Origin of the sequence: Microcoleus sp. FACHB-68 (genome assembly GCF_014695715.1) — a bacterium.
GTDB lineage: Bacteria > Cyanobacteriota > Cyanobacteriia > Cyanobacteriales > Oscillatoriaceae > FACHB-68.
The window spans coordinates 403,700-461,370 of record NZ_JACJOT010000018.1 but is presented as its reverse complement, the minus strand read 5'-3'; the positions used below and the strand labels follow the sequence as shown (position 1 = coordinate 461,370).

Below are 57,671 nucleotides of genomic sequence, written 5' to 3'. Positions count from 1 at the left end.
CTATCAGCAACAGCACCATTGCTAACAACTGGGCATTGACTCAGGGCGGGGGTTTGTGGACGGGTGAAGCATCACCAGGACAAATCATTAACACCACCTTTTCTGGTAATAAAGCCGAGGAACTTGATGGCAGTAGCGGCTTGGGCGGTGCCCTAATGATCAATAACTCCAGTGGCACCACCAATATTATCAACAGCACAGTTGCTAATAATCATGCCGGCTTTATGGGTGGGGCATTTTGGGGGAAAAATCTAACCACAACCGTCAAAAATTCAATTTTTGATAAAAACACTGCGGGCAATCCTTGGGGTGTCAAACAACACGTTGGTGAGCCATTAGTTGATGCCGGCGGGAATATTCAATTTCCCCCAAAAAATCCTAATGATGCTAGTGATATCAATGTCACGGCCAGCATTACAATTGCTGACCCGTTACTTGGTCCTCTGCAAGATAATGGCGGCGGCATTTTAACCCATGCTTTGCTAGCTGGAAGTCCAGCCATTGATGCCGGCACCGGCACAGGCGCACCGGCAACCGACGGGCGAGGCCAAATGCGCCCTCAAGACGGGGATAACAACGGCACCGCAGTTGCTGATGTTGGGGCTTTTGAATTTTCCGTGAATGTCCCAGAAATTGCGGTTCTAGAGGCGACAACCAACATTGTTGATGGCACCACAACAGCCCTTGACTTTGGCACCACAACCGTTGGGACTACGATCAGCAAAACCTTCACCATTAACAACACCGGCACCTCTGATCTGATCCTCAGCAACCTGCTATTGCCTACCGGCTTTACCGTTGTAGGAGCTCTTCCTGCAACCGTCGCAGCCGCAGGACAAGCAACTTTCTCGGTTCAACTCGATGCCAGTGTGGCCGGCACTTCTGCCGGTGAAATTTCCTTTACCACCAACGACAGCGACGAAAACCCCTTTAATTTCGCAATTGCCGGCACTGCTACTGCCCTAACCCCAAATACCCCAGAAATTGCGGTTCTAGAGGCGACAAGCAACATTGTTGATGGCACCACAACAACCCTCGACTTTGGCACGACAACCGTTGGGACTGCCATCACCAAAACCTTCACCATTAACAACCTCGGCACCTCTGATCTAATCCTCAGCAACCTGCTATTGCCTACCGGCTTTACCGTTGTAGGAGCTCTTCCCGCAACCGTCGCAGCCGCAGGACAAGCAACTTTCTCGGTTCAACTCGATGCCAGTGTGGCCGGCACTTCTGCCGGTGAAATCTCCTTTACCACCAACGACAGCGACGAAAACCTCTTTAATTTCGCAATTGCCGGCACTGCTACTGACCTAACACCAACTCCAACACCAACCCCTGAAGACGCAAGTTGTCTTTGCGATCAATTTCCCACTCCCAACCTCGACGTTAGCCCCAACGTCCCAGCTAGTACACTTTCAGGCGACGAGGGCAACGATACCTTAATCGCGAGCACCGCTAATGAAGCCCTTCTAGGCATGGGTGGTAGTGATCTTTTAGTTGGCTACATCGGCAACGACATCCTGCTGGGTGCGGATGGCAACGACTTGATGTACGGAAATCAAGGCGATGACTACCTTGATGGCGGCTTAGGTGCTGATACCCTCTACGGCGGCAAAGAAAATGACTCGCTGGTGGGCAATCTTGGTCAAGATATCCTAATTGGAGATATCGGTAACGACATCTTGCTAGGCGGTGACGACAACGATCTGATATTTGGTAACACCGGCGATGACTTGCTAGATGGCGGCATTGGCAACGATACCCTCCACGGCGGCAAAGAAAACGACATCGTCAAAGGGGCAGCCGGCGATGATGTTCTCCTAGGCGAGATTGGGGATGACACCCTGTGTGGCGGAGAAGGTAACGATTTATTAAATGGCAACGTCGGTGCTGACCTCATGGATGGTTGCGAGGGTGATGATAGCGTCTACGGTGGCCAAGAAAATGACACCTTGATTGGCAACACCGGCAACGACTGGCTGAGTGGCGACTTCGGCGATGACTCGATGTATGGCAACATCGGCGCGGATACCCTCAATGGTGGAGATGGCAATGACAGCCTCAATGGTGGCAAAGACAATGACATCCTCACCGGCGGCATCGGCAATGACATCCTCACCGGAGATTTTGGCAGCGACATCCTCACGGGGGGTGTTGGCAGTGATCAATTTATCTTGCGTGCCGGTTTTGGCGCTGACACCATTACCGACTTTGAAGATGGTCAAGATATTTTCCTGCTAGGCGGTGGGTTAACATTCGACCAACTCACCATTGCCGCCGGCAGCAATGCCACGTTAATCAAAATCGCCAGCACGGATGAACTTTTAGCCTCCCTTAATGGCATCTCATCCACCCTGTTCAGCGCAGCAGATTTTGCCGTAATCTAAATTTCTTGCAGGGTGCATCTACTCCAACCTGACTCCACTAAACCTTCCTCAGACTGTTTAGAAGAGTAGTATCGAGAAAGGGTAAAATGCTTCTGAGCCAGCACCCCTCAACCTCAATCATGAGGGAGAGTGCCCTAATCTTGAGGAGGATGGAACCCTGACCACTCGCGTTATATTACTTCGTCACGGCCAAAGCAGCTTTAACAAAGAGCGCCGAATTCAAGGCCGGCTTGATAAATCGATTTTGACAGAACAAGGCCGTGCTACAGCCCGTCAAGTGGGTGAAGCCCTGAGTGGCCTTACTTTTGACGCTATCTACTCCAGTCCCTTGCAACGGGCGAAAGAAACCGCCACCGTCCTGCTTTCTGTTTTGGAAACCGAGGCCAACCATCCCTCCTTACAGGTATCGCAGAACCTGATGGAAATCGATCTGCCGGCGTGGGAAGGGATGCTGCGCCAAGAGGCGATTGAAAAATTCCCCCAAGACTACGACTGCTGGCAAACTCGCCCCGACACGCTGCGAATGGTCGTTTCAGATGCAGCCGGCGAACGAGAGCATTTTCCCGTATTGGCGATTTATGAACAAGCGCGGCAGTTTTGGCAGGAACTCCTCTCAAATCATGCCAATGGCACCGTTCTCGTCGTGGGGCACAATGGCATCAACCGCGCCTTAATCAGCACCGCACTAGGCATTCCCCCCTCTTCTTACCATTCCGTCCAGCAGTCGAATTGTGGCATTAGCGTCCTCAATTTCGGCACCATTGTCGGGCCGGCCACTGAGCTACAATCGGTGCAGATGGAATCGATGAATCTCACCTCTCATGTGGGAGAAATTTTTCCCAAACCCAGAGAGGGCCATCAGGGATGCCGGCTGTTATTGGTGCGCCACGGAGAAACCGAGTGGAACCGCCAAAGCCGGTTTCAAGGGCAAATTGATGTACCACTCAACGATAACGGCAGAGTGCAAGCCCAAAAAGCCAGCGAGTTTCTGAAAGACGTTCCCATCGATTTTGCCGTTACCAGCCCCATGCTGCGCCCCAAGGAAACCGCTGAAATTATTCTCAAAGCTCACCCAGATGTGAAACTGCAACTTCACGATGGGATGAAAGAAATCAGTCACGGACTTTGGGAAGGGAAATTTGAATCAGAAATCGAGGGAGAATTCCCCGGTTTGTTGCAACAGTGGAAGGACACCCCAGAAATTGTGCAAATGCCAGAAGGGGAAAACTTGCAGCAGGTGTGGGATCGCGCAATTGACGCTTGGGATTCTATCGTCAAATCCGCCCCTGCCGGCACCACAGGTCTGGTTGTGGGCCACGATGCCATCAATAAAGCCATCCTCTGCCACCTGTTTAATTTAGGCCCAGAACACTTCTGGAACTTCAAACAAGGCAACGGGGCGGTTACCGTTATCGATTATCCCAAAGGCGCAGACGGCCCGCCGGTGCTGCAAGCCATGAATATTACCACTCACCTGTCGGGTGGAGTGCTTGACAAAACAGCAGCAGGAGCGTTGTAGTGGTCATCGGTCATCGGTCATTGATCAGTTGTCATTTGCCAAGGACAAAAGACAAAGGGCAATGAATAGCGAATTACTGCAACAAGTCCGGGTGCTCGATCCACTTACCAATACCGATCAGATTGCGGATGTTCTGATCGCAGATGGTGTGATTCAACAAATCGCCCCCCAAATTTCTGATTATCCAGACAGCACACAACTGCGAGATTGTCAAGGGCTAGTGGTCGGGCCAGGATTGGTAGACCTTTACAGCCACAGCGGTGAACCGGGATTTGAAGAACGGGAAACCCTGGAATCTTTAATGAAGGCGGCATCTGCCGGCGGATTTACTAGGGTCGCCATTTTGCCCGATACTAAGCCGCCGGTGGATAATCCTGCCGGCTTGGCTTTCTTGCAGCGAAACACAAAAGTCAGAGAAAACCCCCAATTCCCCACTCTCTACTTCTGGGGTGCCCTCACCACCGGCATCCAAGGTCAGCAGATGACAGAAGTGGCGGAATTAGCCGCATCTGGGGTTGTGGGCTTTGCAGATGGCCAGCCGCTCCAAAATCTGGCCCTACTGCGCCGGCTGTTGGAATACCTGCAACCGCTCGGCAAGCCGGTTGCCATCTGGCCCTGCGACCGGCATCTGGCCGGCTCCGGCGTTATGCGAGAAGGGCCGGATTCGATTCGCTTTGGGTTGGCCGGCAATCCCGCCATCTCTGAAACTGCCGCCCTCGCTGCTTTGTTAGAACTCGTAGAAGCCACCGGCACTGCGGTTCATATCATGCGAGTGTCCACCGCACGCAGTGTCCAGCTGATTCAAGATGCTAAAACCCGTGGGTTGCCGGTGACGGCGAGTACCCCTTGGACGCATTCAATTCTTGACACAAGCTCACTGAGCAGCTACAACCCTAGCCTTCATATCGAGCCTCCCTTGGGCAACCCAGCGGATCGAACCGCACTAGAGCAGGCTGTGCGGGAGGGCGTCATCGATGCGATCGCGATTGATCATACTCCCTACACCTATGAAGAAAAGACGGTTGCCTTTGGGGAATCTCCTGCCGGCACCATTGGTCTAGAACTCGCCTTGCCGCTACTGTGGCACACGCTGGTAGAAACCGGCACCTGGACAGCCCTAGAACTGTGGCGGGCTTTAAGTACCCAGCCGGCCCTATGTTTACAGCAAAAACCGGCAACCTTGGCTGCCGGTCAACCTGCGGAAATCATTCTTTTTGATCCGCAGCAAACTTGGACGCCTGACGTGCACACTCTCCATTCCCGATCTGCGAATACCCCTTGGTTGGGCCGGCAGTTAAGCGGGCGGGTTCTGCAAACCTGGAACCCTTAATTCTGTTCTGACGGCTGCAATTGCTGTTTTGCCGGTTCTTCCTGAGTCGCAGGATAAACCGGCTGCTGAGACAGTTCCCCAACGCGATTAGGTGGCCAGAAGCGAACAACTGCGCGGCCAATGACTTTGTCGCGGGGGACAAAGCCCCAGTAGTGGCTGTCATAGCTATTATTGCGGTTATCTCCCAGGACTAAATACTCACTCTCCGGTACATTGACCGGGCCGTATTGGTAGTTAGGTTCATCCGCGATATATTTCTCACGTAACGGTTTATCGTTGATGTAAACGCGTCCCCCCTTGACCTCCACCTTGTCCCCCGGCAGACCGATCACCCGTTTAATGAACGCATCGTGGAAATTTTGCTTCTGTAGCGTTTCAGTCGGGTCAAATACCACAATGTCTCCCCGCTGGGGACTTTGGAACTTATAACTCAACTTATCCACAATCAAGCGATCATTAATCAGAAGAGTCGGTTCCATCGAACCGGAGGGAATGTAACGAGCTTCGGCGACGAAGGCCCGAATTCCAAAGGCCAAAACGACACTTAAGCCAATCGTTTTAATTGCCTCTACCCACGGATTTTCAAGATTTTGTGGGGAATTCGATTCGGTTGCAGAATTTTGCACACGGGTCATAGGCGTTCAAGCACAAGATAATAGTAAGTTTAGAAGAGGGAAGACACAAATACCACCCAGCCGACCGAGAAACCTTAAAATTCTCGTCTATATACAACTGTACAAAGTTTGTCAGAGTTTGAGAGACTCACAGACCAAAATCGGCTGCATGGTATTGTAACTAAAACACTAGCCGGCTTCGATTGTCGGGTAACAATTGCATCATTTTCTGTATTTTGACCCAAGTATTCCATTTTAGAGTTCGCTTAAATCTCATCCCAAAAGAAATTTAACGGTAATTCTTCACAATTTTTCTATAAACTCTCGACTACTATGCCTTCTGATTCTTCTTTGTCTCTGTTGATCCGCCGCGCCCGCATCCTCTTACCCAGTGGGGAGTTTTTAGTTGGAGATGTGCAAACAAGGGGGCGAGAAATTGTCTAAGTAGCACCGGAACTCCCAGATGCCGGTGGTGATGCTCCCGCCGAGATAGACGCCGAGGGTTTAACTTTGTTGCCTGGGGTGATCGATCCGCAAGTCCATTTCCGCGAACCCGGACTGGAACATAAAGAAGATTTGTTTACCGCCAGTTGTGCCTGCGCGAAGGGCGGGGTGACATCCTTCTTGGAAATGCCCAACACGCGCCCCCTAACGACCACCCAGGCAGCCCTAGAGGACAAATTGCAACGGGCCGGCCAGAAATGCTTGGTTAATTATGGCTTTTTTATCGGAGCGACAGCAGACAATCAGCCAGATTTGCTGGAGTCTCGCCCGACCTGTGGCATTAAAATTTTTATGGGATCGATGCACGGTCAGCTATTGGTGGATCAAGATGAAGCCTTAGAAGCCATTTTTGCCACCGGCAGCCGGTTAATTGCCGTTCACGCTGAAGACCAAAATCGCATTAACGAACGGCGACAGTTATTTGCCGGCCAAACAGATCCGGCTGTACACTCACAAATTCAAGATAATCAAGCCGCTTTATTAGCGACTCAGCAAGCATTAGAACTGTCTAAAAAATACCGTCGGCGTCTTCATATTCTGCATCTGTCTACCGGCGAAGAAGCCGAACTACTGCGCCAAGATAAACCGAGTTGGGTGACAGCCGAAGTCACACCCCAACACCTGCTGCTGAATACCAGCGCTTATGAAAAAATCGGCACGTTGGCGCAAATGAACCCGCCTTTACGCTCACCCCATGATTTGGAAACATCTCTTCCCTTAATGCTTACCCAAGCAATGCAAGGGCGTTGTACCGTTGGTCAAGTTGCTAACTGGATGTCTACAGCCGTGGCGAAGGCGTATAAAATTCCTAAAAAAGGCGCGATTGCTGCCGGCTACGATGCGGGTTTGGTGCTGGTCGATTTAAATAATTATCGCCCGGTTCTCCGAGAAGAACTCGCGACTAAATGCGGCTGGAGTCCGTTTGAAGGGTGGGATTTAACTGGATGGCCGGTGATTACAATTGTTGGCGGTAAGGTTGTTTATGAAAAAGGGAAATTAAATACAGAAGTTCGAGGAGAAGCTTTGAGTTTTGATGCTTAAACGCTTCAAAATTGTAAATACAAAGTGCCGACTTTGCATTTAGAAACACACCCTTCTCAACCAACCCGAAAGTGCCGATCAGTGCTGTTGAAATTGATGCAACCTCTCAGGGATATCAAACCCACCCACCGGCATCAGCTCAACTTGACGGCCACTTTCAGCTTGATAGGTTAGATGAATTTTCAAATAGCTAGGGGGTAAATAGGGTAGCCGTTCCGCCCATTCAATGGCGACAATTCCTGCCGGCATTTCTATTCCTTCCCAATAAGTTTCAAGATAAAGTGTTGCAACTTCTGCCGGCTCCAATCGGTACAAATCTAAATGATATAAAGGCAAACGTCCTTCATGATATTCATTAATCAACGTGAAAGTGGGGCTGACAACGGCATCGGTAATTCCCAAACCTTCAGCAAGTCCTTGCACTAACGTGGTTTTACCGGCACCCAAATCCCCTTCTAATAAAATTACGCTGCCTGCCGATAGCGCTTGCCCCAATGTCCTACCGAGAGAATGAGTCGCCGCCGCATTTGCTAGAGAAACTGTAATTGGCTCTACCATCATTTGTTGAATATGTTATTAGTATCACAATTTTTTGAAAAATACTTAAATTTTACTATTTGTCAATCTTTAGAATGGATTAAATTTTAGATAATAAAATTTGACGCAATATCGCTTACAAAAAGAAACAAATTCTTTTAGATAATTTAGCTTAATTTTAATGGTTAGTAGCTTGAGTCAGGCAAAGAACGTTTTACCTTTCTCCTCAGCAATTACAAACCTTGAACGCGGCTGTACCATCGGAGCAACACTCGTGCCAACTCGTGAGGATCATGGCGCACATAACCTGTTTCCTTATCTTCCTCCATCACATTCGCCACGACAATGCGCCGGCCCAATAGTCCCACAGCTTCTCGATCCAGAAAAACGGGATAGGATTTTTCTTGGGCATAGCGGATCAAGGCTTGGGCAGTCGGAACTTTTCGCTGAACTAAAACCGCGCTAAACAACGCCCGACCACAAGCTTTATCAATTGCTTGGATATGGTCAGAAACCGTATAGCCTTCGGTTTCACCGGCTTGAGTCATGATATTGCAAACATAGATGCGAGGGACTTGCCGGCTGGCAATGGCTTCAGCAATTTCCGGTACTAAAAGATTGGGAATCACACTGGTGTAGAGACTACCTGGCCCAATAATAATCAAATCAGCTTCGCGAATGGCTTGCACCACTCTCGGCAAAGCCGGAGGATTAGCCGGCGTACAGCCAATGTTGACAATACTGCCCCCAGCTTCAGTGATGCTAGACTCGCCCTCAATGCGACGACCATCTGATAATTCAGCCCAGAGGTTAACATCGGTTAGGGTAGCCGGTAAAACCTGCCCCCGCACCGCCAGAACTTTAGAACTCGCGGCGATCGCCTGTTCGAGATCGCCGGCAATATCACTCATCGCCGTCAGGAACAAGTTGCCGAAACTATGGCCAATCAGACCCTGGCCGGCACGAAAGCGATATTGAAACAGTTCGGTTAACAGCTTTTCCTCGTCTGCCAGCGCTGCCAAACAATTGCGAATATCTCCAGGCGGCAGCACCCCAATTTCGCGACGCAGCCGGCCAGAAGATCCGCCATCATCCGCCACAGTGACAACTGCAGTAATGTTAGCGCTATACTTTTTTAGTCCCCTAAGCAAACTGGAAAGGCCGGTGCCTCCGCCAATGGCCACAATTTTTGGCCCCCGGTGCAACTTGCGGTGCGTCAATAGCAGATCGACCAGTTCTTCATCCCCCGCCGGCATCAGCGCCTTCGTAATTGAACCAACTGTCCGGGTTTGCCCCCAAAAAATCAACAGCAGGCCACAGCCCAAGACAAGCGGCCCGCTAATATAGTTAGGGACAATGGCTGCGAGGTACTCCAGCACACTCTGAGTCAGTTGAATCAAATAAAAAATCGGGGTCAGCTTAATCCAGATCGCTAAACCGAGACTGGTGAGCAAAACGCCTCCAGCGCTTAGCAGCAGCCAGCGTTTGACAAACAATCCGGGGGACAACCATTTAAACCACTGGCCAACTCGAGTTTGAGTGCGACCTCGTGATTCCAGGTTCAGGGCGTGTAGAGCTTGTTTAAATAGACCGATTGACATAACTGATGGAAGGGTGAGGGATAACAGGCTTTGACAGACAAATTTACATTAGAGGATGTTAAGGCCGGCAGTAAAATCATTACGCTTCTGAGGCAAGGTTGACCCGGCTTTTTTGACTAAAGTTGCAACCGGCCTTGTATCAGGACACGTTAACCCCCCATCAAGAAGATATACTGCGTGAAAGCAGACGATCCGCTAAGGGGTAGCCGCTAAGTGCGCGGTTCCATAGTCTAACAACTTGATTTCACATCCTATGCATGAGCGTGAGCCGTTGATCGAACTCAAGGGCGTTTGTAAGTCATTTGGCAACAGTGTGGTCTTAGATCACGCAGACCTACAGATTTATCGAGGAGAAGCACTGGTTATCATTGGGCCATCCGGTACGGGTAAATCAACAATCCTGCGAATTATAGCTGGGTTGCTGGCTCCTGATGAGGGTGAGGTCTATATTCAAGGAGCGAAACGAGAGGGATTAATCGGGGATGTTGAGGAAGCCATGCGGATTAGTATGGTCTTTCAGCAGGCAGCTTTATTTGACTCGCTAACCGTGGACGAAAACGTGGGATTTCTGCTGTACCAGCGCTCAAATCTGCCGCGCCAGAAAATACGCTCACTGGTGAATGAAAGTTTGGAGACGGTTGGGTTGTCTGGCATTGGGGATCGCTATCCGGCTGAACTCTCAGGAGGTATGAGAAAGCGAGTGAGTTTTGCCCGTGCGATTATGGGCAACCCAGATAATCCGCGAGATACCCCGGAAATTGTACTCTACGACGAACCCACTGCCGGTTTAGACCCCATCGCCTCGACAGTCATTGAAGATTTAATCCGCCAGCTACAGCAAGCTCAGGGGGGCTGTAGCACGTATGTCATGGTTTCTCACCAAGACAGCACAATCCGCCGCACCGCTGATCGGATATTATTTCTCTACCAAGGCAAGGTGCAGTGGGAGGGCACGGTGAATGACATCGACACCACGGATGAACCTTTGGTTCGACAGTTTTTTAGTGGCAGTATTGCCGGTCCCATCCAACTGATTGGTTAGGATAACTGTCAGCCACCGAATTTTGGACTGTCATTAGATAATTTGTCCTTGCTCATTTGCCCACAGCAAGGGACAGGTAAGTGGGGACAAGGGACAATCAAATCTCACTCCAAAACATTACCGAGGAAGGAATATGCGTTCGCGAACAATCAGAGAAGGCTCAGTTGGTTTGTTGCTCCTGCTTGGAATAGGGGGCTTTGGTGTTCTCCTTCTCTGGTTGGGAGGGCTAACCCTGGGTGAAAAAAGTTATCAGTTTGTGGTTGATTTCATCGACGCCGGCGGAATGCAAGCCGGTGCGCCGGTTCGGTATCGCGGTGTAACGGTTGGCCAAATTACTGAGATTAACGCGGGCCCGAAAGGAGTGGCTGTCACAATTGAAATTGCCTCGGCTGATTTAGTGATGCCGCGTGATGTTGTGATTGAAACCAATCAGTCGAGTTTTATTGGTGAAACCTCTATTGATATCACTCCCAAGCCGCCGGTAACTGTTGGGGCGAATCTCGCCAAGCCTCTCGAACCCAATTGCAACCCAAACCTGATTATCTGTCACAAATCGCGCTTACAAGGTGCGGTTGGTGTCAGCTTTAATGAACTGATCCGCTCTACCGTCGATTTCACTAACCGCTTTAGCAATCCAATTTTCTTGGAAAACATTAATTCAGTGGTTAAAAATACGGCGGCTGCGACACAGGGGGTGACTCAATTAACTCAAGAACTTTCAACTTTGAGTCAATCAGTTCGGCAAGAACTCAAAACTGTATCGGGCACGACGGATACATTTCGCCAAACAGCGAATCAAATCGGATCTTCAGTGGATCGGATGGCGAATCAAGTCGGTGTTTTAACGAATCAAGTGGGTGCAACGGCTAATCAATTTAGCGGGACTGCGAATCAAGTGAGCGCCAGTGCAAATCAGCTGAACCTGCTGGCGACAAACCTTAACGATCTCGTTGTGAACAACCGCTCCACTTTACTTTCATCTTTAGAAAATATCAGCAACGCCAGTACAGAACTTCGAGGCAGTGTAACAAGCCTTGGCCCTTTGATCAATCAGGCTCAGCGGGGGCAATTTCTCAACAATTTAGAAACACTGTCGGCGAATGCGCTTCAGGCTTCGGTGAGATTGCGAAGTTTGTCTGAGGGACAATTTATTAACAATTTAGAAACTGCCTCTGCAAATGCGGCTCAGGCTTCAGCGAGTCTACGGGAGCTTTCCGATCCAACCAATATAGTTTTGCTTCAACAAACACTGGATTCGGCGCGTTCGACTTTTCAAAACGCTCAAAAAATTACGGCGGATTTAGATGAATTAACCGGCGATCCGTCTTTTCGCACGAATGTTAAAAGGCTGGTGAATGGGTTGAGTGGTTTGGTGTCTTCAACAGAGCAGTTGCAGGAGCAAGCTCAGATCGCCCAAAATTTAGTCCCCCTAGCTGTTGCAGCGGAAAGATCCGTATCGGCAACAGCAAATATGGCGTTGAAGAAGCAAACGGAAAGATTTAGCCCAAGGACTGCCAGAGACACGCCTGCGCCTCAAAAGCAGTTTGACGCCTGGGGCCGGCCTTCTGTCAATGGAAGTGTGGCAGCTGAGCCGGTGGAACGCGAAGCTATCCCCTAAGGGCCGGCAAACATTCACCTACTCGCTCACTCACCCACTCAGCACTCAGGACTCAGGACTCAGCACTTAAAAAGCTGTCTAACTCCAATCGTCTTGATCTCCTTTTTTGCCCCGACCTTTGTAAACTTCACCGGCATCATGAATCTGCCTAGTTTTTTCATAAAGTTGCTGTTCTGTCAACTGCCACTTTTGAAGAACTTTTTCCAAATCTGCCTGAATATCTTTTGCACCGGGAAATCCCCGATATCGAATTAATAATCGCGCTAGTTCAGCGAAGTTGTAATCAGTTTGCTCTCCAGTCAGAAGGCTGTTAACAATTTCGCGATCGCCTCGCGCTTGGGGGTGTAGTTGTTCTTGATTTGCGGGTGTTGAAGCCATCTTCGTTTTTGATGCTGAGTGGGATGGGACGCTGCCGGCATTCCCCTGCGGTAGCCATTCCAGTAGGATTAACTAAGCGCGTGACGCACAGGACACTCGCTCACTACTGTTTTTACCATTTCCGCTGCCATCATTGTTGAGAGGAGTTTTTGTTATGAGTACAGCAGACGCCGCCAAGATCATGAAACAGCAAGTCGGCAAAGCCGCTGCAGACCGCGTGCAATCTGGCACAATTGTGGGGCTGGGCACCGGCTCAACGACGGCGTATGCCCTTCAATATCTGGGGGAACGGCTGAAATCTGGCGATTTAAAGGACATTAAGGGCGTTCCAACCTCTTTTCAAGCAGAAGTGCTGGCGAAGCAATACGGGATTCCTTTGACAACTTTAGATGATGTTGATCACATTGATGTTGCGATTGATGGGGCCGATGAAGTCGATCCGCATAAAAATTTAATTAAAGGGGGCGGTGCGGCGCATACCCGCGAGAAAATTGTAGACGCGCTGGCTGAGCAGTTTATCGTGGTGGTGGATAGCACGAAATTGGTAGATCGGCTGGGTTCAACGTTTTTGCTGCCGGTGGAAGTGATTCCAATGGCAATCTCGCCGGTGATGCGGGCAATTGAAAAGTTGGGCGGCAAACCAGAATTGCGAATGGGCGTCAAAAAAGCTGGGCCGGTGATCACGGATCAAGGCAATATGGTAATTGATGTCAAGTTTGACTCAATTGATGACCCAGCCGGCTTGGAAAAGACACTCAATAACATTCCCGGTGTGTTGGAAAATGGCTTGTTTGTGGGTGTTGCCAATTTAATTCTGGTTGGAGAAATTAAAGATGGTGAGCCGGTTGTTCGGGAGATTTCGTAAGAGCAAACAAGATTAACAATTCATAAATAAAAGGCAAAGGTTTTTAATTTTTGCCTTTTATTTTATTTAATTTGGTTAATAAAATGACCTCTACTGATTAGTAGACTAAGGTGCATCTAAGTTTGAATGTAAGCAAGAGTTGTGATAAATCAGATCATGCAATACCGACGATTTGGACGCACAGAATTGCAGATGCCGGTGTTTTCCTGCGGGGGAATGAGATATCAGTATAAGTGGCAGGATGTGCCGGCAGCAGAGATTCCATCTGACAATCAGCAAAATTTAGAAGCCACGATTCGCCGTGCGTTAGATGTGGGAATAACTCACATTGAAACAGCGCGAGGTTATGGCACTTCTGAGATCCAATTGGGAAAAATTTTGCCGGCACTACAGCGTGACCGCTTAATTATCCAGACAAAAGTTTCCCCATCTGCTGATCCAAAGGAATTTCGGAAAACGGTTGAGCAATCCCTAGCTAATTTGCGGCTAGATTATATTGATTTGCTGGGATTGCATGGCATCAATACTTTAGAATTGCTAGACTACAGCAATCGTGCCGGCGGCTGTTTAGATGTGGCACAGGAACTACAAAAGCAAGGCAAAGTACGGTTTATTGGCTTTTCAACTCATGGGCCAACGGATATTATTACTAAGGTAATCGAAACCAATCGATTTGATTATGTTAATCTGCACTGGTATTACATCAATCAAATAAATTGGTCGGCAATTGAAGCGGCTAGCCGGCACGATATGGGCGTGTTTATTATCAGCCCTTCAGATAAAGGGGGAAAGCTCTACAATCCGCCAAAAAAATTAGTCGAATTGTGTGCGCCTCTCAGCCCAATGGTGTTTAACAATTTGTTTTGTTTGAATCATCCCCAAGTGCATACTCTCAGTTTAGGTGCTGCACGCCCAACAGATTTTGATGAACATTTGAAAACTTTGCCACTGTTAGATAAAGCTGCTGAAATTTTACCACCAATTTTAGACCGCTTGGAAAAAGCAGCGATTGCGTGTTTTGGGGAAGATTGGGTGCACAGTTGGCATATTGGGCTGCCGGCACCTGAAGAAACGCCGGCAGGAATGAATATTCCGGTAATTTTATGGCTGAGGAATTTAGCACTCGCCTATGACATGATCGATTACGCTAAGATGCGTTACAACCTGCTCGGTAATGCTGATCATTGGTTTCCCGGAAACAAGGCAGATCGAGTGCAACAGCTAGATTTGCGCCAATGTTTGTCGAGCAGTCCCCACGCTGATAAAATTCCAGAATTATTGGCAGACGCTCATCGCCTATTGGGGGGAGAAACGGTGGGGCGATTATCTCAGCAGTAAGCATGAAAAAGTTCTTTATTTTCACTGCCAAATTCTTGATTCTCTTGACTGCCGGCTTATGTCTCAGTTTTTTGTTACAAAGATATGAGCCAGAGCCAAAAGTAGCGCTAACAATGAGTAGCAATATCCCCCAAATTTCAGCCCCTATTGAAAGTGTAATTCCTCCAGAATTTCAAGGCAAGCTATCTTTATTTATTTTAGCCGGCCAATCTAATATGTCAGGCAGAGGTGCGCTTTTACCTGCCACTTTATCTGAGAATTCTAGAATTTTTCTCTTTGGCAATGATTACGAATGGCATCTTGCTGCAGAACCTATTGATAATGCTAGAGGACAAGTTGATAGAGTGTCTCAGGATTTGGATGCCGGGTTTAGTCCTGGAATGTCATTTGCCACAACATTATTAAAACACAATCCCAATTTAATGATCGGTTTAATTCCCTGCGCCAAAGGAGGAAGTGGGATTGCAGAATGGGAAAGAAACCTGAGCAATAAAACTCTTTACGGTTCCTGTCTAAAACGCTCAATCGCTGCCTCTAGCAAAGGGGAAATTGCCGGAATGCTTTTCTTTCAAGGAGAAGCCGATGCACTCAAGCCCAAACCAGTTGCTAAAAGACCCCTTTTTCCCTATCAATGGGCAAATAAATTCTCTGCATTTGTCAATAATTTTCGTCAAGATTTAGGGTTGCCAAATTTGCCAGTTGTGTTTGCCCAAATTGGCAGTAATAAAGCACCCGGCTTATTTGTAAATTGGAAGCCGGTGCAACAACAGCAAAAATCGGTGAAGTTACCCTCAGCCGCCATGATTGTTACCGCCGATCTTCCTTTAAATGATTCGGTTCACTACACCACGAAAAGCTATGAAATTATCGGGCAAAGATTCGCCGATGCATTTTGGCAATTAACCAAAAATGATCGCTTCAATCAACCCCTCTCTGCTCCACAAGCGATTAAACTATGAAATCCTATTTTCGCCTTGTTATATGGATTAACATTTTATCTTTTTTAGTTATTTTTGTTTTAATTGCTTTAGCTCAAATTTTGGGATTTTCAGTTGGAGCTTTGTTTTCTACCCCTTTCTCTCCAGTAGATTTTCAGATAGGAATCTTAACCCATATATTCCAACTGCTGTGTACTGTTCCCCCGATTGTTTGCGCCTTTAGTTTTGCAATCCTTAATTTAATCGCATCACGTCGGAAAGAAAATTCATTTATTCTTGTTTCAGCGATTGTAACCGGCGCATTTCTTTTTAATACAATTTTTAGATTTCATATCTTTCTTTTTCGATTGGGTATCCCTAAACTTTTAACCGTCTTAGTTTACGTTATACTTGCCGGCCTCTACGGATTCACATTTAAAGAAAAAATCCAATCAACACCCTACAGACTGCTCCTCATCGGCATAGGTTTATTATTCACCGGCATTTTAGTAGATTCACTACATTTGAGCGAGTATGAAGTTTTTACCCTGCTAGAAGGAGTTCTTAAATTATTCAGTGAACTTAATATTGCTCTGTATTTTTGGGCTGTTTGCTATCAAGAAATTATGCAAGCTTTTAATGCTCGCTCAACAAAAAGTGAATTGATGTAATTAGTGAATGTGGGTGTAACAAGGGATTGTGCTTGGAGACTTTCGTCAGAAGTTTGCAGAAAAAAGCTAGAAATTCGTTGGCTGAGTTGGCTGAGTTATTCGAGCCTTGAATTATAGACGATTAAGCAAGTTAATTACAATTGTCCCCTCGATAGATGCCGACATAGCACTCTTTACGCTAATAACAGGATCGAATCTAATTGACCAATTTGTAGCGAATGGTACATCTTATGAGCTTAAAACGTCGGAATTTTTTGTTTTTAGCGGGAGCGAGTATTGGCGCAATCACAGCCGGTGCTTGCGGTGCGTCTGGAGAAAATGCCGCCACATCATCGCAGAATACCAATGCCGGCACAGCAACCCAGCCAAAAAGCGCAGCAACAATTGCTCAGAATACAACGGTGATCGAACTGCCGCCTTTACCTTACGATTACAAAGCATTAGAGCCACATATTGACGCGAAAACGATGGAGTTTCATCACGATAAACACCATGCCGCTTACGTCAAAAACCTCAACACCGCACTTGATAAACACCCAGAATTGAAAAATAAAAGTGTTGAAGAGATGTTGCGCGATCTTAATAGCGTCCCAGAAGATATTCGCACAACCATTCGCAATAATGGTGGAGGTCATATAAACCATAGTATGTTTTGGAGAATCATGAAACCCAAGGGGGGTGGAGAACCCACCGGCGCGATTGCAAATGCCATTAAGCAGAACTTTGGCAGCTTTGAAGCGTTTAAAAAACAATTTAATGAAGCAGGGAGTAAACAATTCGGCAGTGGTTGGGCGTGGCTTGTACGCTCTCGTGATGGCAAACTTCAAGTGATTAATACACCCAACCAAGATAGCCCTTTAATGCAAGGTTTGTACCCGATTATGGGTAACGATGTTTGGGAACACGCCTATTATCTAAATTACCAAAACCGCCGTGCCGATTATCTCGATGCGTGGTGGAATGTGATCAACTGGGAGGAAATCAATCAACGACTAGCACAAGCAACCGCTTAAAAACAAAAGGGAAAATAATTTTGAATTTTGAATAGAAATTTTAATTAAAAATTAATCGTTCAAAATTCAGAATTTCCCTAATTTTAAGTCTGCTGATTCTAGCTGATTTATTCTCCAAAGGCTGCTAAACCGGCACCCCAGCGGGACGGGGAATTTCTATTGATGCTGATACTTTCCGCAAATAAATGCAGTGGCGCACCCCCTGAGTTAGCGGCGTTGTAAAACCCTCAATCGACTCAATCGCGCCGCCTAACTTCTCGACAGCCGGTGTAAACGCTTCTGTCTCCTCATCTGTCCAGTGACCCCGATACAGGATTGCTTGACCTTGAGTTTTCAGCAACGGTAGAGCATATTCAGCACAAGCAGAGGCTGAACCAACGGCTCTAATTAAAGCAAGATCGTATTGCTGCCGGTGCTGCTTTTGTTTGCGAATTTCTTCGGCTCTGCCGATTAAAGCCGTGGTATTTTTTAACTGTAAATCACTGATCAGGGTATTAAGAAAGGCGATTTTTTTGCTGGTAGCATCAAGCAATGTTACCGTCCAGTCAGGCTTAGTAATTGCCACCGGCAGCCCTGGAAAACCTGCGCCACTGCCAATATCAATAACTTTAAAAGATGAATTAACGTTTCCGTCTTCTTTTAAGGCCGGCATCACTCCCCGCAAAGAATCCCACAGGTGCTTTTCCCAAAAATCCTGTGGTTCCGTAATGCGTGTTAAATTGAACTGGCGGTTTCCCTCTAAAATCAATTCGTAAAGGCGTTGAAACTGCATTTGCTGGTCGCTATCTGGCTGCCAAAAAAGTGTTTCCTGCCACAATGAGGTCATTTCTGGCAGCACTGCCGGTGTCATTTCACCCATAATTAACTGTTACTTTTTACCTATTAGTTATCAGGAGGATTAATCCGCCACTTCCGGATCTCCCCCTCTCTTCACCTGAGTGCTGATTCTCAGTTCCTAGTCCCTAATCCCTAGCCCCTCAGCACTGACAGCAGACAATTCCTGCTTGACAAGTTTACCAGGTTCCACCGCTTGCACTTCGCCGTGATTGAGCGTCCAGCAGCGATCTGCGATGCTCAACAAATCACCGGCATCGTGAGTCACAACCAGCAAACTCCAGTGAGTTTTAAGCTTTGCCAGCAAATTTACCAACTGCCGGCGCATCGACCAATCTAAGCCGGCTGTGGGTTCATCTAACATCAGCAAATGAGGTTGACGAATCAGCTGCACGGCCAAAGCAAGGCGTCGCTGCTGTCCTCCGCTTAAAGAATTGGGCGAAGTGTTTAGCGGCAAATGCCCCAAACCCACCTCCGCCAAAGCTTCTTTAACCTGTTCTGACCCTAACTCTGGGTGTCCCAGGCGCAATTCTTGTAAAACTGTGCTCCCACAAAAATGCCGTTCTGGAAACTGAAAAACTAGCCCTCCCAATTGTTGCAGGTTCTCGGCATTGAGTTCCCGCTCGCGCCAGTACACCTTGCCACTGGTCGGTTCAGCAAGACCGGCCAAAATTTCGAGTAATGTACTTTTGCCAGAACCACTCGGCCCAATCACCAGCCCCAACTGTTGGGGTGCAAGTTCTAAATTAACGGATTTGAGGATGGCAGTAGGACTGGCCGGTGGATGATAAACCAAGTTTCTCAGATAGAGCATTCAGACTTTACCGTAACAGGGTGAGCGGTTAATACCTTTTTAAATTTTAGATTTTAGATTTTAGATTGACACAACCAAAGTATTTATTCATTTTCAGCGTTATTAAAAGATGCACAATTATAGCAAAATGAAAGCGAGGGTGAAAAACACAATTGGCCTGATAATTCCAGTGTGCCCTTTTTTACGCGATCACACACACTGGATGCCGGTAGATCCAGCAGAGATCGTCACACGGCTTTCTTTTCGGTCAACTCAGCGATGCCGGTGAAAAAAAACACCACGCCGCACTGTGACGACAACTGGAACATGAAAGTGGTCACTGCGTCAACACCTCCCGGCATTTTGGATTTTTAATTTTAGTTTCAATCTAAAATGTAACCTCTAAAATCCACAACTCCTGCTTTCAAAAGAAGTCAAATATGATCACTGAATTTCTCACACCTGTGCGGATAATGAACGCCCTAACAACCCAAAGTTGTTTGAAGATTGCCGGCAGCGCTGTACTTGCATTTAGTTTATGTGCGAACCCACTTCTCGCTCAAGATCCTTTCCGAACGACAAATTCCCAAGCAATCGGAGACAAGACAGAAGCCGCTTTCAAATCTCTGTTTGAGGAAGGTGACTATAAAACAGCAAATAGCCAACTCGAACAAGCGCTATCGAGTGAGCCGAATGAGCCACTGATTTATGCGATGAAAGCATCTTTAGCCTATACAGAAGGAGATTTAGAAACTCTGAATTCTTATGGGATCAAAACTCGTGAAGTTGCTGAAGGTTTGAAAGTCAGTAACCCTCTACGCAGCAATCTTTATGTAGCCGTTGGGCATTTCTTAGAAGGTGCTTATATCCTCAGTAAGGAAGGTACAGTTAAAGGCAGTCCCGCAGCCTTGACAAAATTGCGACAAGTCTTTCAACATCTCGATGCTGCTGAAAAAATTGCTCCTCAAGATCCAGAAGTTAACTTGATTAAAGGATATATGGATCTGATGCTAGCGACAACGCTACCTTTTTCCAATCCGGATGACGCAATTTCTCGCTTAGAAAAGTATGCCGGCCCGCGCTATTTAGCTGATCGCGGTATTGCAGTTGGACGCCGAAATATGAAACAATATGATAAGGCACTCGAATCGGTTAATCGTTCCGTTGCTGAGACACCCAACAATCCCGAAGCACACTATTTAAAAGCTCAGATTTTGGTAAATCTGAAGAATAACAAAGAAGCAAAACAACATTTCCAGACCGCTTTAGCCAAACCCGAACAGCTTCCAAAAAGCCTGGTTCAGCAAATATTTTACGAACACTGCAAAAATGAAAAGCGCCTGGAGAATAAAACTTGGAATTGTGACGCAGTGCGAGATAAAATAAGAGAAGGCAAGGGTAATTGGGGTCCCAGCGAATTACCACGACTCGAATAAATCGTTAATAACAATGCAAGTACAGTTTCGAGAATTTGACCCATTTGATTTGTGGATTTGGTTGGAATTCAGTACAGTTCCAAGCAATGTAGAAAAGCAGTATGTCGAAGAAGTGTTCAGTTCCTGGTTTTTTCTAGGAAAACTAGGAGGCTTCAACGCTGAAAATCTTCAGGTGCAGGAAGCCGGCATCGATCTCAGCTACATGGACTATGACACTGACACAGCGGATAACAGCATGATGGCACTCATGCACAATATGGCAGAAGTTGACTATCAAGGAACTTGGGCGCGTTGCTGGTTTGATTTGGGCACCAGTGACGCACTCGCCCTGGATGTACTGATCAGCACCTTCAATCAATTTAGCAAAGAGTATGTCACGATTGAAAAATTGATTATTGGCGGCGAAAATCCAGACTGGCCGGTTGATAGAAAACGCAGCCAAGCTGACTTTGCCGGCGATAATTGATGAAAGATTGCAAGGGATGTAATCAATAGCGTAAAACCATGAAGTTTTGCAAAAGTAGGGGCGACATATCACGCCCCTATTTTTAATTTGTTTTAAGCTTTGAATAGTGAGAATTTGCGGGTGAGGGTAGCTAACTGAGCTGCCGGCTCAAAAAGTACAACAAGGAGGCTATCTGAAATGGTAATTGCAGCAGTTCAATCATCCAATATTCAAGCCGGCGAATCTAACAAAATTTCGCTAGAAGAATGGATGCAAAACCCACCCAACAATATGGAATGGGTAAATGGGCAATTAGAGGAGAAAACCGGCATGACACTCAAGCACAGTCGAATTCAATCAAAACTAGATTCCTATTGGCGAACTTATAAAGAATCCAGTGGACAAGGAGGAGAAGTTTATATAAGTCCACCCTGCTGCACCACTAAGCAAGGACGTAAGCCTGATGTTGCATATCTAACTCCAGAATTGCAGGCTCAATTTGGTGAGGCGGCTGCTTTACCTCAGAGTTTCCCATTATGTGCTGAAATTGTTTCTCCAACAGACTTTGCTGAAGAACTTATTGCTAAATCTCAAGAGTATTTACAGTCAGGTGGTGAAGAAGTTTGGCTCATTTTTTCTGAGAATAAATGGATTATTGTCGTGACAAAAAACCGGCAGCTCGTTTTCATTTCTGGGACAACCGTTAGCACTCAAACAGTTTTGCAAGGTTTTAGTATTGCCGTAGACGAGCTGCTAGCCTGAAATTGCAGGGGAGACTAGCACAGAGAAAAGCTTATATGTTAGCTAACCCTAATTCTCATCAACAGATGTAAGGAATCCTGACAAATGGCAGAAATTTCCTGTTTATTAAACTGACTAAATAAGATATATTCCTGTAAACATTATTATCTAAACCATTCAACCTTTGCAATCCAGGCAATGAGCTGTATACTATTCTCAGTATTTTAAAACGGCTGGCTCAACAGTTGTTAGAAATCGGCTAAACTTAGAAGCCGACATTAGAAAGCCTAAAGCTTTGTAACAACTTCTTAACTTCTCTATAAAAACCACTGACAACAATGTACAGACAAGGTGAAATTCGGGTGCTAGCCCTAGGGCTAATTCGGGATGGTGAGCGCATCTTCTTATCAGAAGGTTACGATCCGGTTAAACAACAGACATTCTATCGCGCAATGGGGGGAGGCGTTGACTTTGGTGAAACCAGCCGGCAAGCCTTAGAACGGGAATTTCAAGAGGAAATTCAAGCGGAATTAACCAATATTCATTATTTAGGTTGTCTAGAAAACCTCTTTGTATTCAACGGAAACCCTGGACACGAATTGATTCAGCTTTATCAGTGTGACTTTGTTGATCGCAAATTTTATGAGCTAGAGCAATTCACCTTTGCCGAAGGTGAACGGCAAAAAACAGCGCTGTGGGTAGATATTGAACGCTGTAAATCTGGAGAGTTACGGCTAGTTCCTGAAGCGTTTTTCGACTATTTATCAGCGCAGCTTTGAAAAAATTGGGTTATTTTATAAATAACCCTTAAATCTCCTCAATTCTTTTTAACTCATAGCCGGCAGCCGGCATATCCTGAACTTAGCTAACATTTGCTGTAAAGCTAGACACAGCGAATGGATTTCCCTATTCAAGGCGATCATAGGTGCAACTTCCTAACCGCCCTCTCCTCAATAGCAAACCTGTGACAAAAATTGCTGCCCCAAAAATTTCAGGCTTAAACCGGCAAACTTATCAACGCATGAAACTGGCGTTGAGTCTGGATCTGCGCCGGCAAATTTTTGTGGGAGTGTGTGACGATCTGCCTCTGCGCGATCTCCTCGCAGCTCATTTACAGGCGGAACTCGGCTATCCTCTGCCAGAGGAACAAACCGAAGAAACCCCTGAACCCCTAGAAAAATCGAACCTTCCGGGAATAGTCAGCTTGCGGCTGAACTTGCGCCACCCCAATCCTATCGCTCAAATTGTCCAGTGGTTCGCCCAGCATCCCGCCCTTAACAACACCGGCACCTCACCTGGCTTTCAAATTCTAGGCGTAGAACGTTTAACGCGCCAGCAGCCGGCATTACAATGGTCATTTCTTAGCTATCTGCGCGATATTGAGCGCACCCTGCCCACCTTAGAGTCTAACCTGTTGCTTTGGGTGCCCCGCCCTTGGTTGCGTTCCATCCAAGAGTCTGCACCGGAATTTTGGAGTTGGCGCACCGGCGTCTTTGAATTTGAAGGCGATCCCAAGCCGGCAACCCCCTCCGACAACCACCAAGGCGCACCCCAGAATCGCACAGCCGCTAAGAAAAAAGCCACTCTACCGGCTAACCTGAAGGCAAAAGCCCCCAGCCAACCTGATCGGCAACAACCCCCCCGCAGACAACCACAGCCGCAAGAGAGCAGTCAAACGGCGCAGACTCCGATTGATCACTCACACTTCATCCTCGATCCGGCTGACTTTGGCAACACCCACCTTGAAGATGAGCTAGAGCTTAATCATTCAGTTGGGGCGCTAGACTCCGCCAGTCCAAAGATACAGGAACCGCTGTTACCGTCTCCCCCTCCCCACTCACCCGACAAAAAACAACTAAAAACCGAAAACTTAGACTTCAAACTTCAGCCTTCAGACTTCAGCCGGCTTAAACAAGAGTCGAAAACAGTCGCCGAATTGGTGGATTTAGTCTTAGCCAGTGCCACCCAAGAAGCCGGTTGGGATGGGGAATTAAAGCATTCCCAGCCGATCCAAAGCTTGCAAACAATCGAGCAATTACACCGGCAACCCCACGCACCAGCCGCCTTGGCAAGCGCCTATCAATCCCTCGGAGATATTTACCGCACGCGCATCGAACAGGGAGACGCCACACAGCAAAACCTGACGATCGCCATTCGCGCTTATGAGCAAATGCTGGAATTTCAGGATGCGGCGTCTCCTCAAGTTCCGGATATTTTAAATGATTTAGGCAACCTCTACTGGATGCTGTCGCGTTATGTGATGCCGGCAGAGCAAAAATTGCCTTACTTAGAGTTGGGAATTCACGCATATCACGCAGCGTTGATGAATATCAACCCGCAAACCCAGCCCCAATCTTATGCGATGATTCAGAATAACTTGGGAGCTGTTTACGGAGATTTGGCGCGTTATCGAGAGCCGGCAGAAAACCTGCATCAATCGGTTTTAGCCTATCAAGAAGCCCTGAGATACCGCCGGTGGGAAGTAGACAACCCCAATACGGGAACGCCGGCACAGTATGCCTCAACCCTAAATAACTTAGGCACCGCTTACTGGAATTTAGCACAGCACCAACAGCCAATTCCCAACCTCAAGCAAGCGATTTCAGCCTATAACGAAGCCCTGCGGTACTACAGCCCAGACCGGCAGCCCCTCGACTATGCCATGATTCAAAATAACTTGGGTACAGCGTATTGGAATTTGGCACAGTACGAACAACCTGAAGACTATCTCTTACTCGCCATCAGCGCCTATCAAATTGCCTTGGGTTATCGTACCGCAGACGCAATGCCCGCCGCCTGCGCCGCCACGCAAAATAACTTAGGCACCGCCTACTGGCATTTAGCAAATCAAGCCAAAAACAAGCCGGTAGAGCGCTTTGAGTTCTTGCAACACGCCATCTCTGCCTACGAAGCCGCCTTGAATGTGGCACAACAACTGGCTGCCGGCACTCAACCCCTAAAAGCGCTCAGTTTCGATATTTTTTCCACCCATAACAATTTAGGCTTAGCTCACTATCAAATTGCCACAGATCAGCAAGTGCCAATGGATAAAGCCAGCCGATCTGCCCATTTAGACACCGCACTGCACCACCATTTGCAAGCCTTGCAGGGATGGCAGCAGCAACCAGATTTTTATCAAACCGCCATGAGTTTTGTTGTGCAAACCATCCGCGCATTCTACGCAGAAGGCGGATTTCAAGCACAAAACGCAGTCCTGTCAAAGATTCCGGGTCAATTGTTACCCGAAATCATGCGCCGGTTGTAGAGATAGGCGTGGGGCATTGGGCATTGGGCATGGGGCATGGGACTAGGAAAGAATTTAGAAGTAGAAGTAGCGATTGTCTTGTTGGGGACAGTCAAAATATCTCAGCGCCTTATTGGAGTGGGAGAAAAATAGCGGCGCAGCAGACGGGGGGATTGTTGTCCACAGTCTACAATCAAAGAAAGTAGATTTAAGTGTTTATCGCAACAACATTTTAGACAGTCCCACCAGAAACTTTAATTTATAGTTGTGCCTACCGTGCCCCAAAACCTTCAAGAGCAAGAACTAGACTTAAGAACGCTGTTTCCATTTGACCTAGATCAGTTTCAGATGGATGCGATCGCCGCCCTGAATGCCGATCGATCCGTGGTTGTGTGCGCCCCCACCGGCTCCGGGAAAACTTTAATTGGAGAATATGCCATCTACCGCGCTCTGGCTAGCGGACGCCGGGTCTTCTATACCACACCATTAAAGGCTCTGTCAAATCAAAAGTTACGAGATTTCCGCGAACAATTTGGTGCTGATCGAGTTGGGCTAGTCACCGGCGATGTCTCCGTCAATCGTGATGCCCCGATCTTGGTGATGACTACGGAAATTTTCCGTAATATGCTCTACGGCACCCGCATTGGAGAAGTCGGGACTTCTTTAATTGGTGTGGAAACGGTGGTGCTTGATGAGTGTCACTACATGAACGACCGGCAGCGCGGCACGGTTTGGGAAGAGTCTATCATCTACTGCCCCCGTGAAATTCAACTGGTCGCCCTCTCCGCAACCGTGGCCAACAGCGGCCAACTCACAGATTGGATCGCCCAAGTACATGGCCCGACGGATCTTATTTACTCGGACTTTCGCCCCGTTCCCCTAGATTTTCACTACTGTATGCCGAAAGGGCTATTTCCCCTGCTGGATAACAGTGGCAAGAAAATTAGTCCCCGCCTCAAACCCAAAGGGGGCAAACCGAAAGGAGGCCGGCCAGAAGCGCCGAGTATGCCGTTTCTGCTGTCGATTCTACAGCAGCGGGATATGTTGCCGGCGATTTACTTTATCTTCAGTCGTCGGGGATGCGATAAAGCAGTTGCAGACTGTGCGGAACTCAGCCTTGTGAGCAAGCGAGAAACCCAACAGCTAAAACTGCGAATTGATGACTTTTTGGCCCGTAACCCAGATGCCGGTCGTGCCGGCCAAGTGGAACCGTTGTATCGCGGAATTGCCGCCCACCACGCGGGAATTTTACCGGCTTGGAAAGGTTTAGTTGAAGAACTGTTTCAAGAAGGTCTGATTAAGGTCGTATTCGCAACAGAAACCCTAGCGGCGGGGATTAATATGCCGGCTCGCACCACAGTAATTTCCAGCCTTTCCAAGCGCACAGACGACGGCCACAGATTGCTGAAAGCCTCGGAATTTCTACAAATGGCAGGGCGTGCCGGTCGTCGGGGCATGGATGAATTGGGCCACGTCGTCACCGTGCAGACGCCGTTTGAAGGGGCGAAGGAAGCGGCTTATCTCGCCACTGCCGGTGCTGATCCCTTGGTGAGTCAGTTTGCCCCCAGCTATGGCATGGTGTTGAATTTGCTGCAAACCCATTCCCTAGAGGAAGCAAAGGAACTGGTGGAACGCAGTTTCGGCCAATATCTGGCAAATCTGTCTCTGCGACCTCAACAGGACGAAATCGCAGTTTTGCAGAAAGAATTAGATCAAGTGCAGTCCCAGCTGGAATCGATTGACCCGAATGTGCTGTCTCGGTATGAAAAATTGCACGAACGGCTCAAAGTCGAGCGGCAACTGTTCAAAACATTGCAAGAACAAGCGACGCAAGTCTCAGCGAGTGAGATATTTGTGGCCTTGCCCTATACAATGCCAGGGACAATTCTTAGGCTGAAAGGTAAGCACGTGCGTTATAGTGAGCCGATCAGCGCGGTATTAGTCACGCGAGTGGCCGGTTCTGGCCAAGTCCCCTACTTAGTTTGCCTGGGGCGGGATAACCGCTGGTATGTGGTGACGATGAGTGATGTGGTGGGTTTGCATCCAGAGTTGCCCAGAGTGCAAGGGGTAGACCGGCTGGAAGGGCTGCCGGTGGAATTGTCACTCAAACCCGGTGCTTCCCGCCAAGGCACAGAGGCTACGGCAATCGTCGCACAGCAGATTCCGGAACCGTCAGTGGCGGAGGAAGCCCCAGAAGTTGTGGAACAGATGCAACGGGTAATCGCGGTGCAAGAGCAAATCGCATCTCACCCGATCCATCAGTGGGGTGAGCCGGCAGCCTTGCTGAAGCGTCAGCGGCGGGCAACCAATCTGGCAGCAGAAATTGAAAAATACAAAGGCCATCTGCATAAACAATCCCAGCGTCATTGGGAAGAGTTTCTCGACCTAATCGACATTTTGGTGCATTTTGGCGGCTTGGAAGGAGAACCGCCGGCTCAGCCCTACAAACCCACCTTCTTAGGGGAAGCCGCAGCAGCCATTCGCGGCGATAACGAACTTTGGCTGGGGCTGGTTCTGATGTCTGGGGAATTGGATGAACTTGACCCCCATCACCTCGCGGCTGCTTGTGCTGCCTTAGTGACGGAGGTTTCTCGACCGGGCACCTGGGCTAATTATGATCTTTCGGCTGAAGTGCAGGAAGCTTTAGGGGGCTTGCGAAGCATCCGGCGGGCGCTGTTCCAGTTGCAGCGTCGCTATCGTGTAGCGCTGCCTATCTGGTTAGAACTTGATTTAATTGCCTTGGTGGAGCAGTGGGCAATGGAGGTAGAATGGCCCGAACTCTGCGAGAACACCAGTTTAGATGAGGGGGATGTTGTGCGAATTCTCCGCCGTACGCTGGATTTTCTCTCTCAGGTGCCTCATGTCCCCCACATCTCAGAGACGCTGAAGCGCAACGCCTATCGCGCCATGCAGTTAATTGATCGCTTCCCGGTCAATGAAGCGCTTGATTAATTGGGGAAATGGTATTCATTGCTAACATGAATTTCCAGTCAAGGCGTAATTTGAGAGTTTACGCCTTGACTAAATGGAAAAGATGTAGTATTAAATGCTAAATTCCTGCACCGTCGAGAAACTGCTGAATTTCCTTATCCCTAAGTCGGCAATTTGGGGCGGCATCAGGTGCGTGTGGCCTAGTGGAAGCGCCGACTAAAACCGGCGTTCTTACGGCTGAACTGTCTGCCGGCAAATTAGCATTTGCTGTAGATTTTTGGCTGTGTAGGTTTTGAACTTGTTCTTCGAGCGCTTCAATTCTATCAAGCAAGGCACGAATCACGGTTGCCTCAGAATCCGGTAGCTGGCCATGTTCCAGCGGATTAACCCGAACCCCAGAGCGGTAGACGATTCTACCGGGAATTCCCACCACGGTGCAATCGGAAGGGACATCTCGCAGCACCACAGAACCGGCACCGATGCGGACGTTATTACCAATTTGGAGATTGCCAAGAACTTTGGCACCGGCACCCACGACAACACATTCGCCTAAGGTGGGGTGACGCTTGCCACTTTCTTTGCCGGTGCCACCGAGGGTTACACCTTGGTAGATGAGGGCGTAATCTCCGACAATGGCAGTTTCCCCGATCACAACTCCCATGCCGTGGTCAATAAAAATCCCCTTGCCGATTGTCGCACCCGGATGAATTTCTACGCCGGTGAAAAACCGAGCCAAGTGAGAAATCAGGCGAGGGATGAAGGGAATTTTCAGCAGGTGCAACCAGTGAGCCAGCCGGTAAAACACCAACGCTTGCAAACCAGGGTAGCAAAACAAAACTTCTAACCAGTTACGTGCAGCTGGGTCACGCTCAAAAATGATGCGGAAGTCGGCAGCAAGAGTATTTAGCACGAGATGTTATCCACTTTTGGCAAAACATACCACCTTATATATTATCGCCGTTGTTGCCGGTGTCCTCTGCCAAAATTCAGATGCCGATGCTGTCGTGTCTTGATTTTCAGTTAAATTGTCTGACTCAAATATCAACAGTTGCAGACAATCGGCAAAATTTTAGACTATAGGGATGGGTGTGTGTATTAAGAGGGTCTGTCAAATAAGATGTATCTTGAGTTACTGCCGCACAGTAAGCTTGTATTTCCATCGGGAACCGGCTTCTATCGAACCCACCCAAACTTCATATTCGCCGGCTTTCCAATCCGGATCTTGAATGCTGGCATCCTTATTTTTGCCGGTATCATCCGCGCAGCGAACCGTCCCGTCAGGCCCTTTGATCGCTAAGGTTGTATCTTTGCCCCCACTGTCAACTTCAATGGCCAACTGCGGAAAGTCTTTTTGCAAAACCATTTTATAATCCGGCGCGTTGTCAGCAAACCCCAAACATTTGTTACCTCGGCGATCTTGGTTGGCCACAATGGCCGGTAAAGAGGTTGAGCCACTGGTATAGCCTGATGCAACTCCCTGTGAGGGTTTAAAGCCGGGGGCGAGGGTCAAAGCTCCAAAAACCGGCGTCTCTGCTAAAGCCGGTAGGGCGCTTAGTGCTGTCATTCCAGCCAGTAAACAACCGTATTTGAACCGCAGTTTGGTGCGTCTTAACATCGCAACTATCCTCCTACACATTCGGGGCGGTTACTTTCTATATTCACGAAGCGCAAAATACAGATGAAGCTAATGTAGTTGTAACAGCGATGGGCGAGTTTAATAGAAACAGGAGTGACAATTTTGTTTCTGCCACATTCACTCCATCCAGTTTTAACAGTGCTTTTGTGAGGAAAAGACGATGCCTGCGGTCATCTTGGTTTTTCTGGTAATTGTCGGTTGCGTTGGGGTTGAAGCTTTGGTGGCTTTGCCTTTAGGAGCCATAGAATTGGTTAAGGTGCCACTATGGCTGTTTCTCACCGTGGCTTTGATCGTGTTTTCCTGGTATTTTGGCGAGTGAAACAACTGCACAAATTTCTGGAAGCCCTCACCGGCTGCTTTGGCAAGAAGGCTTTGTTAAGGACAGTCTATTGAATATGGCCGCAAAGCTGAGTTTAAGGATGCTTTAACACAAAGCCGTTAATTTCTGATTTTCCGGGTCGCTGTCATCGTTGCCGGCTAGAACCACCATAATTTTTACCAAAATTGCCCCTAATGAGCAATCAGCATAGCGATTATCCAGTAATTCGCTAAAATCAATGATAAATCTTTCAAAAAAAGTTGATGCCGGCTCCCAGGGCGCTGTTTTTAGTAAACTCTACCTTTTAAATTTATTTAATGACTTATTTAATTAAATTAATCAGCGCCACTGTTTGGCTTATCTTAAAATCTTTTCAATCAACTTAATCACGAGAAGTTTTACACAAAATATAGCAAAAAACAGGCTTTTAAAGACAAAAACCTCACAAACTTAAGCTAACGTTTCTCTCAAACCGCTTTCTTCTGCTTTGAAATTCTCAAGCTTGAGGGTAATATTTCACAATTAATAAACAGTTGCGCTGATCCTCAGTTTGTGTATAGCTCAGACCATCGGCTATTCGATCCAAAAGTTTCAACCCCCGACCTCCCACAGCCTCCTCATCTACTTGCGCCGGCATATCTGCGACGCTTCCTTTGAGATCGAAAGGCTGTCCGCGATCCCATATCCGAATTTCTAAGCGTTGTGGGAAAATGGCTACCTCAATTTCTATCGGAGTTTCTGGAGGTTTATCTCTGTGGGCGTGACGAACAGCGTTTGTAAATCCCTCCGCTATTGCTAACTGGCACTGCATCCAAATATATTTAGGAACTGGGGGATGGTTAAATTGGTCGAACCATGATAAAACTTGGGAGAGGTCACTTAAATTGGAACCCACCTGAATTTCCGCTTTGTGAATGGCTTGCCAATCGCTCAAATCATTTAAGTTCATAACAGTGCTGCCAATTTTTTATGTCACAATTTAACGCGTACCTCTATAGATTTACCATAAAAAATAGAGGTTGGTAGGCTCTTTTGTTTAACTAAAAATCTCGTTTTCAAAACAATTATTTTGAGAACTTATTTAAAGCCAAAAGTGAATGAATCAAAATTGAATTTGAGGTTGTCCGGCATGATTTTTTATGAAAAAAGCAATGATTGTTTCCCAAGGCAACCACCGGCATGGCGACTGGCCGCAGACTGGATAACTGAGGGATCAAGCGGGGTAGACAGTTTTTGTGATAAAATTTAACACTTCTAGCAGCCAAGGTTAAGCTGGAGAGGAAGTTAAATGACTGTTGTCGCACTGCTTTTTTCAGTTTAGAGACTTTTGGTTAACTATATCAACTAAACGTCCTTTTGATTTCTGATATCTTAGCCCTCTCATCGACTTGTAAGCAGCTCGTCGTAGGTGCTTTATACTTATGACTCAAATTCTAGTGATTGATGACGATCCTACGATTCGGCTGGTACTGACAAAAGCCCTGCAAAAGCAGGGTTATGAAGTCACAGTCGCCAAGGATGGCAAAGAAGGAATTGAGCAGGCGCAGCGGTTGCGTCCTGCATTAATTATCAGTGACTGGATGATGCCCCACATGGATGGGTTGCAAGTCTGCCAGTGGGTTAAAGCCAATCCAGATTTGTCAACAACATTTTTCTTACTGCTGACGGCGCGTGGGGACATAGAGGATCGGGTGATTGGGCTGGACACCGGCGCAGATGAATTTCTCTCTAAACCCATTGAGATCGATGAGCTAAATGCCAGAGTGCGAGCCGGTTTGAGAATACACCAGCTCAATCAGGAGTTGCATTCCTCAAAACAGATTTTGGAGGCAGAATTAGCTGATGCGGCTGAGTATGTACGTTCACTCGTCCCGTCTCCTGTAACCAGTAAACCCGCGACAATTGAGTGGCGGTTTATTCCCTCCAAACAATTGGGAGGCGATTGTTTTGACTACTATTGGCTCGATGCAGATCATTTAGCGATTTATTTGCTAGATGTATCCGGGCATGGTGTGGGGGCTGCGCTGCTATCAGTTTCAATGCTGAATTTGTTGCGTTCGCGTTCCTTGCCCAACACCAATTTTCATCAACCTAAGGAAGTCTTGAAAGCTTTAAATCAGTCTTTCCAGATGAATTATCAGCGGCAACACTACGTTGATAAATACTTTACAATCTGGTATGGCGTTTATCACCGAGTCAAGCGCCGGCTGGTTTATGCAAGCGCCGGCCACCCGCCGGCAGTGTTGATATCGGGTACAAATGTCGGCAACACTTTGGTTAAAAAGTTAAAGACGCCGGGATTGCCCATCGGGATGTTTCCTGAAGCTGAATATGCTGACGATTCATGTGAGATCAAGGCATTGAGTTCCCTGTATGTTTTTAGTGATGGCATTTACGAAATTAATCTGCCTGATGGAAAACTCTGGGGACTCGATGATTTTATCAATCGGGTCGTCTATTACCGGCAGAAACAAGCGGCTAATTTAGACCAACTTCTAGATGAGATTCGCGCTTTAAATGGAAAAGACAGCTTTGAAGATGATTTGTCCTTGTTGCAAATCATCTTCGGCTGATTGTCGTACACCATTCAAGTTGGCTCTTTTAGTTAAGTGAGCCGCACAAAAGCTCTCTGGTTAATTGGCAGAACTCACCGCTTTATTGAACTCATCTCGATTAGAAAATATCTGAAAAACTCGATCCATGCTTGTCAGTTCAAATAACATTCTGACCTGAGCATTGATCGAGCAGATAAATAGCTTACCGCCGGCGGCACGCACCGCTTTGAGTGCTGATACCAAAGCACCCAAACCCGAACTATCAATAAACGTTACATCTTGCAGATCGATTAACACAACATCTGCGCCATTGGCGACAATCTCGTCAATTTCTTGCCGCACTTGAGAAGCCTTTGTACCGTCTAAAAGGCCAGAAGGTTGCACAACTTTAACAACAGGACTCATAGATTTGGGCTGAGTGAGTAGGTCTGCAAAAGTGAAAGGGGCTAGTCTGTCCCAGGCTGTCGCTAAATAGACTGCCTGCTTCAGGATAATCGGGTTTTGGCTACCGTGCTGAATGATAGCAACCCACTGCTTCCTAGGTATAGCCTACAGCGAGGCAGTGTCAAAGGATCGCCGGCCAAGAATCAGCAACCCTCGCTCGGCTTTCCAGATCGGGCTAAACGCCGCCCAGTCAGAAGGATAGGGTTTTGTTGCTTTGCAGCCGGCATTACGATTGGAATCGAGTTTTTGAGCTGCCAACCGCCATTCCAAGAACCCCAGTTTTTGTTTTGAGGGATAATCGGGAAAAAACTTGATCACTGTTTATCCCGATCCAACTGTAAGTGACACACCCGTAAACAGGCCATGACATCCCGGAAATCAGCCGTTATGGCTAATTTGCTCCCGAATTGCCAAACCTTATCCCAGAGGCCGCAAACACCCAGCTAGCTGCCCTTGAGAGCTTCCCTCGTTGATGTGGCTATTCCAGCGCCGGCAACGCCAGATGGATATTAACTTTCGGGCTATCATCTGCGCCAGATGATCAGCATCCCTGGGAAAGCCGGCAGGCTGGGCGTTGCATTATCCGCTTCTTTTATTTCGGCCTCCAAGTCTTCTTTTAATAGATAAAGTTATGATAGCCTGTGAGCAACTTAGGAAAGGATTGGGGATAGGCTAATGAGCCGATTGTTGAGCGCAAGTTGCGCTTCCTGACTTTTGAGCTAGAAAAATTAATAATAGAAAAAGAGGAAAAATGTTTTTCATTGGTAAAATTATTTAATCCTAAAAATAATCAAAGCTTCTGGTAATATTCTATTTTAAAAAGAGATCAATTTATGCGCTCCGACTTGTTCATCCTTTATTTATGTTCGACAAACCTTTGAATGTTAAAGTAAATTTATAAGAAATGAGCTATGAATTTTGTTGAAATTTTAGGATTTGCGGCAGCGACATTAACAACGCTTGCTTTTTTGCCTCAGCTTATTAAAACTTGGCAGTCGAAATCAGCAAAAGATGTTTCTTTAGAAATGCTGATTACTTTTTGTATTGGCGTATTTTTGTGGCTGGTGTACGGTCTTTATATTCAGTCGTGGCCGGTGATTATTGCCAACCTGCTGACTTTGGGTTTTAACCTGATAATTTTATCGCTTAAAATTAAATATGAATAAGATCCTTTTTTGCTGACGCTAAACCTGCCTGTGACTGCCTCTGTATTTTCTGCTGAACGGCTTTTATTTACTCCTGCAACCCCGGATGCTGGGGCGATCCCTACGATTTTTGCCTTCCCGAACGAGTACAGCGTTGGCATCACCAGCCTCGGCTATCAAATTGTGTGGGCAAATTTGGCCATGCGATCAGATGTGTGGGTGAGCCGGCTATTTACCGATACCCATGAACCGCTGCCGGCATCCCCAGAATTATTAGGATTTTCGATTTCATGGGAACTGGATTATGTCAATATTTTGAGCTTGTTGGAATCGCTAGAGATCCCCATTCGTGCTGCTGATCGCACGGATAATCATCCTTTGGTATTTGGTGGAGGTCCGGTTTTAACAGCTAACCCAGAACCCTTCGCCGGCTTCTTCGATGTGATTTTGCTGGGGGATGGGGAAAATTTGCTGGGGGATTTTATTGAGGCTTACAAACAAGTCCGCAACGCCGGCAGGCAAACTCAACTGCGGCATTTAGCGCAAGTTCCGGGGGTTTATGTACCCAGTCTCTATGAGGTGAAATATATCAGCCCAGATGGCCCAATTGCGTCAATTGAGCCGGCATTTCCTGACATTCCCGCCACAGTAGCTAAGCAGACTTATCGGGGTAATGTTCTGTCTGCATCGTCGGTGGTGACGGAAAAGGCAGCTTGGGAAAATATTTACATGGTGGAAGTCGTTCGTAGCTGTCCAGAAATGTGCCGGTTTTGTTTGGCAAGTTATTTAACTTTGCCGTTTAGAACAGCCAGTATGGAAGTTTCTTTAATTCCCGCAATTGAGCGAGGTCTGGAAGTAACAAATCGGCTGGGTTTGCTGGGCGCATCTGTTACCCAACACCCAGAATTTGACAGCTTGCTCGATTATTTGAGTAAGCCAAAGTTTGATGATGTGCGGCTCAGCATTGCCTCTGTACGGACAAATACAGTTACAGAAAGCTTAGCAAAAATTCTGGGAAATCGCGGCACAAAATCCCTGACGATTGCCATTGAAAGTGGGTCTGAGCGGCTCCGCAAAATTATTAACAAGAAGCTGAATAATGAGGAGATTATTCAAGCTGCGGTAAATGCCAAAGCCGGCGGCTTGACGGGACTAAAACTTTACGGCATGGTTGGCCTTCCCGGTGAGGAACCAGAGGATTTAGAAGAGACTGTGGCAATGATGCGCTCGCTAAAAAAAGCGGCTCCGGGTTTGCGTTTAACGTTGGGATGCAGTACATTTGTCCCCAAATCTCATACTCCGTTTCAGTGGTTTGGGGTCAATTCTTTAGCAGAAAAGCGTCTGAAGTCCTTGGAAAAACAATTGCGCTCACACGGTCTGGATTTTAGACCTGAAAGTTACAATTGGTCAGTCGTTCAAGCACTAATCTCAAGAGGAGATCGCCGGCTCTCTGATTTACTAGAATTGGTGCGACACTATGGCGATTCTTTAGGCAGTTATCGGCGAGCCTTTAAAGAGTTGCGGGGCAAGTTGCCTGAGATGGATTTTTACGTCCATACTAACTGGGAATTAGAGCGAGTTTTACCCTGGAGCCACTTGCAAGGGCCGCTGCCGGTGGCAACCCTACAAAAGCACTTGGCTGATGCGACTGCTTATTTTAAGGAGGTCGAGCAAGCAAGTTGAAGGTGCGTAAAATTGCTGAGAATTTGGGCAACTTTAAAATAATCATGAGGAATCTGGAAAACTAGAAATGTCAGGGTTAGAGTGGTTGCTATCAAACTTCTGATGGATTTAAACCATCAGTGGCACTCCACACCCAGACTTCTAGCTGGAAGGACTCTTATGGCATTTGCTAAAGCTGTATTGAATTTCAAACAAACCTTAAATGTTGCTCTATTAGGAACCGGCACGTTTTTGTTATTGACTTCCTCGGTCAAGGCTACTGAGTTAACGAGCAGTGCCGGTGTTAATCATCTGCAGGACAGTGCGGCAGAGATCACCAATTTTCAACCGGCAGCTTCAGAAATCTCACCAAGCGTCAAACCTGTGCTAGTAGCTCAAGACCGTGCAATTTGTGGACTTGACGGCAGAATTGTCCGCCGGTTTGAGACAACCTATTACCGAGTGTTTATTTGCGAAGATCAAAATTCTGACAGTCTGACTTACGTGGGGATGGAAAAAGGTGCGGAGCAGAGTAGTAATATTATTCTGCCGCTGGTAAGTTCTGAGAATGACACTTATGTTGCGGTGAACGGGGAGGTCGTCTATACAATCGATTCGCAAGAGTTAATTATTACTGAAAATGGCCGGATTATTGGCAGAGAAGCTGTGCTGAGTTCGGGAATTTAAGGAATTCCAACGGTTTAGATGATACAGTAGAGCCGCCGGTAACGTAGCGTGCCGGTGGCAAAAACAACCGGATATAATTACCGCACCGGCTCTAGACAACCGCTCTCACAACAAATTCCAGCCTTAATTAAAATGCAAAACACAGCGGAATATATCTGTGCCTATTGCGGAGAACCCAATTTAACGTTTATCGATCTCAGCGCCGGCAACCAGCAGTCTTATGTTGAAGATTGTCAAGTCTGCTGCCGGCCTAATATTCTGTATGTGCGAGTGGATGAAGAAACCTTAGATATTGAAATTGATACTGAGTTTGAAGGCTAAATGAGAGAAATCAACAAAATTTAATCACTCCTTTTCTTTGAGCAACTACCCATCACGGATTTGAGATGCTACACTTCAAACATTCCTCACTGATTGATGCGCCGGTAGAAGTAGTCTGGAGCTTTCACGAAAGACCCGATATTCTCCAACTTCTCACTCCTCCCTGGCAGCCGGTTCAAATCATCCGTCGCGAAGGCGGTTTAGATGTGGGTGCTATTTCTGAATTCCGCCTTTGGTTAGGGCCAATTCCCGTGCGCTGGGTTGCTCGTCATACGGAATGCGAAAAAAACCGGCTTTTCACCGACCGGCAAATTGAAGGCCCAATGGAAAGTTGGACTCACCGGCATCATTTTATTGAGGAAAATGGAAAAACCAGATTGACGGATGCCATCGACTTCGAGTTACCAGGAGGAGGACTTGCTGAACTCGTTCTCGGCTGGTGGGTGGATCTGCGGATCAAGGATATGTTTTCCTACCGGCACAAAGTCACAAAACGGGAGTGCGAACAACAAACTTGAGTTTTCTATTCAGAGTAAAAGCATCTATTATAAGAAGTAACAAAAAAAAATCCCCTGACGGTTAGGCCAGAGGATGAACAGAAAACATCAATCAGGGTGCATCTATTATTGATATTCTCCTGCCACCTAGGCGCATCCGGGAGATTATCAAGCAAAAAAAAAGCCCCTGGCGAAGTTGCCAGAGAGCTATCAATCAGGGTGCATCTATTATTGATATTCCCCTGCCACCTAGGCGCATCCGGAAGATTATCGAGCAAAAAAAAAGCCCCTAGCGAAGTGCCAGAGAGCTATCAATCAGGGTGCATCTATTATTGGTATTCCCCTGCCACCTAGGCGCATCCGGAAGATTATCGAGCAAAAAAAAAGCCCCTGGCGAAGTGCCAGAGAGCCATTAATCAGGGTGCATCTATTATTAGTATTCCTTGTGTAGCAGGGTGTATCCGGAAGATTATCGAGCAAAAAAAAAGCCCCTGGCGAAGTGCCAGAGAGCCATTAATCAGGGTGCATCTATTATTGATATTCCCCTGCCACCTAGGCGCATCCGGAAGATTATCGAGCAAAAAAAAAGCCTCTGGCAAAGTTGCCAGAGAGCCATCAATCAGGGTGCATCTATTATTGGTATTCCCCTGCCACCTAGGCGCATCCGGAAGATTATTGACCAAAAAAAAAGCCCCTGGCGAAGTGCCAGAGAGCCATTAATCAGGGTGCATCTATTATTAGTATTCTTTTAGTAGCCGGGTGTATCCGGAAGATTATCGAGCAAAAAAAAAGCCCCTGGCGAAGTGCCAGGGAGCCATCAATCAGGGTGCATCTATTAGCTGTATTCTTAATTGCGGTTTGAGATCCGGAAAGTTTACAGAAAAATGGCTAAATTTGCCGGCAGTCGTGATGAGTAGAACCCGACTGCAGATTTTAGCAAGTAATTATCGTCAAGCGAAAAACAATCGTTTCCGACAAAATAAAAGCCGGTAGTGCAAGATAAAGCTCTCTACCGCTCAACAATTTCCTAATCTTTGAGCGAGGTTCCATGAACCTTCTATCAACACTCTGTATGTGAAGAGACTGTAGCGCTCATCATAGATAACAAGCTTGGGTTGCTGTCGAAAATATACAGAAAATTTTTGTATAGTTCCCTTGAAAAAGGTATTACACATAAAAAATAAGTATAATTAAAAGTTGTGTTTTTTGCTCAAGAAGGGAGCCGGAATGGAATACGTGTTAATAATTCATGAAGTTAAAGACTACGATGCATGGAAAAAAATCTTTGATGATGCTGCATCAATTAGAAAAGATGCAGGAGAGCAGAGTTATCATGTTTTAAAATACGAAAACAACTCCAATAAGATTGTCCACTTTTCTAAATGGAGATCACTTGCTAATGCTAAAGCATTCTTTGAGTCTCCTCAATTGGTTGAAATCAGAAAGCAGGCTGGTGTTAAGGCTCCAGAATTTATTTATTTAGAGCAGTTAGAAGAAGGTGTGCTGTAAACCGAACAATTCGCTCAACTCTGGCGTGGCGTAGCCATGCCGGTGAGCTTTGTCGTTGGCCGGCTGTATAGAGTTGTCTCCATATACAACTTCCAGATGAAGTTAGTTGTTGTTTTGCAATTCACTCATGCTTTTTCAAACGGATCGTCTGCTGCTGCGCGAATTTAGAGAAGCCGATTGGCCGGCTGTTTTAGCCTACCAATCCACACCGGCATATCAACGCTTTTATCCAGAAGTTGGGCGCACGGAGGCAGAGGCTCGTGCCTTTGTTAATCGCTTTCTTCTGTGGCAGCAGGAAAAGCCCCAATGGAGGTATCAGTGGGCAGTCGCTCTCCGGAGACAGGATACGCTGATTGGAAACTGTGGCATCCGCAAGAGCCATCCCGATGCTCCAGAAGCAGAAATTGGGTGTGAATTAGCTCCTGAGCATTGGGGCCGAAATTATCCGGTTGAGATGGGTCATCTGCTATTGCGCTTTGGCTTTACAGAACTTGGCTTGCATCGTATTTACGCACAGTGTCTCGCTGAAAATAGAGGGGCGGTGTCATTGGCACTGACGCTTGGCATGAGTCAAGAAGGCCGGCTGCGAGAGAATGTAAGTATCCGGGGACGCTGGCATGACACGCTGATATACAGCATTTTGGAGCAGGAATGGAAGGCGAAGGTTGAATAACTGCCGGCAGCCAACCGGCAATGAACCGATCACTGTAACTGAATATCTGGCCAAGTATCGATGGGATCGCTAGATTTAACCAGATGCATACCGGCACTCGCGAACCGGCGAAAGGCTTCATCCGCTTGATCGGTGCAGTCTATCACGTCAGGAACAACGACTGGTGAGGTGCAATCTTCGAGCAAATACACCTTTTTTGCCAGGTTAGGATCTTTCGCTTGAATCTCGCTGAGTAAATCATAAATTGTCCAAGCAACGCAGTGACTTTTGGCTTGGCCGGCAATAATAACTGCATCAAATTCCAGCAGTTTTTGAATTAAGCCGGTATTCTTTTTAGCAATGGGTTGTCCGTCTGATCCCGCTAAAACTTCAGCCTGCAACACTGAATAATTCTCAGTTAAAGGATTGTCGCCTTTAATTTCAAAACGAGTTTGACTGTATCGAGCGAGATTGTGAAAAAATATCGCTTCCTCAAATGCTGAAACCAGCGCATGACCGATACCGCCCAGCATGGAATGATAGGGCCAAATTGTCAACGGATACTTGCCGGCATCACTAAGCTGTTGGACATAGTGCAGGGCGTGTTTTTGTAGCGTTTGGTAATTGCCGCCGGCAATACTATCTGCAACGGCTGGGTTAACTTTCCAAACACCTTTTTCAACATCTTCTAGCGTTAAAATTGTGGCTGCTGGGAGGGGGTATTCCCCGGCATCATTAATCCAAAATACGGGATGGAAAATCTGCATCGCCGTGTGCGTGTCCATCGTTGGCGCGATAGCAGTAATTACGCCTAAATTCCGGTAAATAAACTCGCACAGCCGCACATTGTCATCAACTGCCGCCGTTCCAGATTTGCCGGCAACGAACAATTCAAATTCTGGAATGCAGAATGTGTTCTGCACGTCTATTGCCATTAAACAAATGCGGGTTTTATCTTTGGCAGCCGGTTGAATGCCGTGTAACTCGGCCCATACCTTCGCCTGTGATGCTCTTTCTTGGTAGGGAACTCGGCACACTTGCCCCACTTTTGTGCTGTCAAAGTGAGGCGGTATGGGCAATTGCGTTACGGTCTGTGTGTTCATCATTAACCTGCCACTTCAAACACCTAGTTACTGCTTGGTGTAGCTTCTCTTTTAATGTTAATGCAAATTTTATGCGATGTGAGCCAAGAAGGTTTTAACTGCTGCGAAGAAAGTTCAGGCTTACAGAAGCATTACGATACAGTTTAAGAAAAAAAATAGCTCTGTATGTTTTTTATCGGCGCTCAATCTAGCTGAAAAAGATGTGTTTTATCGAGTATCAACACTTTGCCAATTCAAAAAATAAAAATATTTACAGCTTAAAAAAAATATTTTTCAAATTAAACATTTTTAAATTAATTTAGGTGCAGGGGCGGCTTATTCAGTTCCAACAAGCCTAGTAGTGCCGGCAGGAAGAATTGCCCGCTTTCTTGCCCCCAAAAGAATAAATATTTTAACAATCATTAACAAATCTAATGTTACAAAACGTTGCGTCCAGAGCCGGCAGCCTTTGAGTGATAAAATCTGGCGTGCAGGTGATTTGATTCGCTTACTAACAGTCTCAGCAGTGCAATCCCTAGCCATGCCGGCAGGGGTACTACAGCCGTGGCAACCGAGAGTGCAATAAGGTATAGTTGTCCCTGTAGCTTATTCGCCGCCGGCTCACTCACAGGAGGTTATATGTCAGCCAACGATAAAAAGTACAGATTAGTTACCCGCAGTGATTTTGATGGTTTGGTTTGCGCGGTTCTTTTAAAAGAACTCGATATGATCGATGAAATTAAATTTGTTCATCCCAAAGATATGCAGGATGGAAAAATTGAAATTACCAGTAGTGATATTACCACCAACTTGCCTTATGTAGAAGGTGCGTATTTGTCTTTCGATCACCATCTCAGTGAAACCATCAGAAACCAAGACAAAAAAGAAAACTATATTATCGATCCCAAAGCCCCGTCAGCCGCACGGGTTGTGTATAACTATTTTGGAGGTAAAGAAAAATTTCCACAAATTGCCGAAGATATGATGGATGCGGTGGATAAATCCGATTCAGCGCAATTTTTGAGAAATGAAGTTTTAAATCCGAAAGGTTGGGTACTTTTAAGCTTTTTGATGGATGCCCGAACAGGTTTAGGAAGATTTAAAGATTTTAGAATATCCAACTATCAATTGATGATGGAATTGATTGATTATTGCAAAAATCACCCAATCGATCAAATTTTAGAACTTCCGGATGTCCAAGAGCGATTCAATTTGTATTTTGAACAAGAAGAAAAATTTAAAGATCAAATCGAAAAATGCTCAAAAGTTTACGGAAATTTAATCGTTTTAGATTTGAGAAATGAGGAAATCATTTACGCCGGCAACCGATTTATGATTTATGCCCTGTTCCCAGATTGCAACATATCAATTCACGTTCTCTGGGGACTGAAAAAGCAAAATACTGTGTTTGCAGTAGGCAAATCAATTTTCAACCGAACTTCAAAAACGAATGTCGGAGAATTAATGTTGAAATATGGGGGAGGGGGACATGAAAATGCCGGCACCTGCCAGATTGATAATGATAAAGCTGAAGAGGTTTTAAAAGAGTTAATTGCCCAAATTAATTCGGATGGTTAATTTGAAGCAGGAGGGGGCAGGTCTTCCGCCTTCTAATGATGTGGCCTAACCCTTCCTGTTTTGCTCACAAATTGCATTGATCCGGCTTTGCTGAACTGAGGTAAGCCGGTTGTAGACCTGCTTGATCTCCACATCCGTGTAATCTACAATGAGCGCGTGCAGTTCTGTGATGGTCTTAGCAGCGAGCATCTTGGCTTTTAAAGTCTCTAAACTTGTGAGTGCCGGCAGTTGATGGAGGGGCTGGGTATCAAGGACAATAGACTGTTGAATCATGCTGGCACTCGAAGAAATAGCGTTGAACAAATAACACAACCTTGCGCGAACCCATGAGCCGGCGCAGAAAAGCTATTCTAGCAAATAATGAGAATGCTGGGTGTGACTTGAACCGGCACAGCGTTTTTCAGGGTGCAGTTTTGGGGGATAGAGCGGATTGCTAAAAAGAGCATCCTATCTCGCTAGCAGCGAGTTTAAGGTTTTAAATTGCTCTCAAGAAAAATCGTAACCGAATCGGATGTTGTCTTTCTCGATGCCGTCGAGTACAACTTGGAGTCCACCCATCCGAATCATCCATTCAAGACGATGATCGCGGTACTCGCGTTTAAGTAGACCCTGCTCTAAAAAGCTCGAAAATTGCTCCAAGCCGGCAATGGACTCATTTGCTTCTTGAAGCGTTTCAGCGACGCTGGGACGCACTTTGACGCGATCAAACCAATTGGCGAGTGGGGAATCGGCTGCCGGTGCTATCCCAAATGCAACGAATGACGTGTTAATAGAGGGAACAACACAAAGGTCACTCCAGCCAAAATTGTCGCCGTTGAACCATTCGCGATCGCCTAGCTGCTTGGTTAGCCATTGCCGGCACTTTTCGGCCTGTTGTTTGGCATTGCCGACAATTGTTTCGGCAAGCTCACCCTTTGCGCGACCGAAGAAGTTGATTTCAACGAGTCCCCAGTTAATCGGCTCGTAGTAGGTGTCCATAACCTCTTCAATCATACGGACGCGAGCGCGATCTGTGGGATTGCTGGGTAGCAGTGGTGGGGAAGACCATTTATCTTCGATGTACTCAAGGATGATGGTCGAGTCGAAAATCTTGGCATCGCCGTCAATAAAGGCCGGCATCTCCCGACGAGGATTGGCTTCTACGAACTCGCTGCCTCCAAATCCGCCTTCATTCAAGTCAGGTGTCTTGGACTCAAACTCAATCCCCTTTTCGCGTAAGGCGATTTTGACTTTCTGTGCATACGGAGATAGCGGGTGTTCGTAGAGGATCGTCATTGAGCAAATGCTCCTTGGAATTATTTCTAACAGTGTATGATAGACGGTAAGGTAAAAGATAAATCGTTGTTGTAAGAGAAAGTAGCGATGGGAGAATTTACAGCAGTTGATGTGGTGCCCTTAGGGCTGACTCTGTTGGCTACAATTGGGTTTTTAATATTAGGATGGCAAGCTTTGCAAGCTTTGAAAAAATAAATTAACAATGCCGGCTGATCTAAAACAAGTCTAAATAAAAGCTGAATTTGTTAACCGGGCGCAACCTTAAATGCTTGTTTTTAATGCCGGCAGCTATTTTTTCAATTAATAAAATTTCACGAATTAACAGTTTCTAATGTCAGCACTCCAGCCGGCATATCTGCAACTAAGCGGCGAGTTTTTAACCACTGACGACCGATTAAAATTTCTGGTACTTCCTCGCCGGCATGGACAGGAATATCAAACTCCTGTCCCTCTATCCGTACTTTTCCCGCATAAAGATTAAACTCTGAAACCCCTGCCTTAGCCATCCGCATTGCTTCTTTGCGAATATAAACCCAATCCAACCCCTCTATATCCTGAATATCAAGTGCTAGCCAACCTGAAAACCCAGTATCCAGCATGGCATCAACTGGCAGTTCTAATCCGTTATCAGCAATCAAATCAATTTCAAAAAATAGCTCATCATTATCGCCAAGTTTGCCTTGAATCATAGGGTGCCACAAACTCCCGTCTCATTAATCCTGAATAAGAACGGGATGGCATCTGGGTGCTGCTGACGCGACATCTGGGTAGCCACTTCTATATCCCGATGAACGAAATAGTCCCCACTGTCAGGCTCAACTGCGATATACCAATTGTAATGAGTTTTAAGCAACTCAGGTTTAACTCGCTCTAAAATTACTTGGCAGCGCTGGTAAAATGCCTTCTGTTCAGCTTTCCACTGAGCTTTCTTTTCTTCTGACCACTGAATTTTGGGAAATAATCTTCCTCGGCGTAGTGTGCGGATCTGCTCGGTTTCAGTCATGGGTAGTTCTCCTTCTTTCCTCAACGTCTCTGTTTTCTTATTATCGCTGATGTCTGATAAATTCAGCAAAAGGGCTTTTTTAAGCGTTGAAAAAACTGAAATTTAACCATTTTTCCTGCACTTTCGCGCAAGGTTGAATAACATTAAAGTTTCGCTATTTACAAGCATTTGAAACTACATCATAAATGGCTCGAAAAATTAAAGGGTGGGAACGGCCCACCCTAGGTTTTTAACGCCTGCGTTATTTTGCGTTAAAGGATTTTCTTAACTGCTAACCGCAGAAAGCTGAGGACTGAGAGACATCCGCACTCGTTCGGCAATTTGAGGAGGTGTTAAACCCAACTCTGCCATCGATTGTTCAGCAGTTGCGTGCTCGACTAAAATATCGGGAACACCAATTCGCATCACCGGCACCACGACATTCAGATCCATCAGCGCTTCCATCACCGCTGAACCAAAACCGCTCATCGTGCAGCCTTCTTCTAACGTGACAACCCGCCCAATTTGCTTCGCCAACGGTGCAATTAATTCCGTATCCAAAGGCTTGACAAAACGCGCATTAATTACCGTTGCTTCAATCCCATGCTCGCTGAGAATTTCAGCGACCTGCATCGCCGGCTGTACCATTGAGCCATAGCCGATTAGCAGCACATCGTCGCCATGACGCAGCAGTTCCCCCTTACCGATGGGCAGATCCTCCCAACCTTCTTCCAACAGCGGCACACCGTAGCCATTGCCACGCGGGTAGCGCATGGTAATCGGGCCGGCAGTGTAATTAATGCCGGTGGCCACCATTCGCTGCAATTCCGCTTCATCCTTGGGTGCCATTAGCACCATATTGGGAAGGCAGCGCAGAGAGGCAATATCGTACATCCCTTGGTGAGTTGGGCCATCTGCACCCACAATGCCGGCGCGATCTAAGCAGAAGAACACCGGCAGGTTTTGAATACAAATATCATGGATAACTTGGTCGTAAGCGCGTTGCGCGAAGGTAGAATAAATCGCCACAACTGGACGCATTCCCTCACACGCCATACCGGCAGCCAGGGTAACGGCGTGCTGTTCGGCAATGCCTACATCGACATATTGCTTCGGCAACTTAGCTTGTAGCTTATCTAAGCCTGTGCCGGTGGCCATTGCTGCGGTGATGCCAACGACTTTAGGATTGTCTTCGGCGATTTTAATCAGGGTGTGGGCGAATACTTTGGAGTAGCTGGGGGGTTTGGGCTTGCTAGAGGGAATTGCCTTGCCGGTTGCCAGATTAAAGGGATTTTGGGCGTGATACCCGACTTGGTCTTTTTCTGCGATCGCATACCCTTTCCCTTTCATCGTCGCCACATGAAGCAAAACCGGCCCTGGTATTTTGTGCGCCTGTTTGAAGGTGGCGATCAGTTCCTCCAGGTTATGGCCATCCACGGGACCCATGTAGGTAAAGCCGAGTTCCTCAAACACAGCGCCCACTTTGGGCACAGCTAAGCGCTTCATCCCTTCCTTCAGCCGTTCCATTTCCGGGGAGAATGTCTCACCGACAAAAGGAATATGCTTGAACTGTTCCTCTAAGTTATCGGTGAGGAACTGCATCGGCGGCGAAAGGCGCATCTTGTTGAGGTAGCGGGGAATTGCGCCAACGTTGGGCGAGATGGACATCTCGTTGTCGTTGAGGACAACCAGCAGGTTCGTTTTCGGCAAATGACCGGCATGATTAATCGCTTCGAGTGCCATGCCGCCAGTTAGCGCCCCATCCCCGATCACGGAAACCACTTTGAAGTTTTCGCCCTTAAGATCCCGCGCTAAAGCCATGCCTAAGCCGGCTGAGATGCTGGTGGAAGCGTGGCCGGCACCAAAATGGTCAAATTTGCTCTCACAGCGCTTGAGATAGCCGGCAATCCCATCTTTTTGCCGTAGCGTGTGGAAGTGGTTATAACGACCTGTGATCAATTTGTGGGGATAGGCTTGGTGGCCAACATCCCAAATGACTTTATCGCGATCAAGGTCTAATGTTTGGTAAAGCGCTAAAGTCAGTTCCACGACGCCCAAACCAGGGCCAAGGTGTCCCCCACTGGCGGCAACGGTTTGCAGATGCTTTTCCCTAATTTGACGAGCAATTTGCTCAAGTTGATGGATTGATAAACCGTGCAACTGGTTCGGGTGAGTCAGTTCGCTTAGATGCATATCTATTACTCGCTAGGTGATCGTGCTTACTGCCAGTCGAACAAGCAGGAGCGACTTTAATCAGTTCGCCCCACACTTGTATCCCGTACCAATGCCGGCAGCGGTTGAGGTCGGGTTGGTGGCTCCGAAATCTAGATTAAATCAGTCCCACTCGATCTATCAGGATAGTATATGAGCTTGGTGGACATCTTCATCAATCGATCCTTGGAGATGGGGCATGGGGCATGGGGCATGGGGCATGGGGCATGGGGCGAGGGGAAAGTTTGGGGATTTTTGTTGGGAATACAGACAATTATTAGTCGCGGCTTTCTTTAATGTAGGGAATGCCGAGGGCGGCGGGGGGCGTTGATTTGCCGGCTAATCCGACTAACGCTAGAAGTGCGACACAATAAGGCAGCATTACCAAAAATTGATAGGGAATGTTGAGATTAAAAGCTTGAATTCGCAATTGCAACGCTTCTGTTGCACCGAATAACAAGCAAGCAAAGATAGTGCTAACGGGATGCCATCTGCCAAAAATTAGTGCAGCTAGCGCGATAAAACCTTTGCCGGCACTCATATCTTCCGCAAAGAATCTGACATGAACCAACGTTAAATAAGCACCTCCTAAACCCGACATACAGCCGCTAATGATCACACTGAGATAACGAATAAGTGTGACAGGAACACCGGCTGTATCCGCAGCGCGGGGATACTCTCCAACTGCTCTCAGGGATAAACCAAGGCTGGTGTGAAATAAAATATAGGTACTGATAGGAACCAGAAGAAATAAAAAGTAGACAAGCGGATCTTGATTAAAGAGTAAAGACCCAAAAATAGGTAGGTTTTTTAAACCGGCAATCCCGATTAATCCTATTCCAGGGAGTTGCTGATTGCTGCCACCACTAAATACAATTCTTGCTAAGAAAGCAGTTAAGCCGGCTGCCGCTAAATTAATTGCTAATCCTGAGACTAATTGATTGACCCGGAGTGTTACGCACAGATAGGCATGGAGTAAACCTATCATGCCGGCGGCAACAAATGCTGCCAGAATTCCTGCCCAGACATTACCTGTATAAAAAGCTGCCGCTGCACTGGCAAAAGCGCCGGTTAACAGCATTCCTTCTAGCGCAATATTGATGACTCCAGAACGTTCTGAAAAAAGTCCTCCCAAGGCGGCGAATGCTAAGGGGACGGATAGGCGCAAGCTTGCAACTAAGTAATCGGATAAAAAGATTAAGTTGGCGTTGGTTTTAATCATTATTTTTAACCGCAGATAAACGCAGATGTGCGGGGATGATTATTTGCGTTGAGTTTGGGATTTTTTCGGATTTTTTAACCGCAGATGCACGCAGATAAACGCAGATGTGCGCGGATGATTATTTGCGTTGAGTTTGGGATTTTTTAACCACAGATCCACACAAAGCAACACAGATTGATGCAATTATTATCTGCGTTAATCTGCGTTAATCTGCGGTTGTTTTATTCCAATCTTTAACTCTAGGGCGAAACTGATGGCAATGAACAGAATTGTTAATCCCTGAATCGCATAAACCACCGTCACCGGCACTCCGGCGCTGCGCTGCATGACGTTTGCGCCACTGCGAAGTGCTGCAAAAAATAGGGAGGCAAGCACTACACCGGCAATATTCCCGCGACTTAAAAAGGCAATTGCAATCGCGTCAAAGCCATAACCGCCGGAAAACTGAGCGAAAAGCCGGTATTTTACCCCCATTACTTCTCCCGCGCCGGCTAACCCGGCTAAACCGCCGGCTAATGCCATGACGAGTGTGATTGTGCGTTTCACAGAAATGCCGGCATATTGCGCGGCAACAGGGTTGAATCCCACGGCTGTAATTTGATAACCGAGGGGTGATCTTTGCAAAATCAACCATAAAATTATGGCTGCGATTAACCCAATTAAGATGCCGGCGTGGGCTAAACTACCGGGCAAAATAATCGGCAGTTGGGCAGATTTTGCAATGGGGGCGGTGTAAGGGCTGGGTGCTCCTTTTTCCATCAGCGGCCCTTGTACAAGATATCCAATAAAGTTTAATGCAATATAATTGAGCAGCAGTGTTGTAATCACTTCATTCACGCCGCGTACTGCTTTGAGGTAGCCGGGAATAAAACCCCACAATCCCCCTAGCAAAAATCCGGCTAGCAGCGCTAAAGGGATATGAATAAAAGCCGGCAATCCTTGCAGGTACAATCCTGCGATCGCACTTCCCAAACCGCCCAGATAAATCTGTCCTTCGCCGCCAATATTGAGCTGTCCTCCCCGCAATGCTAGCAACACGCCTAAACTGGTTAAGAGTAGCGGTGCCCATTTGGTGAGGGTGTTGCCAAATCCAAAGTAAGTTGTCAGGGATTCTTGAAATAGGGCGCTATAAGCTGTGACTGGATTTGCGCCGGCTAAAACGATCAAGCCGGCACCCACTAGCAGCGCTGCGATGATCGCCACAACCGGCGACAGAAGTGGCAAGAAGATAGGAGGAATAGGAGCGAATTTCATAATTTTGCCCTGAAATCAGGTTCGCTCATATTACCTTTATCTGTATGGGGAGCAAAAGGTTTAGATGCCGTTGCAAACAAAATTAGAAGTGTTTGTTAGTTTAGACTTCAATTGCCCTTAACCTTTAATTCAGTTAACGCAATGATTTCTAAACCGGCATTTCTTCGCGACAGTGGCTGCAAAACCAGTAAAGTTCTGCCGATCGCATCTGACGAACTAAAGTGTTTGAGCAGCAAGGGCAAATACGAGTCATTGTCATAGACTGATCAAGGGTTTTCGCTTCATCCCCTTTGCTCACCTCTGTTTCCGGGTTAGTCAGCCCTTCAATTTGATTGGTTAATAGAGCTGTCATTGTAAAAACCCGATAAGTAAATCCTATTTTCAGTATAAATCACCTTGACTATAAAATAGGGGTTTTGTTATAATCCCGCCTTTTCGTGTTATGTTATGGAAATACTCTAAAGCGGTCGGGTAAGTAAGATGCAGGACTGGATTTTGCCGGCCCCAGCGCAAAGAGTTATCAAAGTGACAGCGAATCACGGCAGCATCGGCAATAATAGTGGCTCAATCGCGCTGTGCGGATCAACGGCATCCGCGCTCAATACAGCTAGCCGATCCAAAACAATAAGGATAAATAAAAATGAAAATTCAAGCAATGGATGTTCAGATCGGAGATCGCATCCTCGCCTATTGTCACCAGAGAAGGCAGACTTGCACGGTGCAAGAGGTACTACAGTCAACCCAAAATAACATTACGTTGACCGTTTCCACTGCTATGCGTTATCGACGAGCCACTTCATGCGTTGTTCAATTCCGTCGTGATGCTTTTGTTGAATTAGCCGTTTAAAATTTATATCCAACAACAGCAATGATTCGCGATAGCTGTTGTTCATTGTTAGCTAGCTAGCTTAAAAAACTTACTTTGCAAATCAATATCGCTCAATCTTAACTGGTTGTGTTCGCGTAGCGTGTTGCAAAGTCACCTATCACTTTTTCTGCAAGGTTGATTTTTTCGATTTAAAACCCACAGCATTCAGAGTTATACTGAGCCGGCTCTGCAAAGGCAATATTCGTCAGGGTAAAATATGATTTTTTGGGTTCAGCACGCTTGTTGAAGTTGACCCCCCGCCATCAAAAATCCCACCTGTTCAACGGTTGCAGTTGCTGCGTCTAAAATTTCGACAAACTCACCTTCATAGATTACCGCAAGGCGATCACTCATTGCCATCACTTCTTCTAACTCTGTAGAAATATAAAGAATTGCCGCACCGCGATCGCGTTCAGCTAGTAACCGTTGCTGCACCGCTTCCGTTGCGCCTACATCTAATCCTCGCGTCGGTTGCATCGCCACAATTAAAACCGGCTCCCCGGCAAGTTCTCGCGCCAGCACGATTTTTTGCTGATTTCCTCCGGATAATTGGCCGGCTTTCACATCAGGATGAGACACGCGAATATCAAAGTTTTGAATACTCGCCGTTGCATGATTTTGGATGGCATCTTGTTGCAAAAAAAAGTTGCGACAAAAAGGCAAACGGTTAAAAGTTTTTAAAATTAAATTCTTGGCAATACTAAATCCCAAAACCAAACCCATTTTCTGCCGGTCTTCGGGAATATAGCCGACTTTAAATTTTTTGCGCCATCGCTGCGTCGGCACCTGCGTTACATCTTCTCCGCACAGTTGAATTTTGCCGGCTGTAACCGTTCTTAATCCCGCAACTGCGTCTGCCAACTCTCGCTGTCCGTTACCATCCACGCCGGCAACTCCTAAAATCTCCCCGGCACACAGTTGAAATGACAAATTTTGAACAGCCGTAAAACCTCTGTCATCGTTAACGTTTAAATTCTCAACATTTAAGACCACCTTTCCGGCTGCCGGTTGAGATTTATTCAACTGCAAAGTAACTGCTCTTCCGACCATTAATTCGGCTAACTTTTGAGCGGTAATGTCTGGCGTTGCGGTTGTAGAAATTACCTGTCCCCGTCGTAATACGGTTACATCGTCGCACAGGCTCATCACCTCGTCTAACTTGTGCGTGATAAAAATAATTGTGTGTCCTTCCGCCTTCAGTTGTCGCAGAATTTTAAATAAAGACTTGATTTCCGATGGAGTCAGTACCGCCGTCGGTTCATCCAAAATCAGCAATTGCGCCTTGCGGTAAAGAACCTTAAGAATTTCCACTCGTTGCTGAGTTCCCACCGGCAAATCCCCCACCTTGGCACTGGGGTCAACTTCTAAGCCATAAGCTTGTGATAATGCAGCGATTTCTTGTTGTTTGGAACGCAAATTCAGACAAAAACTAAAGTCGTTTCCTAAGATAATATTTTCCGTCACCGACAGTTGCGGCACTAGCATAAAGTGCTGGTGAATCATGCCGATCCCTAGCTCAATTGCGGCACTTGGAGATGGGATTTGTATCGGCTTATTTTGTAAGTAAATCTTGCCTGAATCTGGTTTGTATAAACCGCACAGGATATTCATCAACGTTGTCTTTCCCGCCCCATTTTCTCCTAAAAGAGCATGGATCGAGCCGGCAGCCACATTAAGGCTGATGTTGTCGTTAGCAACGAATGTGCCAAAGCGCTTGGTGATTGCCTCCAGATGCAACATTTTATTTTACATAAAGTTAAAAATATCAAACCTAATTTTATTAACTTGGGCCATTTTTTTCTGCCTTACGAGTGTTCATTTGTTGAACTAACTCACCCGAAAAGGTTTTAAACGTTACAAATTTCTGGCTGAGTTCTCTAAATTGCTTTGTTAATCGGGTTCGCTCACTTTTCAGTTGGCTCATTAATTCTTGCCTCATATCCTTGTTTGCCCGCTCTCCTTCAGGACTATATAACTTGAAGGGCAAATCTAACGGACTGCTGCTTAGCTCTTGCTCTTTTAAGTTGGGATCGCTTGTTATAGCGTCTGCGGCTTCTAACATTTCTAAATTGACAAAATTTAATAATTCCCGATCAAGTTCCTCCAGCTCAAGCTGCGTGTAAACTAATTCTTCACGGTAATCCTCAGCACGCTGATGTTCTTCAAGTAGCTCTTGCTTGAGACTTTCCAGTTGTTCGCGCAAAATTTCTACTTCATGTTCTAAAGAAACAATTTTTATATCTTTAGATTGCTCGCTTTCCAAATCCATAACTTATTGAAGAGTTTTACGTTGCCGTTTCCTTGAGACACCAAGTATCCTTACCTCCATTTTGGCACGATTCAAACTGAATTTTGTTGCCGGCAATGGCTGCTTTTGCCGTCAGCGCCTTTGTCTGTATCGCTTCTGGCACAATTGTGCCAAAACGTCCTAAACTCACAATTTCTGGTTTTTCCAATCCTATTAGGTATTTTTGCCCAGTTAATTGCCCTGTTTTTGCCTGTTCTGCTAAATAAGCAATGGCTAAATCAAGCCGTTTTAATGCACTGGTTAAAACCGCTTTTGGGGCGATTTCCAGCTGATCGGTTGTATTACCGAAGGCGTAAACCCCTTTTTCCGCCGCCGTTTGCAATACTGCCGGTGAGGCAACATCGAACCACTGATACAGCACATCCGCACCCGACGCAATTAAAGCCAGCGCCGCTTCTTTCGCCTTTGCCACGTCATTCCAGTCGCCGGTAAAGCTAGAACTGATTTTGATATTCGGTTTCACCGACTGCGCCCCTAATTCAAAACCGCGCAATTCCTGAGTGGTGGCTTCAAAGGATTGGCCGGCAAGATAAGCGAGCTGATTAGATTTGGTCATAGAAGCGCCGATGATGCCGCACAGATAGCTCACCTGCATATGATTAATTCTCAAAGCGGCAATATTTTTGCCGGTTGCCGCACCATTCACTGCCACAAAAAAAGTGTTAGGAAATTGACCGGCAACCTGTTGCACCGCCGCATCAAATTGTCCCCCATGCGCGAAGACCAAATTGTAACCGCGACGCGCAAAATCTGACAGCGCCTCTGCTTGATCCGGTTGTCCTACTTTTTCTACATAAGACGTTTCTGCACCCAGCTTTTGTTTAGTTAGGGTGATTCCTTCATATCCCGACTGGTTCCAAGCGCGATCTGTAATATTCCCTGGTAAAACAATCGCGACTTTAAAATTATTTGTGCCGGCTGATGTTGTTTGGGAAGCGGGATTGGTGCAAGCTTTGAGAAACAAGCTACTGCCCAAGGCAGCGGAACTGAAGCCGATAAATTGACGCCGAGAGTATTTCCTATCCATGCGACCTCTAAAACAGTATCCGTGTTAATGCAATCATCAGTAGGGTGCGTGAGGCACGCAGCCAAAGAGTCTAGCTTGCTGGTGGTTCAGACTTCACAGGATTTTGCAGCCACGCCTCTAACTCTGCCAGTAAACCAGTGCGGGTAGGCTCATCTACAATTGCTTGATTAAAAGCATTTCGAGTCCATCGTGCCAACTCAGTTGCTGTGACATCCCGTTCTGATATTAACCGGCTCATTTCATCTGTCAAATTTACACCGAAAAAACTGGGATCATCGGAATTTACTGTTACAGCGACACCGGCAGCATCTAAAGCTAAGATAGGGTGCTTGTCATAGGCGGAAACATTCTGAAGACGCTCATTAGAGGTTGGACACATTTCTACCAAGACTTTGTGCTTAATCAGCAACTCAACAACTTTTGGGTCTTTGATGGCAGACGTGCCGTGGCCAATTTGCGTTACACCGAGTCCTTCCACTGCCGCTCGAATATTTTCTGGCCCTACCATTTCCCCAGAATGAACTTTTATTTTTTTCCCAGATTCTCGCACGGGTGCGAAAGCTTCACGAAATAAATCTGCCGGCCATCCCGCTTCATCTCCATGCAGGTCAAATCCAGAAATGATAGGAAATGGCAGCAGTTTTTGCACCCAATAAATTGCGTTTTCGACTCCTTGGTTCCGCCCAATTCCCACAATCATTCTAATAATGGTTCCTTGCTCGCGTGCCCGTTCAACTTCTGCTTCTAAAAGATGCAGAACTTCTTCTAGATTCCCACCAACTCGCTCAACAACCGATGCATCAAAGTTCAGTTCTGCATAGCGAATTTTTTGCTGAATGAGCGAGTCCATGACATCGCGAATCACTTCAGCATATCCCGATGGAGTTGCTAACCAAGGATGAATGTAACGCCGAAAGCAATCTTGAAATTCTGCAAACTTCGTAAATCGGAATCCCGGAGCGTAAAAGGGAGGGAAATCTGGCAAATTCAAATTTGTATGCCGGTGTAGTGCCTCTCGGATGCTACTCCAGCGTGGTGAGCCTTCCAGATGAATGTGAAGTTCAGCTTTGGGCATTTCAGAAAGGTTTGAGATATTTTTTGTCTTGCCGGTTTGTGACAGCTCAACCATTTGCCCATTCCTATTTTTGGTTGTTTTTATAAACTCTTTTCGTAAATTCGGTATTTTTTATAAAGCTGTCCCCCCGCAGCTTCAATTAGTTTGCGAGAAGGAAAATTATCTTCCCAAACCCACGAAAGTTCGGCTTGTTTATAAGGTTTTCCTTTTTGAATACCCCCGCTCATTCCTAAGTAAATTAATGCCAAAGGAACCATTTTTCGGCGGTATTCTGGTAGTGAGCAGATGGCAATCACTCTTCCTTGGTCTATCTGCCGGCGATACCAGAGAAATTTGAGGATACCCAGCCAGTTCAATTTACCGGCAACGTGTTTTAAAGGAATATTATAATCCGGCAATCCCATAAAAAAGCCAATCATTTCACCGTTGTATTCAGCAATGGGAAAGACATCCGGATCAACCAGTTGCTGTAGCGATTTCGCTTCTTCTAAAAATTCTGCTTCTGTTCTCGGTGTGGAACTCCAATTATTCGTAAATGCTTTGTTAAATAAATGATAGAGGCTGATACAATCTCGCTCAAATTCTTCGCCTTTTGTTTTGAGTGGGCGAAAAATAACGCCTGATTTACAAGCAATTCGATATGCTTTTTCAAATTCTGCCGGCAGCGGTTTATCTAAAGGAAAATTATAAGCGCAGGCATCTTTGGCTTTTTGCCAGCCATGAAGCTCGATAAATTCTGGATAATAAGAGGGATTATAAGGCATCATCACCATTGGCGGTGAGTCAAAACCTTCGACTAAAAACAGACAATTGTTGTGGGTTGATAAATCAATCGGACCCCGTGCTTCGCTCATGCCTTGCTCTCGCAACCACCGGCAGGCAGCTTCTAAGAGTGATTGGGCGATTTCAAAGTCATTAATGCACTCAAAAAACCCAAATAAACCCAAATTTTTACCTTCGCGTTCAATCAGCCGGTTGTTAATAGCAGCAACAATCCGTCCCACCGGCTTATTTTCTACAAGGGCAATAAATGCTTGCAGCCGGCCATACTGAAAAAAGGGATTACTTGGTGCAAGTTGCTTCGCAATATCGCTGCGTAAGGGCGGCACCCAGTTGGGATCGTTGGCATATACCCGTGCCGGCACATCGAGAAACATTTCCGTCTCTGCCGGCGTTGTGACAGTCCTGATTTCAATTGTTTTTGTCAAATTCATCGCCTTTATCATTTATAATTTTATATAATAGGATAATACATTTTTTTGCTTTTATATATTATCGGTTAACAATTTACTTTTTTGTTTTAATTCTTATTAAATTTTCTTTTCATATTCCACTTTTCCGTATTCAAGTTTAACCAGTCTGTCTGCTGTGAAAAAATATCGGTCATCGTGACTGATTACCAGCACTGTTTTGCCTTTTCTTTTAAGTTCTGGCAAAAGTTGGGTATAAAAAATTTCCTTAAAAACTGGATCTTGATCGGACGCCCATTCATCGAATAGATAAATAGGCCGGTCTTCCAAATAAGCAGTCAGTAAAGCAAGACGCTTGCGCTGTCCTTGAGATAAAGCGGTTGTTGAAAGCACACCATCCTTAACCTCAACTTTATGTTCGAGTTGTAGTTTACTCAGATAGTCTTTTGTTTTAGTTTCTAAATTGGGGTTGCCTAAACCCAAAAGTTTATCGAATATATAAAAATCGGAAAATATCGCAGAAAACTGCTGGCGATACCATTCACGGTTCTGATTGTTGATCGGGGTATTATCAACACGAATTTCGCCGTCTTCAGGGATATAAAGCCCAGCAATCAATTTAGCGAGAGTGGACTTACCGCTGCCGTTACCTCCTACAATAAAAATTAGTTCTCCGGAATGGAAAGTCAGATCGATGGGGCCAAGAATAAAGCTGTCTTCCTCACGCTCTCCCCGGTAAGCGTGAGTTACACCTACCAATTCCAGACGCTGCCAATTTGAGCCGGCAGTAAGGGAAATCGCCGATTCTTCTTCAGCATGAGTGGATAGTAACAATCCCAAAGACTCGATTTTGTTTAGGGCAACTGAGGCTCTACTAAAGTTAGGAAGAATCCCCAGAATTTCTTCTAAAGGTTGCGCCAAATAGAGTGTCGTGAGTGCGAAACCAGACAAAATTGGCGTCTCAATTTTTTGTAAGTTTGGCAGGATGAACACAAGCACGCCAATGGCAATAAAGAATAAAACTCGGCCCCAACTGGCGAGAATAGCATAGACAGTCAGACCTTCAACATTGTGGTGTTGAGAAGATAGGGCGGTATTTTGTAGATCCTCAGATAAAAATGCTTGCCGGCGTTCACGGTGCAATTTGAGTTCTTTTGCCCCTTCAGTCATGGTGCGGAAATGCTTAAATAAACTATCTTGCCGGTCGCGGGCTAGCTTAAGATAATGTACAGCTTTTGCATCTAGCAGTTGGTAGCTGAATATTCCTAATAAGAGAAAACCAACAATGAAAAGGAACACACTCCAAGAGAGCCAGCACAGATAAGCTAAGCAGCTAATTACGATGGCAATATCAATACAGATGAAAGGAATATTGAAAACAACGTTAGCGACCGATTGGATATCGTCAGTGAGGGTGGCTAGGAGGCGAGGCGCACCAATTTGCTCTAACTGATATAAGGGAGTGGCAAGAATCCGCCGGCTCAAAAGCATTCTTAGGTTAAAAATGGCATTTTGAGAAAGACGGATTAACAGAACTTGAGAGGCGAAACTGGTGGTAAGCCTTAAAAAACAAACACCGGCAAAACTCCAAATTAGTGTTGCCGGTAGTTGAGTTTGAGTGATTGCTGTATTGATCAGGGCAATGAGTGCTGCCGCACTCGCTCCACTGAGAATGCCGGCGAGGGCAGCAAGGGCAACGATCGGCCAAGACGTTTGCAGGAGAAGGCGGATCAGGTTCATGCAAAGAGAGCGCTTGTGCTTTCAGTCTAGAACTGTATTCTCGATTTTAGAAATAAAAATTGATTGTCCAGACTTTGATTGGGTGGGCAAACTAGGGTGGAATCCCACAGTTTGCCCACCCAATTTTTAGGCGCTAATTGTTGTTTTGGGTTGATACAGCAAATCCCGCGTTGCCACCATGCCGGCAACCAGACGATCCATTTCCTCTTTCGTATGGAGGGCGTTGGCGGTAATTCGGATACGGGGTTTGGCGATAAACCAGATGGGAGAAACCCAAATCCCGTGTTGTGCCATCAATTGTCTGGCGAATTCCTTGGGATTGATTTCTGCTGGCAAGAGCACCGGCACAACATTCGTTTCGCCAATATTTATAAAATCATTCTCGGCTAAGCGCGAACGCAAATACTGTGTATTTTCCTGAAGGGTTTTCACCAATTCTGGATGTTGGCGAACTTGACGAATGCTTTCCAAAGCTGCAGCCGTTGTCGGCGGTGGCAGGGAAATGGTGCCAATAGAAGTGGGAGAGACATTCAACAGGGGGATGAGTTCAGCCACATGACTGCTAATGGCCGCACCGGCAGAGGCGGCAAACTTAGAGAATGTCGTCATAATCAGCGGGACAATGCCCCG

54 protein-coding genes and 2 pseudogenes (2 of these 56 running past the window's edge) are annotated in these 57,671 nt (G+C 46.5%); 28 read left to right on the top strand and 28 right to left on the bottom strand.

All coding sequences use genetic code 11. The annotated features are described in order from the left end of the window. The 3 genes from H6F73_RS25705 to H6F73_RS25695 form a co-directional block, all read left to right on the top strand. Window positions 1-2,390: the 3' portion of a DUF4347 domain-containing protein gene (locus tag H6F73_RS25705; protein WP_190761581.1), read on the top strand. The gene continues 1,486 nt to the left of window position 1, outside the view; the window shows 2,390 of its 3,876 coding nt (coding positions 1,487-3,876); its start codon lies off the left edge, out of view; its stop codon occupies window positions 2,388-2,390. A 157-nt stretch (window positions 2,391-2,547) separates the two neighbouring features. Next, window positions 2,548-3,909 carry a histidine phosphatase family protein gene (locus tag H6F73_RS25700; RefSeq protein WP_190761622.1) on the top strand — a complete coding sequence of 454 codons (1,362 nt, stop codon included), beginning with the start codon at window positions 2,548-2,550 and terminating at the stop codon, window positions 3,907-3,909. Window positions 3,910-3,970: 61 nt separating this feature from the next. After that, on the top strand, window positions 3,971-5,239 hold the full coding sequence (locus H6F73_RS25695; protein WP_190761580.1) for a dihydroorotase: 1,269 nt from the start codon (window positions 3,971-3,973) through the stop codon (window positions 5,237-5,239). Here H6F73_RS25695 and lepB read toward each other — a convergent pair. Next, window positions 5,236-5,874, bottom strand: a complete 639-nt coding sequence (gene lepB, locus H6F73_RS25690) for a signal peptidase I (RefSeq protein WP_190761579.1) — start codon at window positions 5,872-5,874, stop codon at window positions 5,236-5,238. The genes H6F73_RS25695 and lepB overlap by 4 nt on opposite strands. A 312-nt stretch (window positions 5,875-6,186) precedes the next feature. Here lepB and H6F73_RS25685 point away from each other — a divergent pair. Beyond that, window positions 6,187-7,398: pseudogene (locus tag H6F73_RS25685) on the top strand (amidohydrolase family protein). 78 nt (window positions 7,399-7,476) lie between these two features. Here the strand turns inward: H6F73_RS25685 and tsaE are convergent. Together tsaE and H6F73_RS25675 are read right to left on the bottom strand one after the other, a co-directional pair. Next, window positions 7,477-7,956 (bottom strand): tRNA (adenosine(37)-N6)-threonylcarbamoyltransferase complex ATPase subunit type 1 TsaE, encoded by a 480-nt coding sequence (gene tsaE / locus H6F73_RS25680; RefSeq protein ID WP_199330787.1) that lies wholly within the window; start codon window positions 7,954-7,956, stop codon window positions 7,477-7,479. 212 nt (window positions 7,957-8,168) lie between these two features. Beyond that, complete coding sequence (locus H6F73_RS25675; RefSeq protein WP_190761577.1) at window positions 8,169-9,536, bottom strand: gluconeogenesis factor YvcK family protein; 1,368 nt, start codon at window positions 9,534-9,536, stop codon at window positions 8,169-8,171. 253 nt (window positions 9,537-9,789) lie between these two features. On the opposite strand from H6F73_RS25675, the gene H6F73_RS25670 reads away from it, so the two are divergent. Together H6F73_RS25670 and H6F73_RS25665 are read left to right on the top strand one after the other, a co-directional pair. Further along, complete coding sequence (locus H6F73_RS25670; protein WP_190761576.1) at window positions 9,790-10,578, top strand: ABC transporter ATP-binding protein; 789 nt, start codon at window positions 9,790-9,792, stop codon at window positions 10,576-10,578. Window positions 10,579-10,711: 133 nt separating this feature from the next. After that, complete coding sequence (locus tag H6F73_RS25665; RefSeq protein ID WP_190761575.1) at window positions 10,712-12,196, top strand: MlaD family protein; 1,485 nt, start codon at window positions 10,712-10,714, stop codon at window positions 12,194-12,196. A 78-nt stretch (window positions 12,197-12,274) separates the two neighbouring features. Here H6F73_RS25665 and H6F73_RS25660 read toward each other — a convergent pair whose 3' ends face one another. Then, a complete protein-coding gene (locus H6F73_RS25660; RefSeq protein WP_190761574.1) occupies window positions 12,275-12,574 on the bottom strand; it encodes a DUF3288 family protein in 300 nt (99 codons plus the stop codon). Between the two features lie 154 nt (window positions 12,575-12,728). Here H6F73_RS25660 and rpiA point away from each other — a divergent pair, with 154 nt between their 5' ends. The 5 genes from rpiA to H6F73_RS25635 all read left to right on the top strand — a co-directional run bounded on the left by rpiA (window position 12,729) and on the right by H6F73_RS25635 (window position 17,378). Beyond that, window positions 12,729-13,439, top strand: a complete 711-nt coding sequence (gene rpiA, locus H6F73_RS25655) for a ribose-5-phosphate isomerase RpiA (protein WP_190761573.1) — start codon at window positions 12,729-12,731, stop codon at window positions 13,437-13,439. 156 nt (window positions 13,440-13,595) lie between these two features. Continuing rightward, on the top strand, window positions 13,596-14,777 hold the full coding sequence (locus H6F73_RS25650; RefSeq protein ID WP_190761572.1) for an aldo/keto reductase: 1,182 nt from the start codon (window positions 13,596-13,598) through the stop codon (window positions 14,775-14,777). Between the two features lie 2 nt (window positions 14,778-14,779). After that, window positions 14,780-15,736 carry a sialate O-acetylesterase gene (locus H6F73_RS25645; protein WP_190761571.1) on the top strand — a complete coding sequence of 319 codons (957 nt, stop codon included), beginning with the start codon at window positions 14,780-14,782 and terminating at the stop codon, window positions 15,734-15,736. Further along, entirely contained in the window at window positions 15,733-16,365 is a 633-nt protein-coding gene (locus H6F73_RS25640; RefSeq protein ID WP_190761570.1) for a hypothetical protein, read from the top strand. Before H6F73_RS25645 ends, H6F73_RS25640 begins: the two co-directional genes overlap by 4 nt. Window positions 16,366-16,595: 230 nt before the next feature. Further along, entirely contained in the window at window positions 16,596-17,378 is a 783-nt protein-coding gene (locus H6F73_RS25635) for a superoxide dismutase (RefSeq protein ID WP_190761569.1), read from the top strand. 124 nt (window positions 17,379-17,502) lie between these two features. Here H6F73_RS25635 and rsmG read toward each other — a convergent pair whose 3' ends face one another. Continuing rightward, entirely contained in the window at window positions 17,503-18,237 is a 735-nt protein-coding gene (gene rsmG, locus H6F73_RS25630; RefSeq protein ID WP_242072654.1) for a 16S rRNA (guanine(527)-N(7))-methyltransferase RsmG, read from the bottom strand. 96 nt (window positions 18,238-18,333) lie between these two features. Continuing rightward, window positions 18,334-19,026, bottom strand: a complete 693-nt coding sequence (locus tag H6F73_RS25625) for an energy-coupling factor ABC transporter ATP-binding protein (protein ID WP_190761568.1) — start codon at window positions 19,024-19,026, stop codon at window positions 18,334-18,336. 419 nt (window positions 19,027-19,445) lie between these two features. On the opposite strand from H6F73_RS25625, the gene H6F73_RS25620 reads away from it, so the two are divergent. From H6F73_RS25620 to H6F73_RS25595, 6 genes are all read left to right on the top strand, one after another. Next, window positions 19,446-20,441 carry a Sll0314/Alr1548 family TPR repeat-containing protein gene (locus tag H6F73_RS25620; protein ID WP_190761567.1) on the top strand — a complete coding sequence of 332 codons (996 nt, stop codon included), beginning with the start codon at window positions 19,446-19,448 and terminating at the stop codon, window positions 20,439-20,441. A gap of 13 nt (window positions 20,442-20,454) precedes the next feature. Then, window positions 20,455-20,907, top strand: a complete 453-nt coding sequence (locus H6F73_RS25615) for a DUF3531 family protein (RefSeq protein ID WP_190761566.1) — start codon at window positions 20,455-20,457, stop codon at window positions 20,905-20,907. A gap of 177 nt (window positions 20,908-21,084) precedes the next feature. Beyond that, complete coding sequence (locus H6F73_RS25610) at window positions 21,085-21,648, top strand: Uma2 family endonuclease (RefSeq protein WP_190761565.1); 564 nt, start codon at window positions 21,085-21,087, stop codon at window positions 21,646-21,648. 317 nt (window positions 21,649-21,965) lie between these two features. Then, entirely contained in the window at window positions 21,966-22,406 is a 441-nt protein-coding gene (locus H6F73_RS25605) for an NUDIX hydrolase (RefSeq protein WP_190761564.1), read from the top strand. 146 nt (window positions 22,407-22,552) lie between these two features. Beyond that, complete coding sequence (locus H6F73_RS25600) at window positions 22,553-24,892, top strand: tetratricopeptide repeat protein (RefSeq protein WP_347239616.1); 2,340 nt, start codon at window positions 22,553-22,555, stop codon at window positions 24,890-24,892. Between the two features lie 246 nt (window positions 24,893-25,138). Continuing rightward, entirely contained in the window at window positions 25,139-27,823 is a 2,685-nt protein-coding gene (locus tag H6F73_RS25595) for a DEAD/DEAH box helicase (RefSeq protein WP_347239615.1), read from the top strand. A 97-nt stretch (window positions 27,824-27,920) separates the two neighbouring features. On the opposite strand, the gene cysE is transcribed toward H6F73_RS25595, so the two are convergent. Next, window positions 27,921-28,712, bottom strand: coding sequence for a serine O-acetyltransferase (gene cysE / locus H6F73_RS25590; protein ID WP_190761563.1), 792 nt, complete (start codon window positions 28,710-28,712; stop codon window positions 27,921-27,923). Window positions 28,713-28,931: 219 nt separating this feature from the next. Next, window positions 28,932-29,417 carry a hypothetical protein gene (locus H6F73_RS25585; RefSeq protein WP_190761562.1) on the bottom strand — a complete coding sequence of 162 codons (486 nt, stop codon included), beginning with the start codon at window positions 29,415-29,417 and terminating at the stop codon, window positions 28,932-28,934. 181 nt (window positions 29,418-29,598) lie between these two features. Between H6F73_RS25585 and H6F73_RS25580 the strand changes: the two genes are divergently transcribed. After that, window positions 29,599-29,757, top strand: coding sequence for a hypothetical protein (locus H6F73_RS25580; protein ID WP_190761561.1), 159 nt, complete (start codon window positions 29,599-29,601; stop codon window positions 29,755-29,757). A gap of 496 nt (window positions 29,758-30,253) precedes the next feature. Here H6F73_RS25580 and H6F73_RS25575 read toward each other — a convergent pair whose 3' ends face one another. Next, window positions 30,254-30,706 (bottom strand): anti-sigma regulatory factor, encoded by a 453-nt coding sequence (locus H6F73_RS25575; RefSeq protein ID WP_190761560.1) that lies wholly within the window; start codon window positions 30,704-30,706, stop codon window positions 30,254-30,256. A gap of 472 nt (window positions 30,707-31,178) precedes the next feature. Between H6F73_RS25575 and H6F73_RS25570 the strand changes: the two genes are divergently transcribed. Beyond that, a complete protein-coding gene (locus H6F73_RS25570) occupies window positions 31,179-32,330 on the top strand; it encodes a SpoIIE family protein phosphatase (protein WP_190761559.1) in 1,152 nt (383 codons plus the stop codon). A 60-nt stretch (window positions 32,331-32,390) separates the two neighbouring features. Here the strand turns inward: H6F73_RS25570 and H6F73_RS25565 are convergent, their stop codons facing one another. After that, window positions 32,391-32,717: an STAS domain-containing protein gene (locus H6F73_RS25565; protein ID WP_147682403.1), complete on the bottom strand. Its 327-nt coding sequence runs from the start codon at window positions 32,715-32,717 to the stop codon at window positions 32,391-32,393. 144 nt (window positions 32,718-32,861) lie between these two features. Continuing rightward, a complete protein-coding gene (locus H6F73_RS25560; protein WP_190761558.1) occupies window positions 32,862-33,074 on the bottom strand; it encodes a hypothetical protein in 213 nt (70 codons plus the stop codon). 593 nt (window positions 33,075-33,667) lie between these two features. Between H6F73_RS25560 and H6F73_RS25555 the strand changes: the two genes are divergently transcribed. The 7 genes from H6F73_RS25555 (at window position 33,668) to H6F73_RS25525 (ending at window position 39,250) form a co-directional block, all read left to right on the top strand. Continuing rightward, complete coding sequence (locus H6F73_RS25555; RefSeq protein ID WP_190761557.1) at window positions 33,668-33,922, top strand: SemiSWEET transporter; 255 nt, start codon at window positions 33,668-33,670, stop codon at window positions 33,920-33,922. Window positions 33,923-33,952: 30 nt separating this feature from the next. Then, window positions 33,953-35,584 (top strand): radical SAM protein, encoded by a 1,632-nt coding sequence (locus H6F73_RS25550; RefSeq protein WP_190761618.1) that lies wholly within the window; start codon window positions 33,953-33,955, stop codon window positions 35,582-35,584. Between the two features lie 159 nt (window positions 35,585-35,743). Continuing rightward, complete coding sequence (locus H6F73_RS25545) at window positions 35,744-36,250, top strand: hypothetical protein (protein ID WP_190761556.1); 507 nt, start codon at window positions 35,744-35,746, stop codon at window positions 36,248-36,250. Between the two features lie 132 nt (window positions 36,251-36,382). Further along, complete coding sequence (locus tag H6F73_RS25540) at window positions 36,383-36,571, top strand: CPXCG motif-containing cysteine-rich protein (protein WP_190761617.1); 189 nt, start codon at window positions 36,383-36,385, stop codon at window positions 36,569-36,571. 65 nt (window positions 36,572-36,636) lie between these two features. After that, window positions 36,637-37,089, top strand: coding sequence for an SRPBCC family protein (locus tag H6F73_RS25535; protein WP_190761555.1), 453 nt, complete (start codon window positions 36,637-36,639; stop codon window positions 37,087-37,089). A 1,206-nt stretch (window positions 37,090-38,295) separates the two neighbouring features. After that, complete coding sequence (locus tag H6F73_RS25530; protein WP_190761554.1) at window positions 38,296-38,577, top strand: antibiotic biosynthesis monooxygenase; 282 nt, start codon at window positions 38,296-38,298, stop codon at window positions 38,575-38,577. Between the two features lie 127 nt (window positions 38,578-38,704). Then, window positions 38,705-39,250, top strand: coding sequence for a GNAT family protein (locus tag H6F73_RS25525; protein WP_190761553.1), 546 nt, complete (start codon window positions 38,705-38,707; stop codon window positions 39,248-39,250). 29 nt (window positions 39,251-39,279) lie between these two features. On the opposite strand, the gene H6F73_RS25520 is transcribed toward H6F73_RS25525, so the two are convergent. After that, window positions 39,280-40,332, bottom strand: a complete 1,053-nt coding sequence (locus H6F73_RS25520) for an isochorismatase (protein ID WP_190761616.1) — start codon at window positions 40,330-40,332, stop codon at window positions 39,280-39,282. Window positions 40,333-40,748: 416 nt separating this feature from the next. Next, window positions 40,749-40,940: a hypothetical protein gene (locus H6F73_RS25515; RefSeq protein ID WP_190761552.1), complete on the bottom strand. Its 192-nt coding sequence runs from the start codon at window positions 40,938-40,940 to the stop codon at window positions 40,749-40,751. Between the two features lie 10 nt (window positions 40,941-40,950). Between H6F73_RS25515 and H6F73_RS25510 the strand changes: the two genes are divergently transcribed. Beyond that, on the top strand, window positions 40,951-41,889 hold the full coding sequence (locus H6F73_RS25510; protein WP_190761551.1) for an exopolyphosphatase: 939 nt from the start codon (window positions 40,951-40,953) through the stop codon (window positions 41,887-41,889). Between the two features lie 45 nt (window positions 41,890-41,934). Here H6F73_RS25510 and H6F73_RS25505 read toward each other — a convergent pair whose 3' ends face one another. The 5 genes from H6F73_RS25505 to dxs all read right to left on the bottom strand — a co-directional run bounded on the left by H6F73_RS25505 (window position 41,935) and on the right by dxs (window position 46,339). After that, window positions 41,935-42,162 (bottom strand): hypothetical protein, encoded by a 228-nt coding sequence (locus tag H6F73_RS25505; protein WP_190761550.1) that lies wholly within the window; start codon window positions 42,160-42,162, stop codon window positions 41,935-41,937. 213 nt (window positions 42,163-42,375) lie between these two features. After that, window positions 42,376-43,164 (bottom strand): glutathione S-transferase family protein, encoded by a 789-nt coding sequence (locus H6F73_RS25500; RefSeq protein WP_190761549.1) that lies wholly within the window; start codon window positions 43,162-43,164, stop codon window positions 42,376-42,378. A 311-nt stretch (window positions 43,165-43,475) separates the two neighbouring features. Next, window positions 43,476-43,853 carry an aspartyl protease gene (locus tag H6F73_RS25495; RefSeq protein WP_190761548.1) on the bottom strand — a complete coding sequence of 126 codons (378 nt, stop codon included), beginning with the start codon at window positions 43,851-43,853 and terminating at the stop codon, window positions 43,476-43,478. Next, window positions 43,850-44,167, bottom strand: a complete 318-nt coding sequence (locus H6F73_RS25490) for a hypothetical protein (RefSeq protein WP_190761547.1) — start codon at window positions 44,165-44,167, stop codon at window positions 43,850-43,852. The genes H6F73_RS25495 and H6F73_RS25490 overlap by 4 nt, the downstream gene beginning before the upstream one ends. 264 nt (window positions 44,168-44,431) lie before the next feature. Further along, on the bottom strand, window positions 44,432-46,339 hold the full coding sequence (dxs, locus tag H6F73_RS25485) for a 1-deoxy-D-xylulose-5-phosphate synthase (RefSeq protein ID WP_190761546.1): 1,908 nt from the start codon (window positions 46,337-46,339) through the stop codon (window positions 44,432-44,434). 171 nt (window positions 46,340-46,510) lie between these two features. Here dxs and H6F73_RS25480 point away from each other — a divergent pair, with 171 nt between their 5' ends. Then, entirely contained in the window at window positions 46,511-46,654 is a 144-nt protein-coding gene (locus H6F73_RS25480) for a hypothetical protein (protein WP_190761545.1), read from the top strand. Here H6F73_RS25480 and H6F73_RS25475 read toward each other — a convergent pair. The 10 genes and pseudogenes from H6F73_RS25475 to H6F73_RS25430 all read right to left on the bottom strand — a co-directional run. After that, the gene (locus tag H6F73_RS25475) at window positions 46,635-47,579 is read right to left on the bottom strand and encodes an ABC transporter permease (protein ID WP_190761544.1); all 945 of its coding nucleotides are present in this window, start codon (window positions 47,577-47,579) and stop codon (window positions 46,635-46,637) included. The two genes, H6F73_RS25480 and H6F73_RS25475, sit on opposite strands and share 20 nt — an antisense overlap. A gap of 195 nt (window positions 47,580-47,774) precedes the next feature. After that, window positions 47,775-48,833, bottom strand: a complete 1,059-nt coding sequence (locus H6F73_RS25470) for an ABC transporter permease (RefSeq protein ID WP_190761543.1) — start codon at window positions 48,831-48,833, stop codon at window positions 47,775-47,777. A gap of 148 nt (window positions 48,834-48,981) precedes the next feature. Further along, window positions 48,982-49,185, bottom strand: a complete 204-nt coding sequence (locus tag H6F73_RS25465; protein WP_190761626.1) for a hypothetical protein — start codon at window positions 49,183-49,185, stop codon at window positions 48,982-48,984. Window positions 49,186-49,932: 747 nt separating this feature from the next. After that, on the bottom strand, window positions 49,933-51,441 hold the full coding sequence (locus tag H6F73_RS25460; protein ID WP_190761542.1) for an ABC transporter ATP-binding protein: 1,509 nt from the start codon (window positions 51,439-51,441) through the stop codon (window positions 49,933-49,935). A 40-nt stretch (window positions 51,442-51,481) separates the two neighbouring features. Continuing rightward, window positions 51,482-51,970: a hypothetical protein gene (locus H6F73_RS25455; RefSeq protein ID WP_190761541.1), complete on the bottom strand. Its 489-nt coding sequence runs from the start codon at window positions 51,968-51,970 to the stop codon at window positions 51,482-51,484. 16 nt (window positions 51,971-51,986) lie between these two features. Further along, window positions 51,987-53,036 carry a BMP family protein gene (locus H6F73_RS25450; RefSeq protein ID WP_190761540.1) on the bottom strand — a complete coding sequence of 350 codons (1,050 nt, stop codon included), beginning with the start codon at window positions 53,034-53,036 and terminating at the stop codon, window positions 51,987-51,989. A 70-nt stretch (window positions 53,037-53,106) separates the two neighbouring features. After that, window positions 53,107-54,165: an adenosine deaminase family protein gene (locus tag H6F73_RS25445; protein WP_242072652.1), complete on the bottom strand. Its 1,059-nt coding sequence runs from the start codon at window positions 54,163-54,165 to the stop codon at window positions 53,107-53,109. Window positions 54,166-54,191: 26 nt separating this feature from the next. Beyond that, complete coding sequence (locus H6F73_RS25440; protein WP_242072651.1) at window positions 54,192-55,325, bottom strand: hypothetical protein; 1,134 nt, start codon at window positions 55,323-55,325, stop codon at window positions 54,192-54,194. Between the two features lie 96 nt (window positions 55,326-55,421). Beyond that, window positions 55,422-57,044, bottom strand: a pseudogene (locus tag H6F73_RS25435) (cyclic peptide export ABC transporter); the annotation flags it as partial. Between the two features lie 123 nt (window positions 57,045-57,167). Beyond that, on the bottom strand, window positions 57,168-57,671 hold the 3' portion of the coding sequence (locus tag H6F73_RS25430; RefSeq protein WP_190761537.1) for an aminotransferase class I/II-fold pyridoxal phosphate-dependent enzyme. 783 nt of this gene lie beyond the right edge of the window; the window shows 504 of its 1,287 coding nt (coding positions 784-1,287); the start codon falls outside the window, past its right edge; its stop codon occupies window positions 57,168-57,170.

Coding starts and splice junctions, on each gene's coding strand:
- H6F73_RS25695 (WP_190761580.1), top strand. CDS start 3,971: ATGAATAGCGAATTACTGCAACAAGTCCGGGTGCTCGATCCACTTACC.
- lepB (WP_190761579.1), bottom strand. CDS start 5,874: ATGACCCGTGTGCAAAATTCTGCAACCGAATCGAATTCCCCACAAAAT.
- tsaE (WP_199330787.1), bottom strand. CDS start 7,956: ATGGTAGAGCCAATTACAGTTTCTCTAGCAAATGCGGCGGCGACTCAT.
- H6F73_RS25675 (WP_190761577.1), bottom strand. CDS start 9,536: ATGTCAATCGGTCTATTTAAACAAGCTCTACACGCCCTGAACCTGGAA.
- H6F73_RS25670 (WP_190761576.1), top strand. CDS start 9,790: ATGCATGAGCGTGAGCCGTTGATCGAACTCAAGGGCGTTTGTAAGTCA.
- H6F73_RS25665 (WP_190761575.1), top strand. CDS start 10,712: ATGCGTTCGCGAACAATCAGAGAAGGCTCAGTTGGTTTGTTGCTCCTG.
- H6F73_RS25660 (WP_190761574.1), bottom strand. CDS start 12,574: ATGGCTTCAACACCCGCAAATCAAGAACAACTACACCCCCAAGCGCGA.
- rpiA (WP_190761573.1), top strand. CDS start 12,729: ATGAGTACAGCAGACGCCGCCAAGATCATGAAACAGCAAGTCGGCAAA.
- H6F73_RS25650 (WP_190761572.1), top strand. CDS start 13,596: ATGCAATACCGACGATTTGGACGCACAGAATTGCAGATGCCGGTGTTT.
- H6F73_RS25645 (WP_190761571.1), top strand. CDS start 14,780: ATGAAAAAGTTCTTTATTTTCACTGCCAAATTCTTGATTCTCTTGACT.
- H6F73_RS25640 (WP_190761570.1), top strand. CDS start 15,733: ATGAAATCCTATTTTCGCCTTGTTATATGGATTAACATTTTATCTTTT.
- H6F73_RS25635 (WP_190761569.1), top strand. CDS start 16,596: ATGAGCTTAAAACGTCGGAATTTTTTGTTTTTAGCGGGAGCGAGTATT.
- rsmG (WP_242072654.1), bottom strand. CDS start 18,237: ATGGGTGAAATGACACCGGCAGTGCTGCCAGAAATGACCTCATTGTGG.
- H6F73_RS25625 (WP_190761568.1), bottom strand. CDS start 19,026: ATGCTCTATCTGAGAAACTTGGTTTATCATCCACCGGCCAGTCCTACT.
- H6F73_RS25620 (WP_190761567.1), top strand. CDS start 19,446: ATGATCACTGAATTTCTCACACCTGTGCGGATAATGAACGCCCTAACA.
- H6F73_RS25615 (WP_190761566.1), top strand. CDS start 20,455: ATGCAAGTACAGTTTCGAGAATTTGACCCATTTGATTTGTGGATTTGG.
- H6F73_RS25610 (WP_190761565.1), top strand. CDS start 21,085: ATGGTAATTGCAGCAGTTCAATCATCCAATATTCAAGCCGGCGAATCT.
- H6F73_RS25605 (WP_190761564.1), top strand. CDS start 21,966: ATGTACAGACAAGGTGAAATTCGGGTGCTAGCCCTAGGGCTAATTCGG.
- H6F73_RS25585 (WP_190761562.1), bottom strand. CDS start 29,417: ATGTTAAGACGCACCAAACTGCGGTTCAAATACGGTTGTTTACTGGCT.
- H6F73_RS25580 (WP_190761561.1), top strand. CDS start 29,599: ATGCCTGCGGTCATCTTGGTTTTTCTGGTAATTGTCGGTTGCGTTGGG.
- H6F73_RS25575 (WP_190761560.1), bottom strand. CDS start 30,706: ATGAACTTAAATGATTTGAGCGATTGGCAAGCCATTCACAAAGCGGAA.
- H6F73_RS25570 (WP_190761559.1), top strand. CDS start 31,179: ATGACTCAAATTCTAGTGATTGATGACGATCCTACGATTCGGCTGGTA.
- H6F73_RS25565 (WP_147682403.1), bottom strand. CDS start 32,717: ATGAGTCCTGTTGTTAAAGTTGTGCAACCTTCTGGCCTTTTAGACGGT.
- H6F73_RS25555 (WP_190761557.1), top strand. CDS start 33,668: ATGAATTTTGTTGAAATTTTAGGATTTGCGGCAGCGACATTAACAACG.
- H6F73_RS25545 (WP_190761556.1), top strand. CDS start 35,744: ATGGCATTTGCTAAAGCTGTATTGAATTTCAAACAAACCTTAAATGTT.
- H6F73_RS25540 (WP_190761617.1), top strand. CDS start 36,383: ATGCAAAACACAGCGGAATATATCTGTGCCTATTGCGGAGAACCCAAT.
- H6F73_RS25535 (WP_190761555.1), top strand. CDS start 36,637: ATGCTACACTTCAAACATTCCTCACTGATTGATGCGCCGGTAGAAGTA.
- H6F73_RS25530 (WP_190761554.1), top strand. CDS start 38,296: ATGGAATACGTGTTAATAATTCATGAAGTTAAAGACTACGATGCATGG.
- H6F73_RS25525 (WP_190761553.1), top strand. CDS start 38,705: ATGCTTTTTCAAACGGATCGTCTGCTGCTGCGCGAATTTAGAGAAGCC.
- H6F73_RS25520 (WP_190761616.1), bottom strand. CDS start 40,332: ATGAACACACAGACCGTAACGCAATTGCCCATACCGCCTCACTTTGAC.
- H6F73_RS25510 (WP_190761551.1), top strand. CDS start 40,951: ATGTCAGCCAACGATAAAAAGTACAGATTAGTTACCCGCAGTGATTTT.
- H6F73_RS25505 (WP_190761550.1), bottom strand. CDS start 42,162: ATGATTCAACAGTCTATTGTCCTTGATACCCAGCCCCTCCATCAACTG.
- H6F73_RS25500 (WP_190761549.1), bottom strand. CDS start 43,164: ATGACGATCCTCTACGAACACCCGCTATCTCCGTATGCACAGAAAGTC.
- H6F73_RS25495 (WP_190761548.1), bottom strand. CDS start 43,853: ATGATTCAAGGCAAACTTGGCGATAATGATGAGCTATTTTTTGAAATT.
- H6F73_RS25490 (WP_190761547.1), bottom strand. CDS start 44,167: ATGACTGAAACCGAGCAGATCCGCACACTACGCCGAGGAAGATTATTT.
- dxs (WP_190761546.1), bottom strand. CDS start 46,339: ATGCATCTAAGCGAACTGACTCACCCGAACCAGTTGCACGGTTTATCA.
- H6F73_RS25480 (WP_190761545.1), top strand. CDS start 46,511: ATGAGCTTGGTGGACATCTTCATCAATCGATCCTTGGAGATGGGGCAT.
- H6F73_RS25475 (WP_190761544.1), bottom strand. CDS start 47,579: ATGATTAAAACCAACGCCAACTTAATCTTTTTATCCGATTACTTAGTT.
- H6F73_RS25470 (WP_190761543.1), bottom strand. CDS start 48,833: ATGAAATTCGCTCCTATTCCTCCTATCTTCTTGCCACTTCTGTCGCCG.
- H6F73_RS25465 (WP_190761626.1), bottom strand. CDS start 49,185: ATGACAGCTCTATTAACCAATCAAATTGAAGGGCTGACTAACCCGGAA.
- H6F73_RS25460 (WP_190761542.1), bottom strand. CDS start 51,441: ATGTTGCATCTGGAGGCAATCACCAAGCGCTTTGGCACATTCGTTGCT.
- H6F73_RS25455 (WP_190761541.1), bottom strand. CDS start 51,970: ATGGATTTGGAAAGCGAGCAATCTAAAGATATAAAAATTGTTTCTTTA.
- H6F73_RS25450 (WP_190761540.1), bottom strand. CDS start 53,036: ATGGATAGGAAATACTCTCGGCGTCAATTTATCGGCTTCAGTTCCGCT.
- H6F73_RS25445 (WP_242072652.1), bottom strand. CDS start 54,165: ATGGTTGAGCTGTCACAAACCGGCAAGACAAAAAATATCTCAAACCTT.
- H6F73_RS25440 (WP_242072651.1), bottom strand. CDS start 55,325: ATGAATTTGACAAAAACAATTGAAATCAGGACTGTCACAACGCCGGCA.